Source organism: Acinetobacter sp. ACNIH3 (assembly GCF_002918965.1).
GTDB classification, from domain to species: Bacteria; Pseudomonadota; Gammaproteobacteria; order Pseudomonadales; family Moraxellaceae; genus Acinetobacter; species Acinetobacter schindleri.
This window is the reverse complement of the sequence record NZ_PQLP01000025.1, coordinates 1-41,970: the sequence shown is the minus strand read 5'-3', so window position 1 is coordinate 41,970 and position 41,970 is coordinate 1. Positions and strand designations below refer to the sequence as shown.

The window sequence follows — 41,970 nt, the reverse complement described above, 5'->3', positions numbered from 1 at the left end:
CATCAACTGTCAATTTCTTTAAGCTGACAGACTGATCTAGCAGGTAAATTAAATAATTGTTTGTTTTGACAGATTGCTCTGGTTCAGTCTGTTGTAAATACCGTTTAAAATCATTCAACCAGCGCTGCGCCTGATCATCCCCCCGTTGGCGTTTTGCGATTCCCTGCGAGGATTGAGATTCAGCATAACGCTGTTGAAATTCCTGACGATATTCTTGAAAGAATAATCGCGCTAAAGCAGCAGCATGTTTACAGTTATATCCAACCGGACAAGTGCAGTCGTCATCGATTAAACGGTCTTTTTTAAGATTATAGGTAATCGCGGTATCGTAATAATCTGTCCCTTCAATTTGAGCATACATCGTGACATCATCATTTTCTTCAAAGAACTCAATTGTTTCTCTATCAATGTGTTTAGCATAGCTCAGACTGCGCTGAAGAGTTGCAGTACTAAAGCGAGATAGAAAATTGATCAATGAGGACATAATTACCAGAAACCAAAAATGTTTATACAATTATAACGGACAAAGCTGTCATTTCAGAACAGTAGTGCTCGCCAACGTATCAAAAGGAAATAAATCCGGTGGTGTTTCAAAAAGTATGCTGAAACAAAGTAGGTTGAATTTTGATAAAATAGAGAAATGCGAATAACTCTAGAAATCAAATGTCCAACCTGCCTCAGTGACAGTATAAAGAAAAATGGCATCAAAGTAGATGGGAAACAAAACTATCAGTGCAAAGACTGTAAACGTCAGTTTATTGGTGACCATGCTCTGAGCTATCTAGGATGTAATTCAGGCATTACTCGAAAAATATTACAGTTGATGGTCAGAGGTAGTGGTATACGAGATATCGCTGAAGTTGAGCGAATCAGTATCGGTAAAGTTTTACGTACTTTAACCGAATCGACCTACCAAATTCAGCCTAAACAAAGTCATTATGAGTCTCTTGAAGTTGATGAGTTTTGGACTTTTGTGGGAAATAAAAATAATAAACAATGGCTTATTTACGCCTACCATCGAGAAACAGGTGAGATTGTTGCTTATGTTTGGGGTAAAAGAGACTTAGCTACAGTTCAACGATTGAAGACAAAGCTTAAACAATTAGGTATTCACTACACCCGAATTGCAAGTGATCATTGGGACAGTTTCATAACTGCTTTTAAAAACTGCAAGCAAAGTATTGGTAAATTTTTTACTGTAGGTATTGAAGGTAATAATTGCAAGATAAGGCATCGAATTAGGCGCGGTTTTAGAAGGAGTTGTAATTTTTCAAAAAAGATTGAAAACCATTTTAAAGCTTTCGACTTAACCTTTTTTTACATCAATAATGGCTTCATTTAATGTCAGCATACTTTTTGAAACACCACCATAAATCCATGCTCAAAAACTTAATGTTTACTACAATGGATGGGGTGAATATTGGCTTTGGGGTACATTGGTCTCCTCAACCGCAATCACAGGTCGGCCATTAATCGCCTTTGAATACAGTGCAGAAGCGATCAGTAAAGGTTTAGAACTTTCCTGCACATCAAATGGATATCATGGGTGAGGCACTGAATATTCCTCGACAAGCTCTTGTGAAACTTGGTACTCAGGAAGCGGAACTTTGTGTCCAAGAAGTCGATGAAATTATTGGCTCGATTTGTAAGGTTGCAATCCGATTCAGCAATATCGCTCATGACCTATTACCTGGACAAATTCAAGCAGAGACTCTCCAACTGATCCAAAATAGGATTGAGTATAATATTCATTTATTGCACTAAATAGCCTTCACAAAGCTTCTATGAAGGGCTTACTCTAACCGTTGTTTTATCACGGCATAAGCTACACCAGTCACCACACTTCCAATCGCAATCGCCAATAAATATTTTAATGGATAATTCATCGCATTCGGAATGATCAGTACCATTACACCGCCATGAGGAGTGACTAGTTCACATTTAAATAATGCAACCAAAGCCCCAGTTACAGCACCACCTGCGATCGCGCATGGAAGCACTCGAATCGGGTCTTTGGCAGCAAACGGAATAGCCCCTTCCGAAATGAAACATAGGCCCAGAACTACAGCAGCCTTCCCTGCATCTTGCTCAGGTTTGGCAAATTTATGCTTTGCCAGAAAAGTTGCAATTGCCATACCCAATGGCGGTACCATACCCGCAGCCATGGTAATCGCCATCGGTCCGTATGTTTGTGACGTAAGTAAGCCCACCGTAAAGGCATAAGCCGCTTTATTTATTGGCCCCCCAACATCAATACACATCATACTCCCAAGGATAATCCCCATGATCATGGCATTGGTCGTCCCCATATTGGCAAGGAAGTGTGTGAGTAATTCAAACAATTGTGCAACAGGCTGTCCAACCACATAAATCATGATTAAACCAACAGCTAAACTCGCTAATAGTGGAATAATCAAAATTGGTTTTAATGCTTCTAGGCTACTTGGGAGTTTAAGCTGTTTCGATAAAAATAACGCAATATAACCTGCAATAAAACCTGCAACTAATCCACCGAGAAAGCCTGCCTCTAATTGTGTTGCAAGTAAACCGCCAATCAAACCTGGAGTTAAACCCGGACGATCCGCAATAGAATAAGCAATGTAACCTGCCAGCATAGGTACCATAAGAGTAAATGCTGCAGCACCTATTTGCTTTAAGGATGCGGCAAAGCTTCCTTCAACAGGGTTGAGGCCAAACATAAACGAGATGGCAATGATCAAACCGCCCGCCACCACCATCGGCAGCATGAAAGACACCCCTGTTAAAAGGTGTTTATAAATTCCAGTTTTTTCTTTGTTTTCATTTTCTGTCTTAGTGGCTGTTTGCTTACCCGTTTCAAGCACTTTGGCTTCAGCAATTGCATTTGCAAAAGTCTTATCCGTTTGCTTAAGAGCAAATCCTGTACTGCAGCGATATACACGTTTGCCTACAAAGCGATCTGTATTGACCTCAATATCCGTTGCTAAGATCACGACATCTGCTTTGGCAATACTTTCTGCCGATAAAACATTTTTAGCCCCAACCGATCCTTGGGTTTCAACATCAATCTGATAACCGTACTTTACTGCACCTTGTTGTAAGGCTTCGGCCGCCATAAACGTATGCGCAACACCAGTTGGACATGCTGTAATGGCGACAAACCGTGTAACCCCTACATTGGCTGCAATAGTTTCATCTAAAGCATCTGAATGCTCAAGAACTTGTTGCAAAAGCATGATCGCATCGTGTTGTGCGTTATTCAAACCAATGACTTTCACAACCTTGTCACGCAGTTGATCCGCTTCTGCCGACTTCTGTCCTACAAAAACAACCGTATCAATAACATTTGATAAATCGAGATGCTCGACTGATGTCGCCACATTATTGGAAATACCAAGTGCTGTCGCTGCTTTGGACAGTTTTTTGGACAAAATCACTGCATTAATCGGCTGCTCGGGACTATGTGGCACAAATAAAATATGTTTTATCTCTGGCATCGTATTAACTCAATGATTGGACTGAGATTTGCGATTTCAAATCTTCAATAACAGCAAAGTCTGGAAGGGCAAACCCAATTTGGGTCACAGCATTGCTCGCAATTGCGGTTGCTGTTTTCAATGTTTCTTCTGGGGAAGTTGAACTCAACAACCCATGAATCATACCTGCCAGCAAAGAATCTCCCGCACCCACAGTACTTTGGACGGTGACCTTCGGTGCAGTAGCATGCAGGGGGTGCGTGCGGTGAAGCCAGTTCACCCCGTTTTCACCCATCGAGACCACAATATGTTCGATCTGACTATTTAAACTGGCAAAAAGATGCTGCTGTTCTGCAAACGTTTCTGCTGGCAAATGGTAAGTTTCCGTCAACTCATCTGTATTAGGCTTAATCAACCAAGGATGGGCAGCAATTGCTGCTTTCAACGCAACACCACTGGTATCTACTGCGACTTTTTTACCCGCAGACTGTAACCATAAAATCAGTGTCGAAAGCTCTTCTGCAGAAAACCCTTGTGGCAAACTGCCAGCAATCACAATCACATCAACCTCTAAAATCAGTTGAGATAAACGTTCACATAGTTGTTGTTTTGCTGAGGTATCTACAAAAAAGCCCTTGCCATTGATGTCAGTCATCTGACCAGAAGCTTCTGCAACTTTAATGTTTTGTCGTGTTTCACCTGCAACATAAATAAATTGGTTATCAAATTGCTCTTGCTGGATATGATGGTCAAAAATTTGACGGTTTTCTTGCCCCAAAAAGCCACTCACAATCAGTTCATGTCCCAAATCCTTAAGGACCTGTGCCACGTTTAAGCCTTTACCTGCTGCATGGCTTTGGGCCGTTAACTGACGATTGACCTCGCCAACTTTTAGTTGATCCAATTGCACGGTGAGGTCAATTGCAGGATTCAGAGTAATGCTTAATATCTTAGCCATTCGTAATTACTCCACCAATGCACGTACGGCAGACGCACTGTCACAACTTAAGGCTTGCTGTGCGACCTGTTTGCAATTTATATAGTTCAAACCACGAATTTGCGCCTTCACCAATGGAATACTGGTACTCGACATACTCAACTCATCCACGCCCAAGCCTATCAATACAGGCACAGCTTTTGGATCAGCAGCCAATTCACCACAAATGCCCACCCATTTACCATGCTGATGTGCTGCCCGAACAGTTTGATCAATCAATAGCAAAATACTCGGATGTAAGCCATCAGCTTCAGCAGACAACAGTGGATGACCACGGTCAATCGCCAGAGTATATTGAGTCAAGTCATTGGTTCCAATACTAAAAAAATCAACTTCTTGAGCAAGAATTGGAGCCAACAATGCTGCCGCAGGAACCTCAATCATAATACCGACTTGTAAGTTTTCACATGGATGCTGTATGCGAACCTCATCCAAAATTGCTTTTGCTGCTCGCCATTCTTCAACCCGCCCAATCATCGGAAACATAATTCTTAATGGGCGATTATCCGCTGCTTTAAGTAAAGCAACCAATTGCTGACGTAACAACTCTGGCTTACGTAAAGTCAGACGAATACCACGTAAGCCCAAGAATGGATTTTCTTCCTTTTCAATAGGCAAATACGGCAAAGGTTTGTCCCCGCCCACATCAAGTGTACGTACCACCAATGGACGACCTGCCAAAGCATCTAACACCACCCGATAATCGGCTTCCTGTGTAGCCTCATCAGGCGCACTGCTGTGTGACATAAAGACCAATTCTGTGCGTAGCAAACCAATTGCTTCTGCCCCATCGGCCACAGCCTGTATCGTAGCGCCCACTTTGCCAATATTGGCTGCGATTTCAACTTGATGTTGATCCAGTGTGATGGCAGGTTCTAAACAATGCTGTTCCGCTTGTTCTCGCAACTCACGCTGGCGTTGGCGCTCTGCAATGGCATGATCAATCTGATTTTGCTCGGGTGAGACCACATACTCCCCAGTATCCCCATTAATTAGCACGGTGGCATGGTTCTCAATATTTAAAACAGCTACACCTGCACCTACGACTGCTGGAATAGCCAGAGCACGTGCCACAATAGCACTATGGGCACTCGCTCCACCAACCGCGGTCAAAATGCCTGCAACACGATCTTTATTCAGACGCGCTACATCACTCGGGCCAACATCATGCATAATTAAGATATAAGGTTGCTCGGGTTCTGTGACATCGGCCACACCGCACAAAACAGCCAAAACTCGCTCACCAATATCCCTTAAATCAGCCGCACGCTCTGCAAGTAAACGATCGCTAAGTGCAGCCTGTGCGGTAGCAGCCACTTCAATATGATCATGCCAAGCTGCAGCAGCAGACAACCCCTGTTTTAAACCGCGTTGTACACTTTGGAGGAGGTCTGGATCATCCAGCATTTCCAAATGTGCCATGAATATCTGCTTAATGGCAGTAGATTCAGTATGTGCAATGAATTGACGTAAGCTATTTTTCACCTGATGAAGCGCAATTTCAAGCTTTTCATTCTCAGCTTTAAAACTCTGTCCGCGACGTTCATAACTAAATTCGCGTGGCTTCACCACATGAGCAGGACCAAAAGCAAGGCCAGTTGATGCCGCAATACCGCAGCTACCCGTATCGCCATGTGATTCAAAAGGCATTAATTCCAAAGTATTTACGACTGGGTCACTATTGCTGTGCTGATGAGATACAAAATCAACAGCTTCAACCTCTTCTCCTAAGCCCTGTTTAACTGCATCAATAATCTGTTCTAAGCCTGCTACAGCATCGGTATCGGGTTGTGCAATAAAAGTCAGAGTTTGACCACGACGACATCCCATGGCTAATAATTTGGTTAAACTTTTTGCCGAAACGTAAGCCCCCTCATCTACAGCAACGAGAACATCCCCTGCAAATTTCTTAGTCATATTGACCAAGTGTGTCGCGGGACGCGCATGTAGACCATGAGCATTAGCTAAGACAATACGACGAGATGGCCAATCAGGAATCAGTTCAGCACCAATTAACTGCGCCAACTGGTGACTATCTTGCTCTTGGTTGAGGGTATGAACTTGTTCAGTATCAAACAAAATATCCATTAACCGTTGAAACCGTTGCATATCCAGTTGCTCATTACTGGCAATACACACCAAAGTCTTGAGCATTTCCTGCTGATGGCTTAAAACCTGTTCCGCTTTTACCAAACTTACAGCTGGGCTCAAAACATGCTGGTTAGAAGTGATCGACCAGACCCCCTCCCCTAAATGAATCATGCTGTTTAGATTTAAACCCGACAGAAAACCACACTCCACCATTTTTTGCTGTTTCAGCAACTGTGTTGCGTGCCAAATTAAATCTTCTACATCAAGTGCGGGAACTTGAGTGGCGATTAAATTTTCATGCAATGCCAAAGATGCAGGTTGGGCTTGTAATAATGCAATAATTTGCTCTGCGGATTGAGCCTGTTTCACTTGATCAGCGACATCATTAATTAAAGCCCGCGTCAAAATTTGTAAGACTTGCAAATGCTCATCTGATTTCGCAGCAATCACTACTGCTAAATAAATTTTATTTTCACCGTCCCAAACAACTCCTTCAGGAAAGTGCGCCAGACGAATACCAGTTTTTAAAATATATTGGCGAGACTGAGGCGTCCCATGCGGAATGGCAATTCCTTGCCCTAAATACGTTGCACTTTGTTGTTCGCGCCCGGTCAACCCATGAATATAATCAGGTGTAACCAACTGGTCTTTGACCAAGATATCGACTAGACATTGCAAAGCTTGTGCTTTATCAGTGGCGTGTTGTTTCATTCGAATATGTTGTATATCTAGCGCGAGCATAAAGCGTCCTTGCAAAATAGCATAGTGAAAAGCTATGCCTTTTTACTGGAGAAAAAATAAAAGTCGAATTCTACTCAGGATTTACACAAAAATCTGTATTTTTTGATTTTATCTTCATGATCATCATTACGATTCTTGCGTACCACACCATGGGCACGTGAAAAAGTAGAAAGCTTATATTTGTACGTCTTACGCCAAAAGGCCAAACAGAAACCGTAACCTCAGGCAACACCCCTCTCATCATAAAATTATACCAGTCAGTAAAATACCCTTAGATTAAGCATATGTATGTTGGTTATTATTGTTGATTATCACAATAAATTAGTGACCAAAAATCAAAGTATCCGACCCCACCTTAAATTACGTCACACAAAATAAAAACTCTATATAACTGTTATATATAGAGTTTATTAACGTACCAATTATGTTATTTAGTGTATTTTATGTCGGTGACTCTTGCCAAGGTTGGTTTTTTTCAAAAGGAAGCTTTGTTTACCCAAATTATTCAGATAAAAATCTCTTTTTTCAAAGGAAAGTTGGCAAAGCCTTAGTAATGTGAGTAATTAAATCGCTTACTCTTTCTCTAGCTTGACCAGGCAATCCGATGTAATATCTGCAATGGTTCTTGCACCAGTCAATGTCATTGCCACACGCATTTCTTTCTCAATCAAATCTAGTAAATTACTTACCCCAGAACCGCCGGCAGCACCAAGTGCGTATACAAATGCACGACCAAGCATGCAAATATCTGCACCCATAGCCAACATACGTACCACATCAAGACCGTTACGAATCCCTGAATCTGCTAAAATTTTGATGTCACCTTTGACCGCACTTGCAATTGAAGGAAGCGCACGAGCAGAAGACAAAACACCATCAAGCTGACGACCACCGTGATTGGAGACCACAATTCCATCTGCTCCGAAACGTACCGCATCCTTGGCATCCTCAGGATCTAAAATCCCCTTAATAACCATGGGACCCTCCCAATAATCACGAATCCACTCAAGATCTTTCCAAGAAATTGAAGGGTCAAAGTTATTTCCCAGCCAACCGATATAATCTTCCAGACCTGTCGGCTTACCTAAATATTTCGAAATGTTACCCAAATCATGCGGACGACCCAATAAACCGACATTCCAAGCCCAGTGTGGGTGCATACACGATTGCATATAACGACGTATTGCAGCATTTTTACCACTCATTCCTGAATGTGCATCACGATAACGCGCACCTGGAACAGGCATATCGACTGTGAATACTAAGGTAGAACAGCCTGCGGCTTTAGCACGTTCCAAGGCATTTTTCATAAAACCACGGTCACGTAGTACATACAGTTGAAACCACATCGGACGTTGAATCGCAGGTGCCACTTCTTCAATTGGACAAACTGAAACTGTTGATAAGGTAAATGGAATGCCCTTTTTATCTGCGGCAACCGCGGCTTGAACTTCACCACGACGCGCATACATACCCGTTAGACCTACAGGTGACAATGCCACTGGCAACGCCAAATTTTCACCAAACAATTGCGTTTCTAAGCTCAGCTCAGACATGTCATTTAACACACGTTGACGTAAAGCGATTTTTGATAAATCGTCTACATTACGCTTTAAAGTATATTCCGCATAGGCACCACCATCGATGTATTCAAATAAAAATGGCGGTAAACGACATTTCGCAGCTTCACGATAGTCATTTGCAGAAGAAATAATCATAACTTATGTCCTATTTAATCGACTCGAACGTTGACGACGAGCTTCTTCTTCATCGATCATACGTACGCGTTGAACAACAAATTCAATATGCCCACAAGCTGCCTTACGTGCAGTCTCTGAGTCTTGACGTTCAATTGCGTCCATCACCTCAAAATGCTGGTCATGCAATTGTTCAAAATGTTGTGGTGTGGTGTAAACTTTACGTCGCCCTAACATCACGTTGTCTTGCAATAAATCAAACAAACTACGCATCATTTGGATCAGCACTAGATTGTGGGATGCTTCTGCAATCGCCAGATGAAAATTCGCATCCGCTATTGCTGCGTGGGCATCATCACCTAAAGCCTGAAAATGGCTAATCTGCTCAAAACATTGACGAATATTGATCAAATCACTGGGTGTGGCACGTTGTGCGGCATACCATGCTGTACCACCTTCAAGCACCATACGAGCTTCTTGTACATCAAAACGATATTCAGGATCCTGATCCATCAAACCGGATAATGGCTCAACGATTTGATACTGTGACCAATGTGCAGGCAACTGCTTTAAATAGGTGCCTGCACCCGCTTTGCTCTGAATAATCCCTGCGGTAATCAGTTGTTGAATCGCCTCACGTAAAGAGCTACGAGACACACCTAACTGTTCACAGAGTTGGCGTTCAGCAGGCAATCGCTCTCCGACTTGCACATTATTTTTTTCAATCAACAGACGTAAACGCTGTACCACTTTGTCGGAGACTTTCATTTTTTTCCTTGACCCGTTTACGGAATCATCCACGGGAAAACATAAGCTTGTAAGGTCACAATAATACCAATCATCACCGTAAAGATAATGCTGTGTTTTACTGTAAATCTAAATAAATCAGATTCTTTACCAACTAAACCCACTGCTGCACAAGCAATCGCGATTGATTGAGGGGAAATCATCTTACCTGTTACTCCACCACTGGTATTGGCAGCAACTAACAAGACTTCAGGCACACCGATTTGCTGTGCTGTAGTTGCTTGTAACGCTGAAAACAATGCGTTAGCTGAAGTATCTGAACCTGTAAGAAACACTCCAACCCAACCCAAGAATGGTGAGAAGAAGGTGAAAGCCTGACCCGTATGTGCCAGTGCTAAAGCAAGCGTTGCTGACAGACCTGAATAGTTTGCAATGAACGCAAAAGCCAGTACCATACCAATCGAATAAATTGGGGTTTTTAGTTCATTCACGGTTTCAAAGAATGTCGAAACTGCCTCTTTAGGTTTCATGTTTAAATAAATAATCGTGATCAATGCCGCCAATATAATCGCCGTACCCGTTGCTGATAACCAATCAAACTTATAAATCGCATCATAATCTTTAATTTCAGGCACGACAGGTGGTAGCTTTTGAATCAATTGATGCAAATACGGCACTTTAATTGAAACTACTAAATCACTTAATGGGCCGTCCTTAACAAATAAATCTTTAAAAGGTTTGATGCTCCAGATCGTCACCATTGCTGTAAGTATCAGAAATGGAGACCAGGCTTTGGCTATCTGTGCCACACTATATTGTTTACGAGCTTGCTTGATAATAGTTTCATCTACCTGTATATTTTTGTCCTCAAAAAGAAAAATATGTTTTGGTTTCCAATACTTAAGTAAGATAGTTAAACTGATTAATGATGCAATTGCAGCAGTGATATCGGGTAACTCAGGCCCAACAAAATTTGATGTTAGATATTGCGCTAAAGAAAAAGATAAGCTGGCAACTAAAATAGCAGGCCAAGTTTCTTTAACCCCACGCCAACCATCCATGATTGCCATGATCCAGATCAATACAATTGGCACCATAAAGGGTAACTGACGACCAACCATTTGACTGATTTCCATGGTGTCAACACCTGAAACCTGCCCAGCGACAATGATCGGAATTCCCATTGCACCAAAAGCAACAGGTGCAGTATTAACTATCAGGCATAGCCCAGCCGCATATAAAGGCTTAAAGCCGAGTCCCACCAACAGTGCCGCAGTAATTGCGACGGGCGCACCAAAACCTGCCGCACCTTCTAAAAACGTACCAAAAGCAAACCCAACTAATAGCATTTGCAGACGTTGATCTTCTGTAATTGACAGAATAGACGAACGAATAACATCAAACTGTCCAGTTTTTACTGAAATCTTATATATAAAAACTGCACCGATAATAATCCATGCAATTGGCCACAGGCCGTAGAAGAATCCATAGACCATTGATGCTAATGCCATTCCAATTGGCATTTTGTATAAAAATAATGAGACCAGAAAGGCTAAAAAAACGGTAATTGTAGCGGCTACACTACCCTTCATGCGAAAAATAGCTAACGCTAAAAAAAAGAAAATAATTGGAACTAGCGCAATAGCACTCGAAATCCAGATATTGCCTATAGGATCATAAATTTGTTGCCACTGTTGAAGCATTGTCTACTCCTTGAAATGCTTAACTACTAGATTGAACAGTTTATTGTACTTAAACACTAAATTGGTATGACCAATTTGGTGTTTAAGAGATAAAATGTGCATTTTGTATTAGCAATATTAGTAATATTAGCCCAGAAACACAATATAAAAGGTTTAATTTATTTTTTGGTATGACCAATTCTTATAATCTCTTAAAATTTTATACATTAGATTTCTTTCATAATTCACTTTTTACTCAGCTCAAAATTATAGATTCCCACAATTAAATTAAATCTTAATCCTAGTCTTTTGCCAGGGTTGCGATATCGCTCGGCAAGGATTTTGAAGGTTTTCAAAGTTCCAAATATCTGTTCAATCCCAATTCTTCTTTTATTGATTTCTTGGTTATAAAGTTTTAGCTCGAGATCTGGTTTTTAGTGCTTTTTTGCTTTTAATGGCCATAAACTATTTGGATACAATGTATAAATCCCTTGATAGCCTTTATTTGCAAGAGGCTTTGTTGCACAAACCTACCACTGAAAGCTTCTTGGGGAATATAATTTCTAAATGAAGAGGTCTGCACCCAAGATCTATCGTACAACCAGTTGATCTACCTACAATAAAGCCTTGCTCAGTCAAGGAAATACATCAATTTGGTTTGATTCAGCCATCCAATGGTCGCTCGATTGACTCAACAACTGCCGATGCAAAACTTGGATGAAAATGTACTAGCCCAACAACTTCATTCCACCAATCAAGAGCAGTTGATTGCCTATAAAGTGTCTTTATTTGGCTCTGACGTCAGTGTCGTTCAGCATGTGGTAGCAAAAACCCGAGGTGCACCGAAAGATTTAAGCCACCAAGTAGTTGGCTTTAGTACAAAGCAACAAGGTGAGGCTCAGTTATGTGTTACGTCGTGAGGATATTCAAGTGGTGGTAGCAGAGCGGATGTTCCTACGTGGATAATTGCTCAAAAAGATTTTATAATCGGTATTAATACCAATAATTTTGTCTTTATTGCTATGTATAGACTTAATCGTTTTGATTATTCGTCGAGAGCTTAAAGCCTTAGATGAAGTTTCAACCTTTTAAGTCAGCCAAATTTATCAGTGAATGATGCTACTCACTATTTAAAAACCGTAGATGCCAAAGTAATGCCTTCCAAGGTACAGTCCTTTGCTCAAAACTCTAAGCACTTAATACATAAACTGCATCAAAATCCGGAAAATGAAAAAGTATTTAGTTCATACGCCGCCCATGAATTGCGTAGTCCTTTAACCGCGATCAAAACTCATATTCAGCTTGCACAACTGATGGTAGAACAACAGGCAAGCTCGCCCAAATTGCAACAGAGCTTGCAGCAGGTACACCTTGGTATCCGCCGATGTACCCAGCTACTGGAACAGCTTCTAGCACTTTCATCTACCGATCAAGTACTGAGTGATATCTAGTACAGTATTGAAATTCCACGGCTCCTGACTCAGGTGATTGCCGATTTACAGTCGCTTTATCCGGAAATTGAACCCAGTTTAACAATTGACTGACCGAGCCTGACCCGAATTGCCCTACCCGATTTTGAACTAGATACCGTCTTTAAAAACCTACTTAACAATGCTCTATTGCATGCACAGGCAAACACCATTTCAATTGCTATGCTGCATGTGTGCTGATCATTCATAATGATAATCAAAGGTTGAAGATATGCATACTTGGGACAGCGTTTCTGGCATAAATCTCCCTAGCAAAATGGGCATAGGCTAGACTTATATTTGATGAAAATGGTGTTAAACAAATATGGCTATCAGATTCAATTTACAGTGGCGCAACCTCAATATTTAAGCATTCACATCAGCCTCGCTGCAAGCGGATCACTTACTTATGAGAAGACAGGGCTAAATTTAAAGCTGGAATATCAACCCATGTCGTATCAGCAAAATCACGCTGCAAATACTGTTTTAAATAAGCAATGGTATCTTCAGCGATCAAGGGATCTTTGGAGTTATCTGCATGATTAAAAGCAATGGCATATAATTGAACCCCGCGGAGTTTTAACAACTCAAGACTCAGCAAGGTATGATTAATACTGCCTAAACGCCCTGAAGTGACGAGAATCACCGGATAATTATGTGTCTGAATATAATCAATAGTCAGGAACTCTTCGGTTAAGGGCACCATCAGACCACCGGCACCTTCCAGCAAAATACAGTCGTAGGCCGCAGCCAGCTGTTCGGTAGCCTGATGAATCTGTTCAAAGTTAATGGCTCGCCCATCCAGCCGCGCAGCAAGATGCGGTGAAGCCGGATACGTAAAAATTTCCGGCATGGTCAGTTTTTGCTGGTCTTCCTGTAACAATCCACAACCCATAATTGCACGATGCTGTTCGATATCTTCTGATATATCGACATTTCCGGTCTGGATCAGCTTTTGGGTTATGGTACGAATGCCCTGCTCATTCCAATTTTTGGCCAGAAAACCAGTAGTAAAGGTTTTACCAATTGCGGTATCAATGCCGCTGACAAAATAAATCTGTGCGCTCATGCTGTCTTCCGTGCAATGACATAAACCGGATGATAGGTCAGTGCATACTGTTTGCTTTCAGGGTCTTGGAATTGTTGATAGCCGGTATAAAAATCCTGTAAGGACGATTTTGTCCACCGAAACCCCTGTGCCGTCGCCTGTACACCAGTGGCTTTGATATGCTGTAACACCTGTTTCGGATGCTCAAAATGCAAGGTCATCTGTTCTTCTGTCTGCAGCAGAATGTCAAAGCCTAAGGATTCAAGCAGTTCACAGACCTCCGCTAAAGGCAGATAATCCAGGCCTTGTCCGGTCAGTGCCTTAATTTCCTTTAAATTATTGTCCGTATAACTGGCAAAACACAGATGCCCAGAGGGATTTAAGGCCTGCGCAATGTTGAGCAACAATGCTTTTAAATCCGAGATCCATTGCAATGCAGAACACGACAGCACCATGTCCAGAGACTGCGGCAGTGGCAAGGTTTCAATATTACCAATTCCCCACAAAAGCCGATCAGCTTCCGGGAAATGCTGCTTCACTTCGGCATATAGATCATTTAAAAATAAATGATCAAAGCTGTAATACTGCATAAAAAGCCGGGTAAAAAACCCTGAACCGCAGCCAATTTCCAATACTCTTTGCAAATGTGGTTGTGCTACATGCTGCTGCATGAACTGCATCAACTCTGCCGCTACGGCACTTTGTACAAGCGCATGCTGCTCATAACTGAGATTTGCCTGAGCAAAACGTTGGGCAATTTGTTTGCTGTTCATCGCGGCAAATTCCTCAGCACCTGCAGACATGCATCCAGCTCATCCGCAGAAATGTTCTGATTCAGGCAGATTCTGAGTCTGGAGGTATTGGCAGGAACCGTTGGCGGACGTACTGGTAGCACATAAAATCCCTGCTGTTGCATAATTTCAGCCGCCTGAATGGTGCGTTTTGCCTCACCAATCAGTACCGGCACAATTTGCGAAGTTGACGGACAGTGATATCCCAAGTCTTGAATGCCCTGCTGACAGCGTACAGCCAATGCTGCCAAATGTACTCGTCCCGCCTGAAGCTGCTGTACCTTCTGAAAAATAAATCTAGTCCAGGCCATACATAGTGGCGGCTGGGCGGTACTAAAAATTAAAGGTCGCATGCTATTAATCAGATAGTCACGAATCACTGGCGCACAGACCAGATAACCACCAACTGAAGCCAAAGCCTTGCCAAAGGTACCGACCAGGAAGTCAATCTGATCCAATACTTGATACTGTTCTGCGCAGCCCAATCCACGTTCACCGCGCACACCAATTGCATGTGCCTCATCGACATAGAGCATGACTTTTGCAAACTGCTGTTTTAATGCCACCAAAGCAGCTAAATCTGTTTCATCCCCATCCATACTGAAAATTGATTCAGTTACCACAATAATGCGCTGGATAGATTCATCTGACTGATATTTTTCTAAAAACTGAGTCAAATGCTGCAGGTCATTATGGCGGTAACGCACATAGCCAGCTTTAGATAAACGAATCCCGTCGATAATACTGGCATGTACCAGTTTGTCAGCAATGATCATGGTTTTAGCATTACTGAGCGCAGGAAGAATCCCGATATTCATGTGATAACCACTATTAAACAGCAGTACTGAACGTCCAAAAGCCTGTGACATCTGTGCTTCAAGTTGTTCAAAATTGGGAAAGTTTCCTGTCAGTAAACGTGAAGAGCTTGAACTCATATATCGCTCAGACATCGGCGTGAGGTCAAAAAATTCTTCACGTAGCGTTAAGTTGGATGCCAGACCTAAATAGTCATTGGATGCCAGATTCAGCATCTCTTGGCCATTGAGTTGCAATCTTGGCTGGCTAGAAATATTGGACTTAAACTGGCGATATTGCCCTTGCTGTTTCAAGTCATCTAGCTGCTGCTGGAAATGCTCAAGATGGTTCATGCTACTGCCTCTATCTGCTGAATCATCTCCCGCATATGCTTTAATAAAGTTTCAAGTTGCTGTGTTGAAATTACATATGGCGGCATGACATAGACCAGACGGCCAAAAGGACGAATCCAGACGCCACGGCATACACATTCAGCCTGAAAACGCGCTAAATCAATAGTTTGATGTAGCTCAACCACGCCAATTGCGCCGAGGACACGCACATCTTTGACTTGTGCCAAGGATTTTAAATCCAGTAAATATTGTTCTAGTGTACTTTCAATCTGTTGAATACGCGTCTGCCAGTCTTGAGCCAGTAACAGCTGGGTACTTTTTAATGCGACCGCACAGGCCAACGGATTAGCCATAAAAGTTGGGCCATGCATGAACACACCCGCTTCACCACTTGAAATCGTCTCTGCTACATGGCGAGTGGTTAAGGTCGCTGACAAGGTCATATAACCACCAGTCAATGCCTTACCGATACACATAATGTCTGGTGTGACCTGAGCGTATTCATAAGCAAATAGTTTTCCAGTGCGGCCAAAACCGGTGGCAATTTCATCTAAAATCAGCAGTACATCGTACTTTTCACACAACAACTTAGCTTGCTTTAAATATTCTGGATGATAGAAACGCATCCCGCCTGCACCTTGCACAATCGGCTCAATGATCATGGCAGCAATCTGTTGATGCTGCTGTACCAGCAGGCGCTCAAGTGGCTGTATATCTTCGGGTTGCCATGCCCCATCAAAACGGCTTTGAGGTGCCGGAACAAATAAACGGTTCGGCAAACTCGAACCAAAAATTTGATGCATACCAGTTACAGGATCACAAACCGACATGGCATTCCAGGTGTCGCCATGATAGCCAGAGCGTGTGGTAACAAAGTTAGTTTTTTGTGGTTGCTGACGTGCATTCCAATATTGCACAGCCATTTTCAACGCCACCTCAACCGCGACCGAGCCGGAATCGGCAAAGAAAATTTTATCCAGTTCAGGCGCCGTGATCTCGAGTAGCAGTTTAGACACATCAATCGCAGGCTGATGAGTCAAACCACCAAACATGATATGTGACATCGACTCTAATTGTTTTGTTACAGCCTGATTGAGTTCAGAATGATTATAACCGTGAATTGTGCACCACCAGGACGACATGCCATCAATCAGCTCGGTACCATCTTCAAGTTCAATGACTGCACCATGTGCAGCTTTAACTTTGTAACATGGCAAGGGTTGTGTCATGGAGGTATAAGGATGCCAAATATGCTGTTGATCAAAAGCGTCCTGCACAGAATTTACCCCAATTATTAAAACTAAAACTGATCTTAGCGCGTTAAATCTGAAAATGAAACGTCAAGAGCTACCAATCTCTTTTTGCTTAAGCCAGATCGGCTAAAAATTTTAAAATTGGCTCAACGAGTAACTTGGTATCAAAAAGGATGGCATCGTGCGTGCCCTGTATTTTTACCAAATTCAGATTTTGGGTTGTTAAAAACACGGATTCTTGACTAACTTTGTAAGGAACCAACATATCATTCTCGGAAAATATAAATAGCATCTTGACTGAATGATTTTTTAAGATATCCACTAGATTTAATTGCTGCAATAGATAAAGATGCTTAACCTGATAGTTTAAATCAATACTATTTAACTGTTGGTGCAATAATTTTGCACGTTCACGCGCTGCTGCGCCAGCTAAAGTGACCAAGGTACAGAAGCGCTGCATCCCGCGTTTTGGATCAGCCAGTATGGAGGATTTAAATTGTGTATATTGTTCAACTGGCATTGCCTGTGGCCATGCTTCGTTGGCCACGAAACAGGGATTTGACATACAGCAAATCACTGGCTTGGCAATTTTCAATTGTTGCTGGATTTCATTAGCCAGCAAAAGTGCCAACTGTCCACCCAAAGACCATCCCATCAAGACATCAAAAGAACTCGCCTGCCTAACTTTTTCGGCCAAAATACTTTCCACGTTAGGATCAAAAATATCCCATACTTCAACTTGATGCTGCTGCCGTAACTGTTCTACAAACGGGGTTAAGACCGCTGTTCCTAGCCCCCAACCCGTAATCATCAGTATCTTCATTTTGTCTGCTCCAATAAAAAGGGACCAATTCAAGTTGAAATGATCCCTGTTTGTTACACGATTAATTAAGCAGGTTGCATCGCATCTACAGCCAATTCTTTAGCTGTTTTCTTGGCAGCTTCAGCTTTTAAGCCTAATTTAGCAAACAAGGCTTTGTCTTTACCTTCACCACTGTTCGGGGCAGTAAGCAATTTATCACCTGAAAATAATGAGTTAGCTCCAGCCATAAATGCCAGTGCCTGATCAGAGTCAGAGAGAGATTCACGACCTGCCGACAAGCGGATATAACTCTTCGGCATAATAATCCGTGCTACCGCAATAGTACGAATCCAGTCAATCACATCCAGTTTTTCAACATCGGCCAGTGGTGTGCCTTCAATAGGAACCAGCATATTTATGGGCACCGAACCCGGGTGAATCGGCATAGTCGCTAGTTCAAATAACAAACCGACTCGGTCTTGTACGCCTTCGCCCAAGCCGACAATACCGCCACTACAGACATTAATTCCGGCATTACGCACATGATCAAGCGTATTTAAGCGGTCATCAAAGCTACGTGTACTGATGACATTGGCATAATATTCACGTGAGGTATCAAGGTTGTGGTTGTAATAATCTAGCCCTGCATCTTTCAGACGTTCCGCTTGTGAGGCATTCAGCATCCCTAGGGTCATACAGGTTTCCATGCCCAGTTTCTTGACTTCCTGCACCAATTCCAGCACATACGGCATATCGCGTTCATGCGGGTTACGCCATGCTGCGCCCATGCAAAAACGGGTCGAACCGGAAGCTTTGGCCTGTTTGGCTTCAGCAATCGCCTTTTGTACTTCTACGCGTTTTTCAATTTCCAGATCAGTATCATAATGTGCAGATTGCGAACAGTATTTACAATCTTCCGGACAACGGCCCGTTTTAATTGAAAGCAGAGTACTGACCTGAACAGTATTCGGTTCAAAGTTTTGGCGATGAATTTGCTGTGCCTGAAACAGTAAATCCATTAAAGGCAAGTCATAAATTTCTTGTATTTCGGCACGTGACCAATCATTACGGATCATCTTGTCTGCATCATCTAAAATTCCATTGAGTAAATCATACGCTGTTTTTTTTATTTTTCTTTAGCGTTTTCTTTCATATTCATTGCCTGCTTAAAATAGCTTTAGTGTATCAAGCTATTTTGAAAGCTTATTTAACTCGAATCCTGCTTAAGCCGATGATTCCTTAATTTGAATTGTTGGCTTATTTTGATGAGTGAGTTGATATGCACATAGTGAGGCGTAAATTCCACTCAGAAACCCATGAAGACTACGTGCTTTACTCGTCACTAAATTGTATTGCCCCTTCAATAAACTGAATAATGTTTCTATCTTATTGCGTTGTCTTAGGTGATATTCATCTGATGCACAGAGTTGAATAGCCTGCATATTCTTTCGATGATAAGTAATTAAATCAATACCTTGATATTTCAATCTAATTTTAATTCTTGGCTGATGTAACCTCGATACCCGTAAAGTTTTGCTTTTATACCAGCAACCAATTGCTCCACCATTTTTATATCAGCAACATGTCCATTCGATAAAGCAAAACAGGCAATTTCACCAAATTGATTCATCGCAATATGTAATTTACAGCCATAAAACCAGCCCATTGAGCTTCTACCACGTGATGCAATTTGGACTAATGATTTATGATGCTGAATACGTTGATTTTTACAAACTGGCAGAGTTGTTGAATTAATCCATAAATATTGTGTACCTTGGCCTTTCATCAGTGCCACATGTAAAGCGTGTAGAGCTAATTCATGCATATTGATCAGATGAATCATCCTTTGATAGCAAGGCAAGTACTTAAATAAATGGCTTTTATCTTCTTTCAACCAGGTGAAAAAGGCTTTGAAATTATTGAAATGAGAGCATTTGTACCAAATGGCAATAAAGCAGATTTCTGAAATTGTAAGTTGAGCAGTTCTGATTCTTAAGGAACCACGGTTTTGTTTGAGAAATTCCCAATAAGTTGCTTCAAATTTAAGAAAAAATCATCAATTACGCAGAATAATTCGGTACTATTGAACATCAGGACTAGAGTTGTGAGTTTGGTGTGGTAACTCAACTGATGGCTCTAGTCCTCTTATTTTTCAAGTCAATTTCTTATCCGCGATTCGGGTTAATTAAGGATGCATAAGCTTCCTTTTTTATAGACAAATGCACAAGAAACAATACTATAACTTTACACTAGTTCTATCTGCATACCTTTGATTTATACTAGCCGGATAACATTACCGGCTTTAAATCAGTTTAGCGACTTTATGAACTTAAAGAAAAATAAAAGACAGCTTGTCTGGGGTTTAAATCTGCTTGCATCGATGATGTATGGCAGCTTTGCTCATGCACAGAGCATCAGCTTTCAGGACGCTGAACGTCAGTTGTTGCAAAATTCTTATAGCAGCCAAGCCTATCAAAGTCTGGAACAGGCCTCAAAACTTGAAGCTGAAGCAGTGAAAGGTATAGGTCTGCCACGAGTCGACCTGAATGTTCGTGCGTATGCCTTTCATAATGAACTCGATCTGCCTTTGGGTGCATTAAAAAATAATTTAGAGCAATCCTTAACGGATGGTGTAAATAATAGAATTGATGAACTGAACTTAGGGGGTCTGGCTGACCCGCTAAAAAATAGTTTAAGACAACCTATTCAAAATGGAGTTGGCTTAATTCCTGATAGTTCGCATGTCGTGCTGGATGATCAGGTGATTCGCCCGACGGTTTCAGTCATGATGCCGCTTTATACCGGTGGACTGACAAGCAGCGCTAAAGAAATCGCCAATATTCAGGTCGGTCGTAGTCAGCTCAGCAACAAACAGCAGCAAGATACGCAGCGTTTTGAACTGATTCAAAGTTATTTTAGTGTGCAGCTCCAAAAGCAATTGCATGCAGCTGCGCTGTTTAATCTGAATGCCATGCAGCAGCATTATCGCAATGCCTTAAAGATGGAACAGCAAGGTTTTATCAGTAAAGGCCAGCGCATGCAGTTTGAAGTGGCACGCAATAATGCCGAGCGCAGCCAGCAAAACACACAAGCCAATTTGAATGCTGCCCTGTTCCAGCTGAATAATCTGCTTCAAGGAAGTAGCATCACCGAACTTTCGACGCCTTTATTTGTCAATAAAACCGAGCCACAGGCCTTAAATCATCTGCTGAAAACTTTTAGTCAAAACTCTGCGTTGATTCAAAAAATGCAGCTGGATACCCAATTGGCTCAAGCCAATGTCAAAGCCCAGCAAGCAGCGAAAAAACCGAATGTTTTTGCTTTTGGCGAATATAGTCTGGATCAAAATGAAAACTGGATTGTCGGAGTTGCCGCACGCTATAACCTGTTTTCCGGGATCGATAAAAACAAAAATATTCAGGCTGCCGAACTCAAACGCTCTGCCACAGAACTGCTCACTGCACGCACCCAGCAGGAAATTGAAAATCTGATTTATAAATCTTATAGCGAAGCACTCAGTGCACAGCAAAGTGATGCACTTCTGGCACAAAACTTGAAAGCCGCACAGGAAAATTTACGCATCCAAGAATTATCCTTTAAAGAAGATATGGGCACCGCCACACAGGTCATCGATGCACAAAATATGCTGAGCGGACTACGAGCTGAAACTGCCTTGAATGCCTACAAATATGTGATGTCACTGGCCACCCTATTACAAAGCCATGGCTCGATTGCAGAATTTCCGAACTACATCCAACATACCAACACCCACTATATTCGCTAATGGAGCCGAACATGAACGAAGATCAAAAACTCAATGATCCTGTGAATGAAGCGGCTTCATCCAGCGATACAGAAAAATCGCCTGCACAACAGGTAGAAACAAAAACTGAAATAGAAAACAACGCGACGACTTCGACCGAGCAACAACAAGCTCCTGAAATCGCTAAAAAGAAAAAATATTTATTGCTCGCCCTAATTCCAGTTCTGCTGGCAGTCATCGCATTTGGATTATGGAAAAGCTACCAACCGGCTCCGCTGGAATTGCAGGGTCGTGTAGAAGCTGAAACAGTTCAGGTGGCGACCAAAGTGCCAAGCCGTATTGAAGAAATTTATGTAGAAGAAGGTCAGCGGGTCAAAAAAGGCGATGTACTGGTGCGCTTAAACAGCCCGGAAATTCAGGCCAAAAAACAGCAAGCCGCAGCGGCTTTACAATCTGCGCTGGCCTTACAATCGACTGCTGAACGTGGCTCGCAAGAAGAAAATATCGCGAGCCTGTATGCCAACTGGCAATCGCTGAAAGCACAGCAAAATTTAGCCAAAGTTTCTTATGAGCGTGGTGCAAATTTATTTAAGGAAGGTGTGATTTCACGCCAGCGCCGTGATGAATTGTATGCAGCCAGTCAATCAGCAGCACAAATGACAGAAGCAGCGTATCAGCAATACGCACGTGCCAAACGTGGCAGCACTTCGCAGCAAAAGAGTTCCGCCGATGCACAGGTAGATATTGCCCAGGCTGCGCTGGATGAAGCCAATGCTTTAGAAGCAGAAACCCAATTAGTAGCACCTGTAAACGGAACGGTGTCTAAAACCTATGGCAAAGTCTCGGAGCTGGTAGCCACCGCAGTCCCTGTGGTCAGCCTGATTGAAGATCAAATGTGGGTGAGCCTGAATATTCGTGAAGACCAATATGCCCCGTTTCAGAAAATGAGCAGTATTGAAGGTTATATTCCCGCCCTAGATAAAACCGCCACTTTTAAAATCAAGCAGATCAGTGCCGAGGGCGAATTTGCCACCATTAAGACCACACGCCAAACCGGCGGTTATGATGTACGAAGTTTTAAGCTGCATCTTGTGCCCGCACCAGCAATTCCTGAACTCAGAGTCGGGATGAGCGTGTTATTTAAACTGAAAGAGACCCGATAATGTGGACGGGTATATGGCGCGAACTGCGCTATCTGCTCCGAGAAAAATGGGATCTGTGTCTGGTCACGCTGGCACCTGCACTGGTGATTATTTTATTCAGCAGCATGTTTGCTCAAGGGAAACCGGATCATTTACCGATTGCGATTATTGATCAAGACCAGAGTGCGCTGAGTCAAAGCATTTATCAGCATGTGGCGCTGAATCATACTCTTAAAATTGCTACGGTGTCGGAACAAACAGCTGAGATTGAGCGCCTGCTAAATCAAAATAAAATTTGGGGTTATATCCATATTCCCAGCGGTGCCGAGCAACGTCTGGTTCGTGCCCGGGATGCTGACATCAGTATTGCCTTTAACCAGAGTTATTTCAGTATCGGAAATACCATCTCCTCTGCCATGCTGGTCAGTACCCTGCAAGCACTGGCTGAATTTGGCGGACAGCAATATCTGGGCAACCGGCTGCCTTCTCTCGAAGCACCGTCGCCGCATATCAAAATATCGCCGCTGTATAATCCACAACTGAATTATGAATTCTATCTGGAACCCTATGTCATTCCGGCAATTCTGCATTTACTGCTATGTTTTTGTGTGGCATTTTCCGTCGGTCAGGAACTGAAGCGACAGACCTTAACAAGCTGGATCAGCAACTCGTCCATCTGGATGGCATTGCTGTCTAAGAACCTGGTCTATGTGGCTATTTTTAGTCTATGGACCTGGATCTGGATGTTCTGGCTGATTGAGATTCGCGGCTGGTTTGTTGCCGGCTCACTCAGCCTGATTCTATTGGCGCAATTTCTGCTGTATAGCGCCTATGCATTTTTAAGCAGTGCAGTGGTTCTGGCGACCAAAGATTTAAGTAAATCTTTCGGCCTCATTGCGGTCTATGGGGGTTCATCGTTGAGCTTTGCCGGTGTGACCCTACCTTTAAATAATGCGCCCCTGTTCACCCAGTTTTGGGCCAATATTATTCCATTTACGCCCTATGCCAAATTACAAACTGAACAATGGGTGATTGGTAGTCCAGTACATATTTCACTGCAAGCTGGATTGATGCTGTTGATCTATGCCCTAGTCTACGCTCTGCTGGCTTATCTATTTCTTAAAAAAATCGCCAAAGGAGCAACACCATGAAATCCCTTTGGTTTTACTATCTACAAAGCTTTAAAGATATCGTCAGTCACGGCACGATCTTTACCACGCTGATTCTATCCGTCTTGTTTTACAGCTTTTTTTATCCGACCGCTTATCAGGCACAGCAGGCTGAAGCCTTACCGATTATTATTGTCGATGAAGAACAAAGTAGCTTAAGTACCCGCATTATTGGTCAGGTGGCACAAAGCCCCAATGTCGAAATTCAGGCGATTACCGGAAATTTTGCCGAAGCCAAACAAGGGGTGGAGTCACAAAAAGCTGATGGCATTTTACTGCTACCGGACAATTTATCGCAAAGCTTAAGGCATGGTGAAACAGGTGGCATTGGCCTGTATTTAAGCACAGCCAACTTTTTAGTGACCAAACAAATTGGTCTGGGCTTAGCCACATCGGTTGAGCAAACGTTGGCAGACTATACTGAACGCTTTGGCGAGGTCTCGGATTTTTCACCCGCTCTTTCTGTGCATCAAATTCCTTTATTTAATCCGCTGTCCGGCTATGGCAGCTATGTCTTTCCTGCGGTTGCACCCTTAATTATCCACCAAACCATTCTTTTAGGTTTGAGTATGCTGATTTTGGTATATCGGGAAAGAAAAATAGAATTAAACGTAAATGCATTGACTGGGATGTGCTTAGCCGTCTTCACCATCGGCTGTCTGGGATGTTTCTATTTATTCGGTTTCAGCTTCTGGCTGTTTGATTATCCGCGCGGTGGCAACCTGTTCGGGATGCTACTGGCTGTTCCGGTTTTTATCTACACAATAATTGGCATGACCTGCCTATTTGCCAGTTTTCTGGATCTGCCAGAGCGTGCGGGTCATGTAATTGTGTTTACTTCCATTCCACTGTTCTTTTTATCTGGTGCGGCCTGGCCGCATGCTGCCATGCCCACCTGGATGCAAGTCGTTGGCGAAATCCTGCCCTCTACCCAAATTGTGCAGATGTTTATTCAACTCAATCAAATGGGTGTGACTACAACACTGATCTTGCCTAAACTGCTCTATCTTGGAATGATCGGTAGCTTGTGCTTTTTCCTGGCTTATCGACGTTTAATTTCAAACTGTGGAACTTTCTAGCTAGATGTTTAGTCCCAGATTTTAATGGTGCAACATTCTTAGAGAAATGGAAGGAAGCACTATGGGACAAGTTCTACACAGCAGCGTCACAACGACACAGACAGTGCGTCGAGCAATACAAAATAGTCAAGAGAGCTCAAGAACGCTAGCCAAGCTTTACGGCATCAATCAAAAAACCGTCGCAAAATGGAAGAAACGTACTTCAGTAGATGATCTTACAACCGGCCCAAAGAATCCTCGCTCAAGCGTGTTATCGCCTGAAGATGAGGCGGCAATTGTTGCTTTTCAAAAACGCACTTTGTTGCCGCTAGACGATTGCCTTTATGCATTGCAGCCGAGTATTCCTTATCTGACACGCTCGTCGTTACACCGCTGCTTGCAGCGGCATAGTATTTCATGACTGCCTAAGGTACAAGGTGATCGCCCTGTCAGGAAGCGCTTCAATTGTTACTTTCATATCGACATCGCTGAGATGCAAACAGCACAGGATAAGCTTTATCTCTTCGTGGCTTTATTGCATAAATATTTTTCACGATACTGATTTTTAAGGGTCTTATAAAACTTTAATAAAAAATAAATATAATAAAATCATAGTGTTAGTTATTAGTGTAGAAAAGCCTTTCAGGAGCACAAAGGTAAGGTAATAACATCTTTTTAATAGTGATATTTATTGCTCCCTATCCTTACATTAAAGTTTTATTTGGAAATTTACCTATCATTAACCCATTTTTCATTCATATTTCCTGTTATGTTGAGATTGCTTTAAGAGATATTAAATAATAAAATTAGTGATAATTATTATCATTTACATTAACTAAAATGTCTTCTACCGTTCCTTCATCATTTAAACTATCTTTACTCAGTTTTTCGATTTTAGTTACACAACAAAGTTTTGCCGATGATACTCAGCAATTACCGACGATTACCGTTACAGCGGAATCAGAACAGAGTGAGCTCAGCTCTGAACAGAGTAAAGCCTATATCATCCAAAACTCGTCAACCGCCTCAAAACTGAATATTCCACTTAAGGAAACGCCGCAAACAGTCAATGTCCTTACCCGCCAGCAACTGGATGACTTTGCCTTGGATAATACCCGGGACGTACTGCGCAATACCCCTGGCATTATCGTCAGCAATCAGGAAACGGAACGGACCTCCTACCTTGCCCGAGGTTTCGAGATTTCAAATGTTTTAGTCGATGGCGTTGGTATTCCACTCGAAGGCTATAATTATAATAATGATAATCCAGACAGTTTTTTGTTTGACCGTGTAGAAGTGGTCAAAGGCGCGAATGCCTTAAATAATGGAATTGGCGATCCCGGCGCAACTATTAATATGATTCGCAAACGCCCGACATCCGACCTTCAAACAGCCTTTAATGCCAGTTATGGCTCATGGAATACGCAGCGCTATGAAGTAGATGTATCCTCTCCTCTCACCCAAGATGGAAAAGTCAGAGGTCGTGTATTTGGCTATCAACAAACAGGCGACAGTTATCTGGATCGTTATGAACTGGAAAAAAACGGCATAGGTGCTGTTGTGGAGGCAGATATTACTGGCACAACTCTATTGACTGCTGGCTATACTGAAACCAATCACAAGCCGAATGGTGTCAATTGGGGTTCTAATCCACTGATCAATACTGAAGGTGAGCAGCTCAGTTACTCACGGAATTATAATTACAGTCCAAGCTGGGCCCACTGGGATAGCAATATTAAAAGTTACTTTGCCGAGCTTGAACAAAAACTGGGTGGCGACTGGACAGCCAAACTCACCTATGATGAAAAACGTACACAACGCGATTCAAAGCTCTTGTTTCTGTCCGGCAAACCTGGCGCAAATGGCACTTCAGGCATCTTCCTCTACCCAGGCATGTATATTGATGACAATAAAGAACAACAAGCCAGCCTGAGTTTTAGCGGCACCTATCCGCTTTGGGGACAACGCCATGAAGCCTCATTGGGCTATGTCTGGGCCAAAAATCGTCTGGATGAATTGGGTTATGCTGGCAGCTTTGTCAATCCGCTGACCACAGATTTAGCCAGCTTTACACCCGAAGAACCAAGCTGGGATATGTCGAAAACCAGTGGTGAAATGCATATCCGGCAGAAGAACCAGAGCCTTTATGCTGCGACCCGACTGCATCTGAATGATGATCTGAAACTGCTTTTAGGTGCGAACTACGTTCAGGCTGAAAGCAGTGGCAGTAGTTATGGAAAAGATACTGTTTATGATGAAGATAAAGTTTTACCCTATGCCGGTCTGACCTATAACTTTAGCCCTGAATATACAGGCTATCTGAGTTATACCTCGATTTTCCGTCCGCAAACCACCAAAGCAGATGAAGTCAGCATTAACAAACCGATCGAAGGTGAAAGCTATGAAGTCGGAGTAAAAGGTTCTTGGCTAGATGACAAGCTTACCGCAACTATGGCCGTGTTCAGAACGGAGCAAAGTAATTATCCGCTTCGTGATTCTGATGGTATTCCGACTTTACGCACAACTCAGGTCAGTGACCTGCGTTCCCAAGGCTACGAGTTTGGCTTGGCGGGACAACTGACCGACCATTTTAACTTAAGCTTTGGTTATACCCAGTTTAGCCTGAAAGATCTGATCAATGGCGGTGATGCGCGTACCTTCAATCCAACCCAGTCTTTTAATCTTTTAACTACCTATCAGGTGCCACAACTTCCAAAACTGAAACTGGGCCTTGGTGTGCAGTGGCAGGATCAAACCTATCTGGATGTGCCTGAAGCAACCACCAATGGAGTGATTACCCAGAAAGCTGGAGTCATTGAACAGGATGCCTATGCGCTCGTGAACTTAATGGCCAGCTATGAGTTGAATAAGCATATGACCTTGCAAGCCAATAGTAATAACCTGACCAATGAAAAATACCTATTCAATTTCCCCAATCAGCAAGGTTTTTATGGTGCACCAGCGAATTACAGCGTTGCCGTGAAATTTAAATACTGATTTTCAAGCTTAGCCTTAATGACATGTTCAGGGCTAAATCATCACTACATACACAAAAATAGGTAAAACAAATGAAAAAAATGATCGCTTTGACCCTTGGACTGTCTATGACACTTTCAGCTCAGGCGCATATGCTTTGGCTAGAACGTGGCACAAATCAGCAGACTCATGCGTTCTTTGGTGAATATAGTGAACAGCTCAAAGAAACTCAGCAAGGTGCCCTCAAGTCTTTCAATCAGGCAAAGGCCGTTCAGGCCAAAAAAACATTTAGTCCTCAAATGCAACAGGATCATTTGCTCTATGCAACCCAAGGCCAGACCGATGTCCAGCTCACTCATGAATTGATCTATGGAGAATCATTGCTGAGCTATCATGCCAAATCCGGCAGAAAAAACTTGAAAGCAGAGTCAGAACTGGATATTGTCCCGACCCAGATCAACAGCAATACATTTACGGTACTGTATCAGGGTAAAGCTGCTGCGGATGTTGAAGTCACAGTCTTTTCCCCGCAATTCTGGCTAAAAAAATACACCACCAACGGCCAAGGCCAGATTACGATCGCCACGCCATGGAAAGGTCAATATGTCATTGAAGTTGGCAAAGAAGCAGACAAGGCCGGAAAATTGAATCAGCAGGCCTATAAAAAACAGTATCTGGTGACGACTTTAAGTTTTGTTTATTAAGTTTTTAGATTTTCATCAGTATAGATTTATTCAAGGCCAAATATGATGTCTGTTGTAGTGCAGCCACTCGCCATTTTCTATCGCTTAGGCATGAGCTTTGGGATGGGCTACTTGTGCAGTTATTTGATCGCATTCGATCTGGCTTACTTTCTACAGGCTTTTCTGCCCAAAGCAGAATCCGTCTATTTGGCCGCCGTTATTGCCCTGATTTTTTATGTCTGTTTTGTGATTGGCATCTTCTGTATCCAGAGTTTAAAAAAGCTTTCGGTCTATAGCCTGCTTCCTTTCCTTAGCTTATTTACCATCTCCCGCTTCATAGGTTAAACCATGCATAAATCTGTCCGTCAATCCATGGCATGGCTACATTCATGGTTAGGTTTAAGTTTTGGCTGGCTGCTCTTCGCGATCTTTTCAACAGGCGCGGTCACCTATTACCGGCATGAAATCAGTATATGGATGCAGCCTGAATTTGCCTCAATACAAGTCAATCAGGAAACTGCCTTAAAATCTGCTTACAGCTATTTACAGCAGCATGCACCGAACGCCCAAAACTGGTATATCGGAGTCGCCAATCAAGATTCACCTGTGAATAAAGTCTACTGGCAAAAAGCGGATGGTGGCTATGAAGTCAAAACCCTGGATGCTTCGACAGGAAAAGAATTAAACCTCTCGGCCACCCAAGGGGGAGATTTTTTCTATAATTTTCATTTTCAGCTCTATGGTATGCCCTACACCATTGGTCGGCTGATTGTGACGATTGCTGCCTTTATCATGTTATTGACTCTGATTTCAGGAATCATTACCCATAAAAAAATCCTGACAGATTTTTTTACCTTAAGAGCATTTAAGGGGCAGCGCTCCTATCTGGATTTTCATAATGTCAGTTCAGTGATTGCCCTGCCGTTCTTTTTGACCATGACATTTACCGGGCTGGCGATTTTCTTTTATATCGTGCTGCCTTCCGGTATGAAAAAGCTTTATCCAGACAATCCCTTTCAATATTTTGAAGAAATTCGCACAATCAATACATCAGCCACCCCCTCAGTTCCTGTGAAAACCCAGATGCTGCCAATTCAACATTTTATCACCACGGCACAGCAACACTGGGGATATGCGGAATTTGACAATATCACGGTCAAGCAGCCGAATACCCAGCTGGCAAAAATAACTTTGACGCAACTCAAAGATGAGTCCATTACCCGCAATCAGACACAGCTTATTTTAAATGCTGCAACCGGAAGATTGCTTGAAAATACACGAAATGAAAGTGCAATTGCCACACTCAATGCCGGCATATATGGCTTGCATATGGCACGTTTTGCCGAACCTATTTTACGTTTAGGGTTATTTTTCTCTGGCATTTTAGGCTGCGCAATGATTGCGTCCGGACTGCTGCTGTGGAGTCTGAAACGCCAGATGCAGAAAAAATCAGCGCGCTTCCATCTCGGACATTATTTGGTGAACCGCTTAAATATCACCATGATAATTGGCTTGCCACTTTCCATGCTGGGTTATCTCTATGCGAATCGTTTTATCAGTATTCCTGCAGGTGCACCAAATTATGAGATTTATAGTTTTTTCAGTATCTGGCTTGGCAGTTTTATCCTGGCATGTGTAACCCCACAGCAGCATATATGGAGAATGCAGCTTAAACTTCTGATTTGTGCTGCCTTTATACTTCCCCTGATTGATATTTATTATTTAGTTTCCCAGCAATATATTGCTTCTTTTGCGACTTATTGGCCTTTTTTGCGTATTGAGCTAATGTTATGGACCTTGGCCCTTTTTGCCCTATTTTTACACCAAAAAATTACGCCCATTCAGCAAAAAGCGGTCAATAAAATTCAGGCTAAATTAAAAATCACTCAACAGGAATCATCAATATGATATGGATTGCAGTGATCGGTCTGCTTTGGCTGAGCTGTTTTGGTTTTTATGTGGTAAGTGAAAAGCAGATCCTAAAAACCCGAAAATCTCATTACGCTTTTTTAGCGGATTTTCCTACGTACACTAAATTCGCTGCAGGTATTTTCTTATTCGTCGCGATGTTTTTATTACGTACCCAGTTTAGCTCCAGTATTAGCTTTGTGTCTCTATGGGTATTTCTAAGCCCTGTACTGTTTATCTTTATCTTAAAAATGAATAAAGCATTTTAGTATTTATTTAAAATCAGAAAGTAGCAAACAGCCTAGTGTGCTATTCACACGCCCTTTATTAAACCAATCTACCCAGTATCTGCTAAACCTTGCCAATCTGCTTTTAAATACCTCAAATGCATTATTTTGGCTAGAATCAAAAATTTAAATTGGTAGGTATTTGGTAGGTAGGATTCTTTTTAACTTCATTCAATACTCATATTACGGTGAGGGTCACCGATAAAATAATCAATGAATGGTAGAAGGAATAACACCATGGCTTTTAAAAATATTTCAGATCAAACTAACGGTTTTTATATTCCCTGTGTTTCACTTTTTGGTCCGGGCTGTGCTAAAGAAATCGGGATCAAAGCACAAAATTTAGGCGCCAAGAAAGCACTGATTGTAACTGATGCTGGCCTGTTTAAATTTGGTGTTGCAGATGATATTGCAGATTATTTGAAAGAGGCAGGTGTTGACAGTTATATTTTCCCAGGTGCGGAACCCAATCCAACTGATATTAACGTGCATCATGGAGTTGAAGCTTATAATGAAAATGCCTGTGATTTTATTGTATCGTTAGGTGGGGGCTCATCACATGACTGTGCCAAAGGCATCGGTCTGGTCACTGCAGGTGGCGGACATATCCGTGATTATGAAGGGATTGATAAAAGTACCGTTCCGATGACACCACTGATTGCAATCAATACCACGGCAGGGACGGCTTCGGAGATGACACGTTTCTGTATCATTACCAATACCGATACCCATGTGAAAATGGCGATTGTAGATTGGCGTTGCACACCACTCATTGCAATTGATGACCCTAAACTGATGTTGGCCAAACCTGCCGGCCTGACTGCGGCAACAGGGATGGATGCTCTGACACATGCGGTTGAGGCCTATGTATCTACGGCTGCTAATCCCATCACTGATGCCTGCGCAGAAAAGGCGATCACCATGATCAGTGAATGGCTCAGTCCCGCAGTGGCGAATGGGGATAATCTAGAAGCACGGGATGCCATGAGCTATGCTCAATATCTTGCCGGAATGGCCTTTAATAACGCCTCTTTAGGATATGTGCATGCGATGGCACATCAGCTCGGAGGCTTCTACAACTTGCCGCATGGTGTTTGTAATGCAATTCTGCTCCCCCATGTTTGTGAATTTAACCTGATTGCTTGTCCTGAACGTTATGCCAAAATTGCCCAATTGATGGGGGTGAATACAGAAGGCTTAACCGTAACTGAAGCAGCTTATGAAGCGATTGGCGCCATTCGTCAGCTTTCGGCTTCAATTGGTATTCCATCTGGGCTGACGGAATTGAATGTAAAAGAAGCTGACTTGGCCATCATGGCGGAAAATGCACAAAAAGATGCCTGCATGCTGACCAATCCACGTAAAGCCAGCCATGCCCAAGTGGTAGATATTTTTAAAGCGGCGATGTAGTGCCTCAATGTAAGTCTTCTCTCCAAGCATCTGACTTACATTTTTAACAGCCCCTGTTTCACTTCCTGAGGAAGTGTGCCAAGAGCAGACATGCATTTTCCTGTTCCTGGCTGATCCTTTTGCCTTCATAAGAGGATAAAAGCGGGGGGTGTTTCTTTTTTATGAAGTCCCCTTCATTATGAATATCGACATTAATCCCATGGTAGAAAAATGCCACGATTTTTTAGCCCGTTCCAGCCAGAAAAAATTTCCCGTCGTATGATCTTAATATCATATTTAATCTCTGAGGAATAAACTGCGCGTCCTTCAAATGACATGAAGGTAAGCGTAGCTGATTTTAATGAAGAGCATCCCATCAAGCAGCTAGGCAAACTGGGTAGCCACTGATAAAAATTTTAGGATCAGGTTCAGTCTAAATTAATAAGCAAACCCACAGTAAGCAAGGATAATACTTAATATTCCAGAATTTTCCTATTTTAACTGTTTAGCTTTGTACCGATAGTTACATCAGCTTTAAAGATTTTTATATTTTAACAGAGTCTGATGAACGGGATGGTTTTTGGGCATCAGTTCAATCAGGCGTTCTACAGCATCAATCGCTTCAGGAAAATGTGCCACATGTTTCAGCAAGACATCGGTTTCATTAGCCTTGAAAATGGCATCGCTCAGGCGTGATTCCAGACAATCTCTCCAGGCACATAGAAATGGACTTTCTGTTTTGGCCAGAAATACGCCGATACATAACTTCAAGGCTGAATCGATATACCCAGCATCTAAAGATTGCTCTGTCATTAAAAAATCAGCCTCTACATGCGCCAATAAACGATAGGGTCTGGAACCCAGCATACCACCTAATACATCGCGTAACTGTGACATTTCTGCTTTTAAAGTCCCCATACTGACCTTGCGCTCGCCATATAAGGCTTGATGCAATGTATCTAGACTCAGACCCTGCGGACATAAGGCTAGAATGGTCAGAATTTCAATCTGTCGAGGAGTCAGAACCAGCATCTTGCCATTAAACAGCACTTGAGGTACTGAAAAAGCTCGAATAAACAGGCGCTGCTTCTGGCATTCTAGTAGAGCCGACTGGATGATCGTAGCACAGCGCTCCGCAGCTAGTAGTGCTAAACTGTTATGCTTTGGCCAGGTAGTCGACAGATCAATGACACCTAAGACCTGTTTTGAATAGGGATCAATAATCGGGGCAGCGTAACAAACCCAATCATGAATGGAGGACATGTAATGTTCACTGGAAAAGACACAGCTGGATTGTTGAGTTTTTAAGGATAATGCCAATGCATTGGTTCCGACTAGCTCTTCGCGCCATTGCCCACCTTCAATAAAATGTACACTTTCTGCGGCACTTTGCATTTGTGGGCTAGAAGCTGCCCAAATGATGGTGCTGCCGATATCTCCGACCGCCAGCACCATAGAAGATTGCTCGGCAATATGTTTTAAATCCTGAGCACAATGTTGCAGGGCTTGGGCTAAAGTTGAGGAAGAAGTGGTCTTTTTTAAATCCGTCAGCGGTGCTGCTAAACGATTCTTCGGGATTTCAGCCGAGGATGAACGTTGCCAGGAGCTGGCAATACTCTGTCCCAGCTGTTCTGCATGTAAGGGAGACAAACTGCTGTTTTGCCGAAGCTGATCAGTATTGTGCCTTTTTTCCATCAAATCTTGTTTTGTCATCATTCCTTATTCTCACAACAATTCATGATTTACATCCGCTGTAATCGTTATTTTTTTAAAATGGATGAAAATATCGTGAACATGCTAGCTCCAACCTTTTTCCAACCTTATACCAGTTATATTAATCAAATAAGGTGCAGAAGTACCTTATACCAAAGCTGTAGAAGCGGTTTTGCCATACGAAAATAAGCAAAGGAAATAAATATGCGTTACGTCGATCCTAATCAACCTGATTCAAAAGTTCATTTTAAAGCACAATACGAGAATTTTATTGGCGGCGAATGGGTCGCTCCGGTCAAAGGTGAATACTTTGACAACATCTCTCCGGTAGATGGCAAAGTCTTTACCAAGGTTCCGCGTTCTTCTGTAGAAGACATTGAATTGGCCCTGGATGCAGCGCACAAAGCCAAAGAACAATGGAACAGAGCATCGCCGACCACCCGCTCCAATATTCTGTTGAAAATTGCCGATCGTCTGGAACAAAATCTGGAACTGCTGGCAGTGGCAGAAACCTGGGATAACGGCAAACCGATCCGTGAAACGCTGGCTGCCGATATTCCGCTGGCTATTGACCATTTCCGTTATTTTGCCGGCTGTATTCGTGCGCAGGAAGGCGGCATTTCCGAAATTGATGAAGATACGATTGCTTATCATTTTCATGAGCCGTTGGGCGTCGTGGGTCAGATTATCCCGTGGAACTTTCCGATTCTGATGGCTGCCTGGAAACTGGCACCTGCCCTGGCTGCGGGCAACTGCATTGTGTTGAAACCTGCAGAACAGACTCCGGTCAGCATTCTGGTGCTGGCTGAACTGATTCAGGATATTTTGCCACCGGGTGTCCTGAATATCGTCAATGGTTATGGGGTTGAAGTCGGTCGCCCGCTAGCCACCAACCCACGCATTGCCAAGATTGCCTTTACCGGTTCTACCGCCGTCGGTCAGATGATCATGCAATATGCCACCGAAAATATTATTCCGGTGACGCTGGAACTGGGGGGTAAATCACCGAATCTGTTCTTTGCCGACATCATGGATCAGGAAGACGATTATCTGGACAAAGCGCTGGAAGGTTTTGCCATGTTTGCCCTGAACCAGGGTGAAATCTGCACCTGTCCATCGCGTGCGCTGATCCAGGAAAGTATTGCTGACGAATTTCTGGCGCGTGCCGTTGAACGGGTGAAACGGATTAAAACCGGGCATCCGCTGGATACTGACACCATGATTGGCGCGCAAGCCTCACAGGAACAGCAGGACAAGATTCTGGGCTGTATTGCCACTGGTCGTGAAGAAGGCGCACAGATCCTGACTGGTGGTGAAGCACGTCAGGAAGTGGGTCAAGGTTTCTATATTGAGCCGACTATCTTTAAAGGCACCAATGACATGAAGACCTTCCAGGATGAAATCTTCGGGCCTGTATTGGCTGTGACCACCTTTAAAGACTTTGATGATGCGATCAAGATCGCCAACGATACGATTTACGGACTCGGTGCCGGGGTCTGGTCACGCTCAGCGCATACTTCCTACCGTGCTGGCCGTGCCATTCAGGCCGGTCGGGTCTGGACCAACTGTTATCACATCTACCCTGCGCATGCGGCTTTCGGTGGCTATAAAAAATCCGGCATTGGTCGTGAGAATCACAGAATGATGCTGGATCATTATCAACAAACCAAAAATCTGTTAGTGAGCTATTCGACCAAACCAGCCGGGTTCTTTTAAGAAGTGAAATACATTCAAAGCGAACTTCGGTTCGCTTTGAATGTATGGTAGCTAGCTTTCACAAAATATCAGCAACATTTTCAAGCTGCGGCCAATTCAAATAAAGTTTTTAGTCTATAAACACTTTTTTTAAAGGAAAGAGCATCACCTCAAATTTCTATTTGCAATAGTGTCATTTCAAGATAATTTCACTCTATAAAGATTTCGCCACATTCTCCAGCCATTCAGTGCAAGAAGAATAAAGAGAAAATAGAGTACGGCTGTTAAATACAATGATTTATGGGTGTACATACCGACATAAATCACATCTAGAACACACCACAAGCCCCAGCTTTCAATATATTTTTTTGCCGCCCAATAACTTGCCACCAAGCTAAAAGAGGCTAACATGGAGTCCAACCAAGGTAGTGACGCTGCGGTGAAATGAGCAAATAAGGCACCAATCACCAGACCAGCGACAATACCCACAATCAGGCTATATACCCAGATTTTTTTATTCAAATAGCCAATCTGTACAGTCAGATCCTGGTCTTGATCTTTCTTCGACCAGCTATACCAGCCATAGAGTTGCATCAAGATAAATACGGCTTGTAATGCTGCGTCTGCAAATAAATTGACACGATAAAAAATAATGATATACAGAAATACAGCGACAATATTCACTACCCAGCAGGCTTTATATTGTTTAGACGTCAACCAGACACCTAAAACATTTAAAATGAACGCTGCAATTTCTATATTTTCCATAGCAATATAACCTGATTAAGCAGCCAATTTAGAAGTTCAGATTGAATGACAAGGTTGCTGTACGCGGCGAACCCAAGAATAAATAATCGTCACCCAAAAATTCACCTGCATCACGCCAGTATTTCTTGTTGAACAGATTATTAATATTCAAGCGTAGCAATGCATCGGTCGTATTTAGCTTAAATTGATAAGCAGCGCCTAAATCAACCACACTATAACCTGCGACTTTCGCAGCACCCTCTTTGTTAGCATATTTGCTGGAACTGTATTGACCACCTGCCAGAACAGTGAAACCTGCAATGCTCGGTACGTTATAGCGAAGATGTGTTGCGAAACGAACTTTTGGCACGTTTTGCGCCTGATGATTGCCATATTCAACCGCTTCTACATTTTCTAAACGGGCTTTAGTCAAGGCTAAAGATGAAGTTAAGGCCAGATGATCGGTTAATGCACCATTCAGTCCGAGCTCCAGACCCTGACTATGTTGTTCGCCTTCCGCAACAAAATAGCGAAGTCCTGAAATCGGCTTGCTATATTGGTTGTCTTGGTGTAAATCAAATAGCGAGGCAGTCAATAAAAACTGCTTGATCTGTTGTTTTAGGCCAATTTCATATTGCTCTGAATAGATCGGCGCTAGAGTTTCAGCAGCATTCTCTGCAAACCAAGGCGCTGTCTTTCCATCTGACAAACCTTTGGCATAAGAGGCATACAGAGTTGTTGACTCTACCGGGCTATAACTCACTGCAAACTGTGGTAAAAATTTGCCTAAATCCGTATCACGAACTTTTATTACCTGCTTACCCTCTGCATCATAAGCATGTGCTTGTTCATCAAGCTCGATCCATTTTCCACCAATCAAAGTAGACCATTTCTCATTCCACTCAATACGATCTAAAACCGTAAAAGCAGTCTGTTCACTATCTAAAGCTTTAAAATAGGGACCGACATCACCTAATTGTTGTTCTACTTGTAGTGGATCCTCATAAATATTACCTGCAATATCTATGTCCTCTGGGTTCTCGTATAAATGTGTATATATGTTTCTATTTAATCCAGGATATCGATCACGAGATTTATTGGTTTGCGTAATATCAAAATTTAGATAATGTTGTGCCCAGTTGGTATCAATCACCCCATCCAATTTGACTTTAAATTGATTGGTCTTAAAGGTGTCATCTGGGTTGCGATAATCATAAATATCATAATTGCCATTAGCATCAAAGGTGTTGCCTAAGCCATTATATTCACATACCGTGGCATAGCATCCCCAAGCAAATGTTGAATAATCATCAACCTTGGATTTACTGTGCGCTGCAACAAGTCCCAAGTTCCAGTCATCATTCAAGGCATAACTATATTTTAAACCAGTATTCAGACTATCGATCGTGACCGGTTTACCCCAAGTCTGGTAACCAAGCAATCGATCCCATTTCACATTTTCTGGGACTTTGCCATCCAGTAATTGATAGCCTGGCACTGATTTTTGTTCGGAACGCTGTGCTTCAAGATCAAATTCCAATTTAGATTGCTCAGATGTTTTCCAGTCTAAGGCCAATGCCGCTAAATAGCGCTCACCATCCACGTGATCGACATAAGACTCAATCTGCTCATTCACCAGATTGATGCGATATCCGAATTGCTGCTCATCACCCAAAAAACCACCGAGATCAGTTGCCACTGAAAACTGGCCGTGTTGATCGGCAGAGAATGTCAGGGCCTGGATATCTTTCGGTCGCTTGGTGACATAATTGACCACACCACCCGGGGTCGACATACCACTTTGAATCGCGGAAATGCCTTTTAAAATTTCCACACGTTCTTTGTTTTCAAGTGCAACGTTTTGTTCACCACGAATCACATTGCCATTAATGAGGTAGCTTGATGCCAAATCGAGTTCAAAGCCACGCGAGACAAAGTTTGGATAATAGCCAATTGCAGCATAGCCATCACCGATGGCTGCATCATTTTTTACCACATCGCTCAGCACGCGAGCATGTTGTTCAGCAATGAGATCGGCAGTCACGATAGAGACCGATGCAGGTATTTTTTGCAGACTGTCCGTAGCAAATCCCTCGACATTCACTTTGGCACTCGAGTAAGGGATGCTTTGATCGGCTGTAATGACAATCGTGTCAAGCTGTTGAACATCGTCTTCAGCATAAGTCAGCGGGGCTAAACAAAGCTGCGACAGAATGATCATATTTAAAGATCGGGTTAATACATTCTGTTTGAGTTGACGATTGTTCATACGAAACCTTATGTATTTGAAGTGGGTGATGATGCCGGGTTTAGAGAGCAACTAAGAAGAGTGCAATTCGTGTTGAATGAGCCGGGTTAAAGTCTGGGTAAATTGTTGGCCTTGTTCGCCAAAGAACCAGTCCACATGACCGATAATCCAGTCGTAATAAGCCGCATCTGCATGGTTGAGGTTGTGGGTAATGCCCACAAAATACTCCAGCTCTGAAAAAGCGAAATCCAGATGCACGATTTTCAGCAGTTCTGGCAAAATACTAAAATCTTCTTGTGGATGTACTTTGGAAAAATAAGCATGTAGAAAGGCAGTTAAACCGGCCTCATCAATCTGAATATGTGAGTTCTGCTCTAATTCCAACCAATCAATAAAATTACGTTCAATCGTCACAGCCAGATCATAAATTGCTGAGTTTCGGTCAGATAAACCAAAATCAATTACGGCAGTAATTTCAGCTTTGGCATCCGGCGCTGACCAAAATAGATTAGAAGCGTGTAAATCGTTATGGGTCCAAATTCTGCTTGCCTGTTGCAATACAGGCTGAATACGCTGGTGAACCTGTAAGATTTGATCTAAAAAGTAAGGGTCTAAATTTTTGTCGGCAAAGTAACGGCTTAATTCTGGACTGTTTGCAATGCGCCGTTGAATGGCTGTAACGATATTTTCACTGTCTAAAAGCTGCTGATTGGACACTAAATAAGATGCTGATCGGCCTTGCTGCTCAGGAAAATCCTGCATGGCCATATGTAAGCTTGCCAGCAATTGCCCCGCTTTCGCCGCATGTTCAGCATAGAAAAAAGGTTTCCAAGATTGCTGATCTGCATACAGATCTAAGCCGGCTGCTTTTGCATAGACTTCATAGGTCCAGTCACCTAGCTCTAAAGCGGTCAGACCTTGATTTGATCTAATCAATGCTGCAACAGGAATTTCCTTGCAGGCTAAATGTTGAAGAACGGCATGCTCCTGTAAAATATCGCGGGCACGACGAAAGGAACAATGGCTGCGCTTAATCAAATACTGATGCGCGACTGCTTCATCCCTGCTCACAAAATCCTGCTCCACCTTGACCAGCGCCGCAGATGAAAATGGCCGAGGACTACACCACAAAATCTCAAAATGACCTTGTAAACAGGAATAGTGCTGCTGCAGGCTTTGTAATTCTGGATCAGAAATATGTGCCCAGTCTTTATTTTCCCAGGCATTGCCCATACCATGACCTAAATCATCGGTAACTATGGTCATCATCAATATTCCTGAGTCAGATCATCATGTGGTAATGGAAAATCATCGTTTAGGCGAACATGCAAACAGTATTTTTAAATACATTTAATATTTAAAGTACGTCCTAAAATTAAGTGGTACATACCAGTATTAAATTGGAGGCAAGTTTAGCCTTATAAATATAAAAATAAAATAGATCTCTCGCATAAATCAAAAAATGATCTTCTTTTGGGTTAATATTCGAACTACAGATTTCTTAGCATTCGCGCATAATCTATGGATGAAATATATCGATTCAAACAAGCTTTCTGATCCTCAGTTCAAGCGATAACATAGTTTTAAAATGCACCGTAATTCATTTTCATGACTTCACTAAGTAGCTCTTTAAATCCATGTTCATCAGCAGAAAATTCTACCAGTGATTCATTGTTCAGATCAGTAACACATGCCATGGTCGAAATGACCTGTACACTATGAGCGTTGAATTCGCCCAGGTATATTTTGTTGAATTACGTTTTTTTTATTAAGATATTTAAGGGAAAATTCTCACGGAAAAAATGTTTTTTATCACTGAACCATATACAAGTAGCTAAATTATCCTGCAATTTTTCAACCATCATTGGATGACTACCGTAAACTAGGTAAACAATATCACCAATATAGATATTATTCATCTTTAGTCAGCCAAGCATAAGATCAAAATTCTGAAACTTCTGATAAATAAATTAATGCCATCAATTGAGGACTTTTTTTAAACTGAGAAAGCGTTTATAAAGTCCAATTAAGTCCTTGTCCCATTTCATAAATAATGAGTATTAATGCAATTACCATTAGTGAAATCACAATGGCTTCGACCACCTTAGTGAGCATCTTAAATTCTCCACCTTTCATCTTTTATATAATAAACAAAGTGAACAATAAATAACAATAAGGTTACAAAAAAATTACTGGATGTTACAAAGACAGACTGGTAAAGAAAAATCTCTCAGAGGAGGTGCTAATTCTTTTCAAACTTAACCTTATGTACTAGGCGATGTCCTGTATAAGACTCATGACCTACTGCGATCATATCAACACCACCTTCTTCTTCTAAACTTAATAAGAAAGTATGGAAACCCTGCATGTCATTTAACTCAATATTATTGCTGATCTATTTCATCGTACCTGGTTTCATATTGTTTATGTCTTCTTGGATTTTATTATAGGGGGATTACCGCAGTTGACCATTGCTATGCTCTTTTTATAATTTGCCATTAAATTATCTTCCCTATAAAAGATTTTCAAGAAAATCGGTCTGTATTTGGCCAGTCAACGCTACAAAAAAACTCATCCGATAAGTATTCTTACATAAACCCGAGGTTCTATAACTTGGATCCTGAATATCTTACATATGCAGACATAGCTCATACATCGGAATTTAAACTTACCCTCTACACTGAAATTAAGTTTTAGAAACGCAGAGGAAATTCAGATGGAAAAGTATTCAAAGATTCTAATCCTGAGCTTATTTGGATTTACTGGAACAGTAGCTATTGCAGATGAATCCATCCCAATAGAAGCAACTGCCGCCGCCGAAGCGCAACAGGTTGCTTTAGATTATGGAAATGAGAAAGACAAAAAATCTGAATCATCTGAAAGCCCTTAATTAAAGTGATGCCGGTCAGTTAAGAAATTGACTGGCATTTTCTTGGGTATTTCTGTGGTGTTCCTTTCACAACTCGTGGGCAACTCCTCACTCCCCTCTCAGGCAAAACATATCTCTTAGATTTTTCCAGTAAACTTTCTAAATGTTTAGGTAAATTACCTGCGGAGTCTAAAGAGTCGAATCTTAATATATTCAGAATGCCAATAGATGCAATATGAAAGCTGATTCTCAAAGGACTGAACCGTACCGGGTTCGTCGGAGACTTTTTTATTTAAGTTAGGCCACCTGACCTAACGGGTTAATCTTATCATAGTACATTGCTTCAAACTCAAAAGGCGATACATAACCCAGTGCACTGTGTACACGCTTTTTATTGAACCA

At 42.3% G+C, this 41,970-nt stretch carries 31 protein-coding genes and 8 pseudogenes; 18 read left to right on the top strand and 21 right to left on the bottom strand.

The window, feature by feature from the left end; translation table 11 throughout:
- Positions 1-484, bottom strand: a 484-nt coding sequence (locus C3420_RS10920; protein WP_146048155.1) for an SWIM zinc finger family protein, incomplete at its 3' end; no start/stop codon positions are given.
- A gap of 156 nt (positions 485-640) precedes the next feature.
- On the opposite strand from C3420_RS10920, the gene C3420_RS10910 reads away from it, so the two are divergent.
- Positions 641-1,342, top strand: coding sequence for an IS1-like element ISPa14 family transposase (locus tag C3420_RS10910; protein WP_001223318.1), 702 nt, complete (start codon positions 641-643; stop codon positions 1,340-1,342).
- A 185-nt stretch (positions 1,343-1,527) separates the two neighbouring features.
- A pseudogene (locus C3420_RS10905) lies at positions 1,528-1,764 on the top strand (hypothetical protein); the annotation flags it as partial.
- A 29-nt stretch (positions 1,765-1,793) separates the two neighbouring features.
- Here C3420_RS10905 and C3420_RS10900 read toward each other — a convergent pair.
- From C3420_RS10900 to fruB, 4 genes and pseudogenes are all read right to left on the bottom strand, one after another.
- Entirely contained in the window at positions 1,794-3,476 is a 1,683-nt protein-coding gene (locus C3420_RS10900; RefSeq protein WP_004282137.1) for a fructose-specific PTS transporter subunit EIIC, read from the bottom strand.
- A 4-nt stretch (positions 3,477-3,480) separates the two neighbouring features.
- Entirely contained in the window at positions 3,481-4,413 is a 933-nt protein-coding gene (gene pfkB, locus C3420_RS10895) for a 1-phosphofructokinase (RefSeq protein WP_004282140.1), read from the bottom strand.
- A 6-nt stretch (positions 4,414-4,419) separates the two neighbouring features.
- A pseudogene (gene ptsP, locus C3420_RS17915) lies at positions 4,420-6,069 on the bottom strand (phosphoenolpyruvate--protein phosphotransferase); the annotation flags it as partial.
- An 86-nt stretch (positions 6,070-6,155) separates the two neighbouring features.
- Positions 6,156-7,284: pseudogene (gene fruB, locus C3420_RS17910) on the bottom strand (fused PTS fructose transporter subunit IIA/HPr protein); the annotation flags it as partial.
- Between the two features lie 120 nt (positions 7,285-7,404).
- On the opposite strand from fruB, the pseudogene C3420_RS10885 reads away from it, so the two are divergent.
- Positions 7,405-7,503: pseudogene (locus tag C3420_RS10885) on the top strand (VF530 family DNA-binding protein); the annotation flags it as partial.
- A gap of 353 nt (positions 7,504-7,856) precedes the next feature.
- Here C3420_RS10885 and lldD read toward each other — a convergent pair.
- The 4 genes and pseudogenes from lldD to C3420_RS17905 form a co-directional block, all read right to left on the bottom strand.
- Positions 7,857-9,002 (bottom strand): FMN-dependent L-lactate dehydrogenase LldD, encoded by a 1,146-nt coding sequence (gene lldD / locus C3420_RS10880; protein WP_103800519.1) that lies wholly within the window; start codon positions 9,000-9,002, stop codon positions 7,857-7,859.
- 3 nt (positions 9,003-9,005) lie between these two features.
- A complete protein-coding gene (gene lldR / locus C3420_RS10875) occupies positions 9,006-9,749 on the bottom strand; it encodes a transcriptional regulator LldR (RefSeq protein ID WP_004282146.1) in 744 nt (247 codons plus the stop codon).
- 17 nt (positions 9,750-9,766) lie between these two features.
- Positions 9,767-11,431: an L-lactate permease gene (gene lldP / locus C3420_RS10870; RefSeq protein WP_004282148.1), complete on the bottom strand. Its 1,665-nt coding sequence runs from the start codon at positions 11,429-11,431 to the stop codon at positions 9,767-9,769.
- A 224-nt stretch (positions 11,432-11,655) separates the two neighbouring features.
- A pseudogene (locus C3420_RS17905) lies at positions 11,656-11,775 on the bottom strand (IS5/IS1182 family transposase); the annotation flags it as partial.
- A 321-nt stretch (positions 11,776-12,096) separates the two neighbouring features.
- On the opposite strand from C3420_RS17905, the gene C3420_RS10860 reads away from it, so the two are divergent.
- Together C3420_RS10860 and C3420_RS10855 are read left to right on the top strand one after the other, a co-directional pair.
- The gene (locus C3420_RS10860) at positions 12,097-12,330 is read left to right on the top strand and encodes a hypothetical protein (RefSeq protein ID WP_225554309.1); all 234 of its coding nucleotides are present in this window, start codon (positions 12,097-12,099) and stop codon (positions 12,328-12,330) included.
- 189 nt (positions 12,331-12,519) lie between these two features.
- Positions 12,520-12,861 carry a histidine kinase dimerization/phospho-acceptor domain-containing protein gene (locus C3420_RS10855; RefSeq protein WP_103800518.1) on the top strand — a complete coding sequence of 114 codons (342 nt, stop codon included), beginning with the start codon at positions 12,520-12,522 and terminating at the stop codon, positions 12,859-12,861.
- A 421-nt stretch (positions 12,862-13,282) separates the two neighbouring features.
- On the opposite strand, the gene bioD is transcribed toward C3420_RS10855, so the two are convergent.
- From bioD to C3420_RS10820, 7 genes and pseudogenes are all read right to left on the bottom strand, one after another.
- Positions 13,283-13,948, bottom strand: coding sequence for a dethiobiotin synthase (gene bioD, locus C3420_RS10850; RefSeq protein WP_004733123.1), 666 nt, complete (start codon positions 13,946-13,948; stop codon positions 13,283-13,285).
- On the bottom strand, positions 13,945-14,730 hold the full coding sequence (gene bioC / locus C3420_RS10845; RefSeq protein WP_103800517.1) for a malonyl-ACP O-methyltransferase BioC: 786 nt from the start codon (positions 14,728-14,730) through the stop codon (positions 13,945-13,947). The genes bioD and bioC overlap by 4 nt, the downstream gene beginning before the upstream one ends.
- Positions 14,697-15,866 carry an 8-amino-7-oxononanoate synthase gene (locus C3420_RS10840; protein WP_100535634.1) on the bottom strand — a complete coding sequence of 390 codons (1,170 nt, stop codon included), beginning with the start codon at positions 15,864-15,866 and terminating at the stop codon, positions 14,697-14,699. Before C3420_RS10840 ends, bioC begins: the two co-directional genes overlap by 34 nt.
- The gene (bioA, locus tag C3420_RS10835) at positions 15,863-17,143 is read right to left on the bottom strand and encodes an adenosylmethionine--8-amino-7-oxononanoate transaminase (protein WP_103800516.1); all 1,281 of its coding nucleotides are present in this window, start codon (positions 17,141-17,143) and stop codon (positions 15,863-15,865) included. The genes C3420_RS10840 and bioA overlap by 4 nt, the downstream gene beginning before the upstream one ends.
- Positions 17,144-17,231: 88 nt before the next feature.
- Positions 17,232-17,942, bottom strand: coding sequence for an alpha/beta hydrolase (locus C3420_RS10830; RefSeq protein ID WP_103800515.1), 711 nt, complete (start codon positions 17,940-17,942; stop codon positions 17,232-17,234).
- Between the two features lie 65 nt (positions 17,943-18,007).
- On the bottom strand, positions 18,008-18,997 hold the full coding sequence (gene bioB / locus C3420_RS10825; RefSeq protein ID WP_004812090.1) for a biotin synthase BioB: 990 nt from the start codon (positions 18,995-18,997) through the stop codon (positions 18,008-18,010).
- Positions 18,998-19,144: 147 nt separating this feature from the next.
- Positions 19,145-20,012 (bottom strand): annotated as a pseudogene (locus tag C3420_RS10820) (IS982 family transposase).
- A gap of 232 nt (positions 20,013-20,244) precedes the next feature.
- Between C3420_RS10820 and C3420_RS10815 the strand changes: the two are divergent.
- The 11 genes and pseudogenes from C3420_RS10815 (at position 20,245) to mdh (ending at position 32,317) form a co-directional block, all read left to right on the top strand.
- Positions 20,245-21,705, top strand: coding sequence for a TolC family protein (locus C3420_RS10815; protein ID WP_103800514.1), 1,461 nt, complete (start codon positions 20,245-20,247; stop codon positions 21,703-21,705).
- Between the two features lie 11 nt (positions 21,706-21,716).
- On the top strand, positions 21,717-22,847 hold the full coding sequence (locus C3420_RS10810; protein WP_103800513.1) for an HlyD family secretion protein: 1,131 nt from the start codon (positions 21,717-21,719) through the stop codon (positions 22,845-22,847).
- A complete protein-coding gene (locus tag C3420_RS10805) occupies positions 22,847-23,977 on the top strand; it encodes an ABC transporter permease (RefSeq protein ID WP_103800512.1) in 1,131 nt (376 codons plus the stop codon). Before C3420_RS10810 ends, C3420_RS10805 begins: the two co-directional genes overlap by 1 nt.
- A complete protein-coding gene (locus C3420_RS10800) occupies positions 23,974-25,074 on the top strand; it encodes an ABC transporter permease (RefSeq protein ID WP_103800511.1) in 1,101 nt (366 codons plus the stop codon). The genes C3420_RS10805 and C3420_RS10800 overlap by 4 nt, the downstream gene beginning before the upstream one ends.
- 61 nt (positions 25,075-25,135) lie before the next feature.
- Positions 25,136-25,588 (top strand): annotated as a pseudogene (locus C3420_RS10795) (IS481 family transposase); the annotation flags it as partial.
- Between the two features lie 305 nt (positions 25,589-25,893).
- Positions 25,894-28,050 (top strand): TonB-dependent siderophore receptor, encoded by a 2,157-nt coding sequence (locus tag C3420_RS10790; RefSeq protein WP_103800510.1) that lies wholly within the window; start codon positions 25,894-25,896, stop codon positions 28,048-28,050.
- A gap of 71 nt (positions 28,051-28,121) precedes the next feature.
- Complete coding sequence (locus C3420_RS10785) at positions 28,122-28,733, top strand: DUF4198 domain-containing protein (RefSeq protein WP_103800509.1); 612 nt, start codon at positions 28,122-28,124, stop codon at positions 28,731-28,733.
- Positions 28,734-28,775: 42 nt separating this feature from the next.
- Entirely contained in the window at positions 28,776-29,057 is a 282-nt protein-coding gene (locus tag C3420_RS10780) for a hypothetical protein (RefSeq protein WP_044113081.1), read from the top strand.
- Between the two features lie 3 nt (positions 29,058-29,060).
- A complete protein-coding gene (locus C3420_RS10775; protein WP_103800508.1) occupies positions 29,061-30,620 on the top strand; it encodes a PepSY-associated TM helix domain-containing protein in 1,560 nt (519 codons plus the stop codon).
- Positions 30,617-30,889, top strand: a complete 273-nt coding sequence (locus C3420_RS10770; protein WP_005100766.1) for a hypothetical protein — start codon at positions 30,617-30,619, stop codon at positions 30,887-30,889. The genes C3420_RS10775 and C3420_RS10770 overlap by 4 nt, the downstream gene beginning before the upstream one ends.
- 255 nt (positions 30,890-31,144) lie before the next feature.
- The gene (gene mdh, locus C3420_RS10765) at positions 31,145-32,317 is read left to right on the top strand and encodes an iron-dependent methanol dehydrogenase (protein WP_004281959.1); all 1,173 of its coding nucleotides are present in this window, start codon (positions 31,145-31,147) and stop codon (positions 32,315-32,317) included.
- 513 nt (positions 32,318-32,830) lie between these two features.
- Here mdh and C3420_RS10760 read toward each other — a convergent pair.
- On the bottom strand, positions 32,831-34,012 hold the full coding sequence (locus C3420_RS10760; RefSeq protein WP_103800507.1) for a helix-turn-helix domain-containing protein: 1,182 nt from the start codon (positions 34,010-34,012) through the stop codon (positions 32,831-32,833).
- Positions 34,013-34,213: 201 nt separating this feature from the next.
- Here C3420_RS10760 and C3420_RS10755 point away from each other — a divergent pair, with 201 nt between their 5' ends.
- The gene (locus C3420_RS10755) at positions 34,214-35,725 is read left to right on the top strand and encodes an aldehyde dehydrogenase family protein (protein ID WP_103800506.1); all 1,512 of its coding nucleotides are present in this window, start codon (positions 34,214-34,216) and stop codon (positions 35,723-35,725) included.
- A gap of 177 nt (positions 35,726-35,902) precedes the next feature.
- Here C3420_RS10755 and pnuC read toward each other — a convergent pair whose 3' ends face one another.
- Genes pnuC through C3420_RS10740 form a run of 3 tightly spaced genes read right to left on the bottom strand, consistent with a single transcriptional unit; the run spans position 35,903 to position 39,965 of the window.
- The gene (gene pnuC, locus C3420_RS10750; RefSeq protein WP_103800505.1) at positions 35,903-36,472 is read right to left on the bottom strand and encodes a nicotinamide riboside transporter PnuC; all 570 of its coding nucleotides are present in this window, start codon (positions 36,470-36,472) and stop codon (positions 35,903-35,905) included.
- Between the two features lie 28 nt (positions 36,473-36,500).
- On the bottom strand, positions 36,501-38,720 hold the full coding sequence (locus C3420_RS10745; protein ID WP_103800504.1) for a TonB-dependent siderophore receptor: 2,220 nt from the start codon (positions 38,718-38,720) through the stop codon (positions 36,501-36,503).
- Between the two features lie 51 nt (positions 38,721-38,771).
- Entirely contained in the window at positions 38,772-39,965 is a 1,194-nt protein-coding gene (locus C3420_RS10740; RefSeq protein WP_171294470.1) for a phosphotransferase enzyme family protein, read from the bottom strand.
- Between the two features lie 1,450 nt (positions 39,966-41,415).
- Between C3420_RS10740 and C3420_RS17390 the strand changes: the two genes are divergently transcribed.
- A complete protein-coding gene (locus tag C3420_RS17390; RefSeq protein WP_004281965.1) occupies positions 41,416-41,589 on the top strand; it encodes a hypothetical protein in 174 nt (57 codons plus the stop codon).
- Between the two features lie 19 nt (positions 41,590-41,608).
- Here the strand turns inward: C3420_RS17390 and C3420_RS17855 are convergent.
- Positions 41,609-41,833, bottom strand: a pseudogene (locus C3420_RS17855) (DDE transposase); the annotation flags it as partial.
- Positions 41,834-41,970 lie beyond the last annotated feature (137 nt).

Excerpts from the sequence above, each read along its gene's own strand:
- C3420_RS10760 (WP_103800507.1), bottom strand. The coding sequence starts at position 34,012 with ATGATGACAAAACAAGATTTGATGGAAAAAAGGCACAATACTGATCAG.
- C3420_RS10780 (WP_044113081.1), top strand. The coding sequence starts at position 28,776 with ATGATGTCTGTTGTAGTGCAGCCACTCGCCATTTTCTATCGCTTAGGC.
- C3420_RS10830 (WP_103800515.1), bottom strand. The coding sequence starts at position 17,942 with ATGAAGATACTGATGATTACGGGTTGGGGGCTAGGAACAGCGGTCTTA.
- C3420_RS10740 (WP_171294470.1), bottom strand. The coding sequence starts at position 39,965 with ATGACCATAGTTACCGATGATTTAGGTCATGGTATGGGCAATGCCTGG.
- lldD (WP_103800519.1), bottom strand. The coding sequence starts at position 9,002 with ATGATTATTTCTTCTGCAAATGACTATCGTGAAGCTGCGAAATGTCGT.
- C3420_RS10745 (WP_103800504.1), bottom strand. The coding sequence starts at position 38,720 with ATGAACAATCGTCAACTCAAACAGAATGTATTAACCCGATCTTTAAAT.
- bioC (WP_103800517.1), bottom strand. The coding sequence starts at position 14,730 with ATGTCTGCAGGTGCTGAGGAATTTGCCGCGATGAACAGCAAACAAATT.
- bioD (WP_004733123.1), bottom strand. The coding sequence starts at position 13,948 with ATGAGCGCACAGATTTATTTTGTCAGCGGCATTGATACCGCAATTGGT.
- C3420_RS10755 (WP_103800506.1), top strand. The coding sequence starts at position 34,214 with ATGCGTTACGTCGATCCTAATCAACCTGATTCAAAAGTTCATTTTAAA.
- mdh (WP_004281959.1), top strand. The coding sequence starts at position 31,145 with ATGGCTTTTAAAAATATTTCAGATCAAACTAACGGTTTTTATATTCCC.
- pnuC (WP_103800505.1), bottom strand. The coding sequence starts at position 36,472 with ATGGAAAATATAGAAATTGCAGCGTTCATTTTAAATGTTTTAGGTGTC.
- C3420_RS10800 (WP_103800511.1), top strand. The coding sequence starts at position 23,974 with ATGAAATCCCTTTGGTTTTACTATCTACAAAGCTTTAAAGATATCGTC.
- C3420_RS10790 (WP_103800510.1), top strand. The coding sequence starts at position 25,894 with ATGTCTTCTACCGTTCCTTCATCATTTAAACTATCTTTACTCAGTTTT.
- pfkB (WP_004282140.1), bottom strand. The coding sequence starts at position 4,413 with ATGGCTAAGATATTAAGCATTACTCTGAATCCTGCAATTGACCTCACC.
- lldR (WP_004282146.1), bottom strand. The coding sequence starts at position 9,749 with ATGAAAGTCTCCGACAAAGTGGTACAGCGTTTACGTCTGTTGATTGAA.
- C3420_RS10910 (WP_001223318.1), top strand. The coding sequence starts at position 641 with ATGCGAATAACTCTAGAAATCAAATGTCCAACCTGCCTCAGTGACAGT.
- C3420_RS10805 (WP_103800512.1), top strand. The coding sequence starts at position 22,847 with ATGTGGACGGGTATATGGCGCGAACTGCGCTATCTGCTCCGAGAAAAA.
- C3420_RS10840 (WP_100535634.1), bottom strand. The coding sequence starts at position 15,866 with ATGAACCATCTTGAGCATTTCCAGCAGCAGCTAGATGACTTGAAACAG.
- C3420_RS10770 (WP_005100766.1), top strand. The coding sequence starts at position 30,617 with ATGATATGGATTGCAGTGATCGGTCTGCTTTGGCTGAGCTGTTTTGGT.
- lldP (WP_004282148.1), bottom strand. The coding sequence starts at position 11,431 with ATGCTTCAACAGTGGCAACAAATTTATGATCCTATAGGCAATATCTGG.
- C3420_RS17390 (WP_004281965.1), top strand. The coding sequence starts at position 41,416 with ATGGAAAAGTATTCAAAGATTCTAATCCTGAGCTTATTTGGATTTACT.
- C3420_RS10815 (WP_103800514.1), top strand. The coding sequence starts at position 20,245 with ATGAACTTAAAGAAAAATAAAAGACAGCTTGTCTGGGGTTTAAATCTG.
- C3420_RS10810 (WP_103800513.1), top strand. The coding sequence starts at position 21,717 with ATGAACGAAGATCAAAAACTCAATGATCCTGTGAATGAAGCGGCTTCA.
- bioB (WP_004812090.1), bottom strand. The coding sequence starts at position 18,997 with ATGATCCGTAATGATTGGTCACGTGCCGAAATACAAGAAATTTATGAC.
- C3420_RS10900 (WP_004282137.1), bottom strand. The coding sequence starts at position 3,476 with ATGCCAGAGATAAAACATATTTTATTTGTGCCACATAGTCCCGAGCAG.
- C3420_RS10775 (WP_103800508.1), top strand. The coding sequence starts at position 29,061 with ATGCATAAATCTGTCCGTCAATCCATGGCATGGCTACATTCATGGTTA.
- C3420_RS10785 (WP_103800509.1), top strand. The coding sequence starts at position 28,122 with ATGAAAAAAATGATCGCTTTGACCCTTGGACTGTCTATGACACTTTCA.